The 57,671-nt window shown below is 36.8% G+C and carries 58 protein-coding genes (1 of these 58 running past the window's edge); 47 read left to right on the plus strand and 11 right to left on the minus strand.

Annotated features, from left to right (window positions below):
• Positions 1–296 precede the first annotated feature (296 nt).
• Positions 297–1,715, plus strand: coding sequence for an MDR family MFS transporter (locus tag ACGTN9_RS18690; RefSeq protein ID WP_499595778.1), 1,419 nt, complete (start codon positions 297–299; stop codon positions 1,713–1,715).
• A gap of 34 nt (positions 1,716–1,749) precedes the next feature.
• Here ACGTN9_RS18690 and ACGTN9_RS18695 read toward each other — a convergent pair whose 3' ends face one another.
• The 3 genes from ACGTN9_RS18695 to ACGTN9_RS18705 are packed head-to-tail and all read right to left on the minus strand — an operon-like array spanning position 1,750 to position 3,262.
• Positions 1,750–2,286 carry a GNAT family N-acetyltransferase gene (locus ACGTN9_RS18695; protein WP_499595780.1) on the minus strand — a complete coding sequence of 179 codons (537 nt, stop codon included), beginning with the start codon at positions 2,284–2,286 and terminating at the stop codon, positions 1,750–1,752.
• Positions 2,287–2,345: 59 nt separating this feature from the next.
• On the minus strand, positions 2,346–2,546 hold the full coding sequence (locus ACGTN9_RS18700; protein WP_499595782.1) for a YdiK family protein: 201 nt from the start codon (positions 2,544–2,546) through the stop codon (positions 2,346–2,348).
• Positions 2,543–3,262, minus strand: a complete 720-nt coding sequence (locus tag ACGTN9_RS18705; RefSeq protein ID WP_499595784.1) for a CPBP family intramembrane glutamic endopeptidase — start codon at positions 3,260–3,262, stop codon at positions 2,543–2,545. Before ACGTN9_RS18705 ends, ACGTN9_RS18700 begins: the two co-directional genes overlap by 4 nt.
• A gap of 252 nt (positions 3,263–3,514) precedes the next feature.
• On the opposite strand from ACGTN9_RS18705, the gene groES reads away from it, so the two are divergent.
• From groES to ACGTN9_RS18725, 4 genes are all read left to right on the plus strand, one after another.
• On the plus strand, positions 3,515–3,799 hold the full coding sequence (gene groES / locus ACGTN9_RS18710; protein WP_499595787.1) for a co-chaperone GroES: 285 nt from the start codon (positions 3,515–3,517) through the stop codon (positions 3,797–3,799).
• Between the two features lie 57 nt (positions 3,800–3,856).
• A complete protein-coding gene (groL, locus tag ACGTN9_RS18715; RefSeq protein WP_499595790.1) occupies positions 3,857–5,494 on the plus strand; it encodes a chaperonin GroEL in 1,638 nt (545 codons plus the stop codon).
• Positions 5,495–5,770: 276 nt separating this feature from the next.
• Positions 5,771–6,634, plus strand: a complete 864-nt coding sequence (locus ACGTN9_RS18720) for a P-loop NTPase family protein (protein WP_499595793.1) — start codon at positions 5,771–5,773, stop codon at positions 6,632–6,634.
• 1 nt (position 6,635) lies between these two features.
• Entirely contained in the window at positions 6,636–10,133 is a 3,498-nt protein-coding gene (locus tag ACGTN9_RS18725) for a DEAD/DEAH box helicase (RefSeq protein ID WP_499595796.1), read from the plus strand.
• A 57-nt stretch (positions 10,134–10,190) separates the two neighbouring features.
• Here the strand turns inward: ACGTN9_RS18725 and ACGTN9_RS18730 are convergent, their stop codons facing one another.
• Together ACGTN9_RS18730 and ACGTN9_RS18735 are read right to left on the minus strand one after the other, a co-directional pair.
• On the minus strand, positions 10,191–11,363 hold the full coding sequence (locus tag ACGTN9_RS18730) for a site-specific integrase (protein WP_499595799.1): 1,173 nt from the start codon (positions 11,361–11,363) through the stop codon (positions 10,191–10,193).
• Between the two features lie 22 nt (positions 11,364–11,385).
• Entirely contained in the window at positions 11,386–11,883 is a 498-nt protein-coding gene (locus ACGTN9_RS18735) for an ImmA/IrrE family metallo-endopeptidase (protein WP_499595802.1), read from the minus strand.
• A 243-nt stretch (positions 11,884–12,126) separates the two neighbouring features.
• On the opposite strand from ACGTN9_RS18735, the gene ACGTN9_RS18740 reads away from it, so the two are divergent.
• Together ACGTN9_RS18740 and ACGTN9_RS18745 are read left to right on the plus strand one after the other, a co-directional pair.
• Entirely contained in the window at positions 12,127–13,371 is a 1,245-nt protein-coding gene (locus tag ACGTN9_RS18740) for a GTPase family protein (RefSeq protein WP_499595805.1), read from the plus strand.
• Positions 13,372–13,442: 71 nt separating this feature from the next.
• Positions 13,443–14,177: a DUF1643 domain-containing protein gene (locus ACGTN9_RS18745; protein ID WP_499595922.1), complete on the plus strand. Its 735-nt coding sequence runs from the start codon at positions 13,443–13,445 to the stop codon at positions 14,175–14,177.
• A gap of 112 nt (positions 14,178–14,289) precedes the next feature.
• Here ACGTN9_RS18745 and ACGTN9_RS18750 read toward each other — a convergent pair whose 3' ends face one another.
• Positions 14,290–14,691 (minus strand): helix-turn-helix domain-containing protein, encoded by a 402-nt coding sequence (locus tag ACGTN9_RS18750; protein WP_499595808.1) that lies wholly within the window; start codon positions 14,689–14,691, stop codon positions 14,290–14,292.
• Between the two features lie 166 nt (positions 14,692–14,857).
• On the opposite strand from ACGTN9_RS18750, the gene ACGTN9_RS18755 reads away from it, so the two are divergent.
• From ACGTN9_RS18755 to ACGTN9_RS18895, 29 genes are all read left to right on the plus strand, one after another.
• A complete protein-coding gene (locus tag ACGTN9_RS18755; protein ID WP_499595811.1) occupies positions 14,858–15,109 on the plus strand; it encodes a helix-turn-helix transcriptional regulator in 252 nt (83 codons plus the stop codon).
• Between the two features lie 5 nt (positions 15,110–15,114).
• A complete protein-coding gene (locus ACGTN9_RS18760; RefSeq protein WP_499595814.1) occupies positions 15,115–15,438 on the plus strand; it encodes a DNA-binding protein in 324 nt (107 codons plus the stop codon).
• A 90-nt stretch (positions 15,439–15,528) separates the two neighbouring features.
• Positions 15,529–16,020: a helix-turn-helix domain-containing protein gene (locus ACGTN9_RS18765; protein WP_499595816.1), complete on the plus strand. Its 492-nt coding sequence runs from the start codon at positions 15,529–15,531 to the stop codon at positions 16,018–16,020.
• Positions 16,021–16,051: 31 nt separating this feature from the next.
• Complete coding sequence (locus tag ACGTN9_RS18770) at positions 16,052–17,071, plus strand: DnaD domain-containing protein (protein WP_499595819.1); 1,020 nt, start codon at positions 16,052–16,054, stop codon at positions 17,069–17,071.
• A 25-nt stretch (positions 17,072–17,096) separates the two neighbouring features.
• Positions 17,097–17,333: a hypothetical protein gene (locus tag ACGTN9_RS18775; RefSeq protein WP_499595822.1), complete on the plus strand. Its 237-nt coding sequence runs from the start codon at positions 17,097–17,099 to the stop codon at positions 17,331–17,333.
• 411 nt (positions 17,334–17,744) lie between these two features.
• Positions 17,745–18,182, plus strand: a complete 438-nt coding sequence (locus ACGTN9_RS18780; protein ID WP_499595825.1) for a hypothetical protein — start codon at positions 17,745–17,747, stop codon at positions 18,180–18,182.
• A gap of 65 nt (positions 18,183–18,247) precedes the next feature.
• Entirely contained in the window at positions 18,248–18,442 is a 195-nt protein-coding gene (locus tag ACGTN9_RS18785) for a hypothetical protein (protein WP_035507912.1), read from the plus strand.
• Between the two features lie 12 nt (positions 18,443–18,454).
• The gene (locus ACGTN9_RS18790) at positions 18,455–18,718 is read left to right on the plus strand and encodes a hypothetical protein (protein WP_499595829.1); all 264 of its coding nucleotides are present in this window, start codon (positions 18,455–18,457) and stop codon (positions 18,716–18,718) included.
• Between the two features lie 14 nt (positions 18,719–18,732).
• A complete protein-coding gene (locus tag ACGTN9_RS18795) occupies positions 18,733–19,842 on the plus strand; it encodes a hypothetical protein (protein WP_499595831.1) in 1,110 nt (369 codons plus the stop codon).
• A gap of 13 nt (positions 19,843–19,855) precedes the next feature.
• Complete coding sequence (locus ACGTN9_RS18800; RefSeq protein WP_499595833.1) at positions 19,856–22,345, plus strand: VirD4-like conjugal transfer protein, CD1115 family; 2,490 nt, start codon at positions 19,856–19,858, stop codon at positions 22,343–22,345.
• Between the two features lie 36 nt (positions 22,346–22,381).
• Entirely contained in the window at positions 22,382–24,214 is a 1,833-nt protein-coding gene (locus ACGTN9_RS18805) for a pLS20_p028 family conjugation system transmembrane protein (protein WP_499595835.1), read from the plus strand.
• A 26-nt stretch (positions 24,215–24,240) separates the two neighbouring features.
• Positions 24,241–24,564: a DUF5592 family protein gene (locus ACGTN9_RS18810; RefSeq protein ID WP_499595836.1), complete on the plus strand. Its 324-nt coding sequence runs from the start codon at positions 24,241–24,243 to the stop codon at positions 24,562–24,564.
• Positions 24,548–24,784 (plus strand): hypothetical protein, encoded by a 237-nt coding sequence (locus tag ACGTN9_RS18815; RefSeq protein ID WP_499595838.1) that lies wholly within the window; start codon positions 24,548–24,550, stop codon positions 24,782–24,784. Before ACGTN9_RS18810 ends, ACGTN9_RS18815 begins: the two co-directional genes overlap by 17 nt.
• Complete coding sequence (locus ACGTN9_RS18820) at positions 24,781–25,440, plus strand: TraC-like domain-containing protein (RefSeq protein ID WP_499595840.1); 660 nt, start codon at positions 24,781–24,783, stop codon at positions 25,438–25,440. Before ACGTN9_RS18815 ends, ACGTN9_RS18820 begins: the two co-directional genes overlap by 4 nt.
• 3 nt (positions 25,441–25,443) lie before the next feature.
• A complete protein-coding gene (locus tag ACGTN9_RS18825) occupies positions 25,444–27,366 on the plus strand; it encodes a VirB4 family type IV secretion system protein (protein WP_499595843.1) in 1,923 nt (640 codons plus the stop codon).
• 2 nt (positions 27,367–27,368) lie between these two features.
• Positions 27,369–28,469, plus strand: a complete 1,101-nt coding sequence (locus ACGTN9_RS18830) for a lysozyme family protein (protein ID WP_499595845.1) — start codon at positions 27,369–27,371, stop codon at positions 28,467–28,469.
• A 15-nt stretch (positions 28,470–28,484) separates the two neighbouring features.
• A complete protein-coding gene (locus ACGTN9_RS18835) occupies positions 28,485–29,063 on the plus strand; it encodes a hypothetical protein (protein ID WP_499595846.1) in 579 nt (192 codons plus the stop codon).
• The gene (locus ACGTN9_RS18840; RefSeq protein ID WP_499595848.1) at positions 29,060–29,923 is read left to right on the plus strand and encodes a hypothetical protein; all 864 of its coding nucleotides are present in this window, start codon (positions 29,060–29,062) and stop codon (positions 29,921–29,923) included. The genes ACGTN9_RS18835 and ACGTN9_RS18840 overlap by 4 nt, the downstream gene beginning before the upstream one ends.
• A gap of 251 nt (positions 29,924–30,174) precedes the next feature.
• Positions 30,175–30,432, plus strand: coding sequence for a hypothetical protein (locus tag ACGTN9_RS18845; RefSeq protein ID WP_499595850.1), 258 nt, complete (start codon positions 30,175–30,177; stop codon positions 30,430–30,432).
• Positions 30,429–31,592: a MobP2 family relaxase gene (gene mobP2, locus ACGTN9_RS18850; RefSeq protein WP_499595853.1), complete on the plus strand. Its 1,164-nt coding sequence runs from the start codon at positions 30,429–30,431 to the stop codon at positions 31,590–31,592. Before ACGTN9_RS18845 ends, mobP2 begins: the two co-directional genes overlap by 4 nt.
• Before the next feature lie 10 nt (positions 31,593–31,602).
• Positions 31,603–32,010 carry a hypothetical protein gene (locus ACGTN9_RS18855; RefSeq protein ID WP_499595856.1) on the plus strand — a complete coding sequence of 136 codons (408 nt, stop codon included), beginning with the start codon at positions 31,603–31,605 and terminating at the stop codon, positions 32,008–32,010.
• A gap of 58 nt (positions 32,011–32,068) precedes the next feature.
• Positions 32,069–32,350, plus strand: coding sequence for a hypothetical protein (locus ACGTN9_RS18860; RefSeq protein WP_499595859.1), 282 nt, complete (start codon positions 32,069–32,071; stop codon positions 32,348–32,350).
• On the plus strand, positions 32,337–33,830 hold the full coding sequence (locus tag ACGTN9_RS18865; RefSeq protein WP_499595861.1) for an ImmA/IrrE family metallo-endopeptidase: 1,494 nt from the start codon (positions 32,337–32,339) through the stop codon (positions 33,828–33,830). Before ACGTN9_RS18860 ends, ACGTN9_RS18865 begins: the two co-directional genes overlap by 14 nt.
• 58 nt (positions 33,831–33,888) lie before the next feature.
• Positions 33,889–34,809: a toprim domain-containing protein gene (locus tag ACGTN9_RS18870; RefSeq protein WP_499595864.1), complete on the plus strand. Its 921-nt coding sequence runs from the start codon at positions 33,889–33,891 to the stop codon at positions 34,807–34,809.
• A 210-nt stretch (positions 34,810–35,019) separates the two neighbouring features.
• Positions 35,020–38,499 (plus strand): Druantia anti-phage system protein DruA, encoded by a 3,480-nt coding sequence (locus ACGTN9_RS18875; protein WP_499595866.1) that lies wholly within the window; start codon positions 35,020–35,022, stop codon positions 38,497–38,499.
• Between the two features lie 125 nt (positions 38,500–38,624).
• Positions 38,625–39,965: a hypothetical protein gene (locus ACGTN9_RS18880; RefSeq protein WP_499595868.1), complete on the plus strand. Its 1,341-nt coding sequence runs from the start codon at positions 38,625–38,627 to the stop codon at positions 39,963–39,965.
• The gene (locus tag ACGTN9_RS18885; RefSeq protein ID WP_499595870.1) at positions 39,958–44,823 is read left to right on the plus strand and encodes an ATP-binding protein; all 4,866 of its coding nucleotides are present in this window, start codon (positions 39,958–39,960) and stop codon (positions 44,821–44,823) included. The genes ACGTN9_RS18880 and ACGTN9_RS18885 overlap by 8 nt, the downstream gene beginning before the upstream one ends.
• Before the next feature lie 68 nt (positions 44,824–44,891).
• Entirely contained in the window at positions 44,892–45,581 is a 690-nt protein-coding gene (locus ACGTN9_RS18890) for a DNA/RNA nuclease SfsA (RefSeq protein WP_499595873.1), read from the plus strand.
• A 91-nt stretch (positions 45,582–45,672) separates the two neighbouring features.
• Positions 45,673–46,662, plus strand: a complete 990-nt coding sequence (locus ACGTN9_RS18895) for a hypothetical protein (RefSeq protein ID WP_499595875.1) — start codon at positions 45,673–45,675, stop codon at positions 46,660–46,662.
• 13 nt (positions 46,663–46,675) lie between these two features.
• On the opposite strand, the gene ACGTN9_RS18900 is transcribed toward ACGTN9_RS18895, so the two are convergent.
• The 3 genes from ACGTN9_RS18900 to ACGTN9_RS18910 all read right to left on the minus strand — a co-directional run bounded on the left by ACGTN9_RS18900 (position 46,676) and on the right by ACGTN9_RS18910 (position 47,910).
• The gene (locus tag ACGTN9_RS18900; RefSeq protein WP_499595877.1) at positions 46,676–46,885 is read right to left on the minus strand and encodes a hypothetical protein; all 210 of its coding nucleotides are present in this window, start codon (positions 46,883–46,885) and stop codon (positions 46,676–46,678) included.
• A gap of 498 nt (positions 46,886–47,383) precedes the next feature.
• Complete coding sequence (locus ACGTN9_RS18905) at positions 47,384–47,614, minus strand: hypothetical protein (protein ID WP_499595879.1); 231 nt, start codon at positions 47,612–47,614, stop codon at positions 47,384–47,386.
• A gap of 107 nt (positions 47,615–47,721) precedes the next feature.
• The gene (locus ACGTN9_RS18910; protein ID WP_499595881.1) at positions 47,722–47,910 is read right to left on the minus strand and encodes a hypothetical protein; all 189 of its coding nucleotides are present in this window, start codon (positions 47,908–47,910) and stop codon (positions 47,722–47,724) included.
• Positions 47,911–48,270: 360 nt separating this feature from the next.
• Between ACGTN9_RS18910 and ACGTN9_RS18915 the strand changes: the two genes are divergently transcribed.
• Positions 48,271–48,564: a YolD-like family protein gene (locus ACGTN9_RS18915; RefSeq protein WP_499595924.1), complete on the plus strand. Its 294-nt coding sequence runs from the start codon at positions 48,271–48,273 to the stop codon at positions 48,562–48,564.
• An 80-nt stretch (positions 48,565–48,644) separates the two neighbouring features.
• On the opposite strand, the gene ACGTN9_RS18920 is transcribed toward ACGTN9_RS18915, so the two are convergent.
• Entirely contained in the window at positions 48,645–48,836 is a 192-nt protein-coding gene (locus tag ACGTN9_RS18920) for a YqaE/Pmp3 family membrane protein (protein ID WP_499595925.1), read from the minus strand.
• Positions 48,837–49,014: 178 nt separating this feature from the next.
• Here ACGTN9_RS18920 and ACGTN9_RS18925 point away from each other — a divergent pair, with 178 nt between their 5' ends.
• Positions 49,015–49,323, plus strand: a complete 309-nt coding sequence (locus ACGTN9_RS18925) for a hypothetical protein (RefSeq protein ID WP_499595883.1) — start codon at positions 49,015–49,017, stop codon at positions 49,321–49,323.
• Between the two features lie 246 nt (positions 49,324–49,569).
• Here ACGTN9_RS18925 and ACGTN9_RS18930 read toward each other — a convergent pair whose 3' ends face one another.
• Positions 49,570–49,824 carry a hypothetical protein gene (locus tag ACGTN9_RS18930; protein WP_499595884.1) on the minus strand — a complete coding sequence of 85 codons (255 nt, stop codon included), beginning with the start codon at positions 49,822–49,824 and terminating at the stop codon, positions 49,570–49,572.
• Between the two features lie 1,296 nt (positions 49,825–51,120).
• On the opposite strand from ACGTN9_RS18930, the gene ACGTN9_RS18935 reads away from it, so the two are divergent.
• The 9 genes from ACGTN9_RS18935 to ACGTN9_RS18975 form a co-directional block, all read left to right on the plus strand.
• Positions 51,121–51,597 (plus strand): GNAT family N-acetyltransferase, encoded by a 477-nt coding sequence (locus ACGTN9_RS18935; RefSeq protein WP_499595886.1) that lies wholly within the window; start codon positions 51,121–51,123, stop codon positions 51,595–51,597.
• Between the two features lie 275 nt (positions 51,598–51,872).
• A complete protein-coding gene (locus ACGTN9_RS18940; protein ID WP_499595889.1) occupies positions 51,873–52,289 on the plus strand; it encodes a group-specific protein in 417 nt (138 codons plus the stop codon).
• A gap of 258 nt (positions 52,290–52,547) precedes the next feature.
• On the plus strand, positions 52,548–53,012 hold the full coding sequence (locus tag ACGTN9_RS18945) for an NUDIX hydrolase (RefSeq protein ID WP_499595891.1): 465 nt from the start codon (positions 52,548–52,550) through the stop codon (positions 53,010–53,012).
• Positions 53,013–53,336: 324 nt separating this feature from the next.
• Positions 53,337–53,825, plus strand: coding sequence for an RNA polymerase sigma factor (locus tag ACGTN9_RS18950; protein ID WP_499595894.1), 489 nt, complete (start codon positions 53,337–53,339; stop codon positions 53,823–53,825).
• Positions 53,822–54,727, plus strand: coding sequence for a zf-HC2 domain-containing protein (locus ACGTN9_RS18955; protein ID WP_499595896.1), 906 nt, complete (start codon positions 53,822–53,824; stop codon positions 54,725–54,727). The genes ACGTN9_RS18950 and ACGTN9_RS18955 overlap by 4 nt, the downstream gene beginning before the upstream one ends.
• A gap of 1,036 nt (positions 54,728–55,763) precedes the next feature.
• On the plus strand, positions 55,764–56,090 hold the full coding sequence (locus ACGTN9_RS18960) for a PadR family transcriptional regulator (protein WP_499595899.1): 327 nt from the start codon (positions 55,764–55,766) through the stop codon (positions 56,088–56,090).
• Positions 56,087–56,731 carry a permease prefix domain 1-containing protein gene (locus ACGTN9_RS18965; protein ID WP_499595902.1) on the plus strand — a complete coding sequence of 215 codons (645 nt, stop codon included), beginning with the start codon at positions 56,087–56,089 and terminating at the stop codon, positions 56,729–56,731. Before ACGTN9_RS18960 ends, ACGTN9_RS18965 begins: the two co-directional genes overlap by 4 nt.
• 136 nt (positions 56,732–56,867) lie before the next feature.
• Complete coding sequence (locus ACGTN9_RS18970) at positions 56,868–57,173, plus strand: inner-membrane translocator (RefSeq protein WP_499595905.1); 306 nt, start codon at positions 56,868–56,870, stop codon at positions 57,171–57,173.
• 278 nt (positions 57,174–57,451) lie between these two features.
• Positions 57,452–57,671, plus strand: partial view of a YesK family protein gene (locus tag ACGTN9_RS18975; protein WP_499595908.1) — the 5' portion only. It continues 50 nt past the right edge of the window; 220 of the gene's 270 nt are visible here — the first part of the coding sequence; it begins with the start codon at positions 57,452–57,454; its stop codon lies off the right edge, out of view.

Consider the following 57,671-nt stretch of genomic DNA (forward strand, 5'->3'; position numbering starts at 1 on the left):
GTACATGGTGAGATCCCGCAGGGCTGTAGCCCGAGGAAGCTCACCGTACACCCATGGAAAGCGAGTGATTTCCCGGACCTCCAGAGGCTTTCAACCTTAACGGAAACAGTTTCACTCGAAACTGAGTGTTCAGCAAAAGGGGGCTTAACTGTAAGATCAACACTGAGATTTAACAGATCCTTTTGTTTAAGCAATGAGCAAAACGTGTATAGCTTTGTGGGAAGATTCATGTATGGACTTATGCTATAGTAGATAATAGTTCGGGTTTCGAAATAGATTCGCAGGAGGGAAGCCGTATGGGGAAATTACCTTCCAAATGGCTGGTGGTCGTTTCTGTACTCTTTGGAACATTCACCGTCATACTGAATAATAGCATGCTGAATCCGACGCTTCCCCGGTTTATGGAAATCTTTGATGCAAATGCCGTAGATGTCGGCTGGATGCTGACGATTTTCATGGTATCGATGGGGATGACAATGCCGCTGACCGGATATTTTGGTGACCGGTTCGGTAAAAAGAAAGTGTATTTGACAGGGTTAAGCATCTTTATCATTGGCTCGATTTCAGGGTCCTTATCCCCGTCTTTAGGGATGATCATTCTTTCACGTGCTATTCAGGGAATGGCGGGTGGCTTGATGATGCCTATCGCCATGGCCTTAATATTCAACGCCTTTCCCCGGAATGAACGGGGACTTGCGGTAGGGATCTACGGAATTTCGGTGATGGTTGCCCCGGCTATCGGTCCGACAATCGGGGGAGTTATCATACAATATTTTGCCTGGCCCTGGTTGTTCTTGTTCAATATCCCGTTTGGCTTGCTCGGAATCATATTGTCCGGTAAGTATCTGAAGCCGACCAAGACAAAGCCGGACTTGAAATTCGATGCGGTCGGATTTGTCATCGTCACCGCGGGAATCGGCGCTATCCTTTATGCTCTTGGCAGGGGAAGAACGCTGGAATTATTGATGTCTCCGTTGAATATGGTGCTGATTGTCGGTGGTATCCTGGCACTTATCGCATTCGTTTTCTATGAGAACCGACAGGAACAGCCATTATTGAACCTGTCCGTTTTCAAGGTGCCAACTTACTCGATATCGATTCTGGTAACATCAGCGGCTTCCATTGGGCTGTTTTCTGGTATTTTCCTATTGCCATTATTAATCCAGAACGTCTATGGTTTAGGGGAAATAAAAACAGGGCTGTTATTCCTTCCGGCAGCGGCTGCCAGTGGTTTGTTCATGTCGCTCGGAGGAAGGCTGCTGGATAAAAAAGGTCCCAAGTTTGTTGTGCCGCCTGGATTGGCAATCATGGCAGCAGCAACGCTCGGGTTGAGCTTTTTAAGCCTGGATACACCTTTTTGGTGGATTTTATTACTGAACACGATTAGAGGAATGGGCATGGGGATGGGAAATATGCCTGCAACAACGTCGGGGATGAATGCTATTCCTGAACACCTTGTCGCCCAGGGATCCGCGATGAATAATATTCTTAGACAGATTTCTTCATCCTTAGGCATCGTATTCTTCTCTATTTATTATGAAGTGAGACGTGCTGCTATCGAAGCTTCTACCAGCCTGGATACCCAAGCTGCTACTTTACAGACATTGAATGAAGCTTTCCTGGTATCAGCGATTATTCTTATTATTGCAGTTCCGTTCTCCTTCATCTTAAAAGGAGTAGAGAGCGATAAAAATGAAAAGCAAGCAAACAACTGACGCTGCCACTCAGCGAGAAGCTGAGTGCAGCGTCTTATTTTGTCCATTCATGATTTAGAAGTCCGTAAAGGTGCATGTCATAGGCCTGACCGTCGCGAAGAATGAACTCCCGATGGGTGCCTTCTTTTTTGAAACCAAGCTTTTCATACATCTGAATTGCCGGGATATTATAAGAAAACACGGTCAGCTGAAGGCGGTGGAGGCTGCATTCATAGAAAGCGAAATCGATCAGCAGCTGCATGGCTTCTGTACCATAACCTTTCCCCTGGTATTCATCTTCTCCGATGGCGATGCTGACCCAGCCATTGCGGTGGATCCATAAGATACTTTCCAGTTCTACATATCCAATGAACGCATCTTTTTCATCACGAATCGCGAACGTATATTGGTTGTTAGATTCATTGGACTCATCCAGCCATGATTCTAAATGTTCCACCGTTCTGGGAGCGGCAGGAAGGGCGTCGAACCGTCTTGAGAAGTCAGAGTTATCATACCAGGAAGCTATGGCTGCGAGATCTGATTTTGCCACTTGAGTCAAACGTACCCGTTCTCCTTGTAATAATGTTTTCATGATTATGTATCCCCCTTTTAAACAGAAAGAGGCCTGGTGTGACAGGCCTCTTTGACTGATCATTTCTTATTTGTATTTTTCAGCCTGAAATGAAGATTGAATAATCGAATCGAAACGGCAAAATCAAACGTGGCAAGGATGGCCAGGAAAATGGTGATGAAATTCCATATCGTATCTTCGACAGTTTGAGCCGCTATATATGTGAAAACAATCCCCATTATAAAATAAAGGAAGGCCATGAATAGCGGTGATGTTCTCATAAAAATAAGCCTCCAATAATGGTTTGTAGCTGATCGAATTGCTCTTGCATCCGCCTGAAATCTTCTTCCGATAAACTATATTGTCCGAGTACGACCACGGTGTTCATGGCCATGTGGGCGATGATCGGAGTGATGATGCTTTTGGTTTTAACATACAAGTAGGCGAACACGATCCCCATTGCTGTATATACCACCATATGCGTGAAATCGAAATGGGATGCGGCGAATGCCAGCGCTGACACAAGAACAGCAACAATGAAATTCGTCCGTTTATAAATCGTACCGAAAATAATCTTTCGGAAAATGACTTCTTCTAATATCGGAGCGAACACAACCATGACAATGATGAACACCGGTGATATCCGGGCAAACTCCATCAAGTCCTGGGTGTTTTCCGATCCTGGCTTGATGCCGAGGAGGAAGGTTTCAATCAGTATCGCAATCATTTGAGCGAAGTAAGCAAGAAAAACACCAAGAAAAGACCATAAGGCAATATTCCCTGCGCTTGACCGTTCACGCTGCTCCGAAGCTTGTTTCATATCCGGCTTCAGCATGAATACAATGATGAGAGTGGCAACGAAAAAGCTGAACACGGCCCAGCTGGTAATCGCAATTTCCTTCTCCATGCCGACCATCATCAATAAGGGAACGCCGATAACAGATGACAACTGTGCTGCAATATATATAGCAATGATATACCAATATCTCGATGGCAAGGTCGAACGACTCCTTTGCATACATTTTACATTTTCAATCACTCTCCGTATTTTAACATAGTTTGAAAATACAGCGTAACGATTAGGATTTACCCGACATTTTTCACCAATCTTTTCAGAAAAAAATTTATCCATCTCTCTTGCAAAATAAAATCGTATTGATTATTATAATAATTGTGTTAGCACTCATTAATGTCGAGTGCTAATAAACCGTAATTCAAGAATAGAATCACATTGAGGAGGGTGTCCTAATTGTTAAAGCCACTTGGTGATCGTATTGTGATTGAAATTGTAAAACAGGAAGAAAAAACTGCAAGCGGAATCGTACTTCCAGACTCTGCGAAGGAAAAGCCGCAAGAAGGTAAAGTTGTCGCAGTAGGTACTGGACGAGTTACCGATAATGGTGAAAAGGTAGCACTTGAAGTAGCTCAAGGCGACCATGTCATCTACTCTAAATTTGCAGGTACAGAAGTGAAATATGAAGGCAAAGAATACTTAGTGATTCGCGAAAGCGACGTATTGGCTGTCGTTCAGTAATTCCTTAGTTTCAAATAAAATACGTACAGTTACAAGTTTGATAAGGAGGGCATTTTCATGGCTAAAGAGATTAAATTTAATGAAGAAGCACGCCGCGCGATGCTTCGTGGTGTAGATTCACTTGCTAACGCTGTTAAAGTGACACTTGGACCAAAAGGACGTAACGTCGTTCTTGAGAAAAAATTCGGTTCTCCGTTGATTACCAACGATGGTGTAACCATCGCTAAAGAAATCGAATTGGAAGATCATTTCGAAAATATGGGTGCACAGCTCGTTTCCGAAGTTGCTTCTAAAACAAACGATGTAGCTGGTGACGGTACAACTACCGCGACTGTACTGGCACAAGCGATGATCCGTGAAGGATTGAAAAACGTAGCATCCGGTGCTAACCCGGTTGGCGTACGTCGCGGTATCGAAAAAGCGGTTAACGTTGCTACAGAAGAACTTCGCAGCATCTCCAAGCCGATCGAAGGCAGAGAGTCTATCGCACAAGTTGCTTCCATTTCTGCTGGTGACAACGAAGTAGGTCACTTGATCGCAGAAGCAATGGAGCGCGTAGGTAACGATGGTGTCATCACAATCGAAGAATCCAAAGGGTTCAATACAGAACTTGAAGTAGTAGAAGGTATGCAGTTCGACCGTGGATACGCTTCTCCATATATGGTTACTGACCAGGATAAAATGGAAGCTGTTCTCGAAGACCCATACATTTTGATTACTGATAAGAAAATCGGAAACATCCAGGAAGTATTGCCTGTACTTGAGCAAGTGGTACAACAAGGCAAGCCGCTTCTAATGATCGCGGAAGACGTTGAAGGTGAAGCTCTTGCAACACTAGTTGTAAACAAACTTCGCGGTACATTCAACGCTGTAGCTGTCAAAGCTCCAGGATTCGGTGACCGTCGTAAAGCTATGCTTGAAGACATCGCTACATTGACTGGTGCTGAAGTTGTAACAGAAGACCTTGGTCTTGAGCTTAAGAACACTGGCATCGAGCAATTGGGCCGTGCTTCTAAAGTTGTCGTTACAAAAGAGAACACTACTATCGTCGAAGGTGCAGGAAACGCTGAGCAAATCGCTTCCCGCGTAACTCAAATCCGTGCACAGGCAGAAGAAACTACTTCTGAATTCGATAAAGAAAAATTACAAGAGCGCCTTGCTAAACTTTCTGGCGGCGTAGCTGTCATCAAAGTCGGTGCTGCTACTGAGACAGAATTGAAAGAGCGTAAGCTTCGTATCGAAGACGCATTGAACTCTACTCGTGCTGCTGTCCAGGAAGGTATTGTAGCCGGTGGTGGTACAGCATTTGCCAACATTTACGATAAAGTAGCGAGCCTTGATTTAAGTGGCGATGAAGCTACAGGTGCAAAAATTGTTGTACGTGCCCTTGAAGAGCCAGTACGTCAAATTGCACACAACGCCGGCCTTGAAGGCTCCATCATCGTTGAGCGCCTGAAAGGTGAAAAAGTCGGCATCGGATACAACGCTGCAACTGGCGAGTGGGTCAACATGGTAGAAGCAGGTATCGTAGACCCGACAAAAGTTACACGTTCCGCACTACAAAACGCAGCTTCCGTAGCAGCTATGTTCTTGACTACAGAAGCAGTCGTTGCTGATCTTCCAGAAGAAGACAACGGCGCTGGCGGCGGCATGCCAGACATGGGTGGCATGGGCGGAATGGGCGGCATGATGTAAGCTGTCCTCAAACCCTTTGCTATACAAGGGATTGAATCCTTTCAAATGAATATTGACTGGATTTTGACTGGATTTCTTTGAAGATTCTATACCTTAACTTAAAAACCTCCTAAGAGTTCTTAAACTTTTAGGAGGTTTTTTTATTTGAAATTTTGGTTAAGTGACATTTTAACGCTGTTAAAGTACTATATATTTTACAAAAACAAACATATTAATGTTAAAATTTACTACATAGGAATGGGGCGAGAATTTAAAATAGTTAAATAGGAGTAGTGTATGAATCAATTAAAGTTAAATGATTTGGTTGAATCTGGGGTAGAGTTATTTACTTCAAAAATTGAGGTTAGCGTCATAGAAACTGAAACACATCATTCATTAATTGTAAAAGGGATAGAGAATGATAAGGAAATATTAAATAGTATTGCTGCTTATATGGTAGCTCTAATTGCAAACGCTATCGAGGCAAATTTGGAAGTTAGAGCGGACTTGATAGAGGATACAGAGATAGGAAAAGAAGATATTGAAGAAAGTGTGATAGACACAGTTGGAGAGTCTAATGAACTTAACCAAGATTTTAAAGAGGATGAAAGAAACCCTTGGTTAGCTGAAGCTTTGATTCACCTTTTGTTATTTGTTTCGAATAAAGTTCAGAATTTACACCCTGCTGGGGAAGTTTTAGCTGTCGGTTTAGTCCATGATGACCCCAAAGATAAAGGATTAGATATAACTGCTTTGTATCAATCCGGAACGTTAGGTTTAACTATTGGAGAATGTAAAGCTTATAAGCTTAATCCTAATAAAGCAATTTCCAATGCTATGAATTTTTTTGATGGTGTTGAAACTAACCGGAAAACAGGAAAAAGGATTAGAACCCAGGTTCAGATACTAAGGAAATACCTCCCAGAAGAGCTATCGAAGTTAGCAACTAGTGGTTTCTGGAAGAATGAAAGGTGTTTTTTAACAACGCCAATATTTGATTCGTCTGTTAATAAAGATTGGTCTAGAATACGAAGGAAAACCTTAGGAGGATTAAAGGTCCCTGTAAATAGAAGAATCATTATCCCCTTGGCCATAGAAAACTTTGACTTATTTTTTGATTCTTTATCCGACGAGATGAGAGATATTGTAAGGGAGTTATAAGATGTTTGACAATTATTCTTTATTATTATTCAATAATTTACCGAGTCTCCCGGAGTTGGACATTGATATAACTAGGAGGTTATTATCTAGGGCTTACTTATATTCTATTAAGATGCAATTGGGACTCGTACAAGATGAATTTAGGACGGTTGACATTGAAGTAAGCGAGGAAGAAATGGACAGGTTAGAAGAAGAAATGCTTAGTGAATCCTCCAAATTCTTTCAAGAATATTATTATGGCTTAAGACGTTTAGGAGATACTTTAGAAAGCAGCGCTATATTTGATGAAAATGAAGATGAGTACTCAGTAAAGGCTGCAGCTTTCGTAGGAGCAGAATCTCTTTCACTATTAGCAACAATTCTGGGGCAAGAAGATGAAAAAGAATTATTGTTTTCTAATGAATATATTTATACCAGAATAGAGGCTGCGATGTTATTTATGATTTCAGGATATGATGCAAATGCTCAAACTGAAATAAATGATGCAGTAAAAGCTTTAAGCAACCAAGGAGATTATGATGTTGAAAATAATACTTATAAAATTGAATATTGGTGCTTACATAATCTTTTTGCTCTTATTACGAATAAATTGTGGGAAGTGGATAAACGAAAGCCTGTATTAAAGCATGATAGTAAGAAAAAAACTTTGAAAAATCTTATTGAGGAAAATAAGATTCAAATGTATTCATTGATAGGTGAGTCTATAGTATCATATGTCGAATGGTTAGTTGGTGAAGATAATGAAGGACTAAACAATGGGTTGAGTTTACTAGCAAAAGTTAATCAAACTTCACACAAAAATAAATACTCGCTTTTTCCAGAAATTTATCATCTTTCAAAAGTTCTTATGGTAATGGTAAATCACTCTTCAAAAAGGGCTCTTTTACATAACACCCTTAAACGTGAAAATGAAAGCAAAGAGTTTAGAGAGTATCTTAAAGGTAGAGCAAAAGGGGATTCTCTAGTAAATTCTAGGCCTTTTATATGGGAATCTGCTAAGGAGTTCATTGATAAATGTTTACCTGGACCTAGTAAACACACAATTGTTAATTTGCCCACCGGGAGTGGGAAAAGTTTTATTGCTGAGCTTGCATTAACACAATCATTATCAAAAGGATGGATTCTTTATTTAGCACCCACGAATGCATTGGTTCATCAAATAAAAAGGGATCTAAGAAAGTCTCTTAGATTTTATGGTGATATCCCAATAAGAACTTTCGTTGGAGGAGATGAGTATACAAAATTAGACAATGAATTCTTAGATGAACGTGATAATGCAAATAAATTTGTAGCAGTAATGACACCTGAAAAGTGTGCTATGTCCTTAAGAATTAATCCCGAAGTATTTAAATATTGCTCTTTATGTATTTTTGATGAGTGTCACTTATTAGGTGAAGGGGTTAGGGGGGCATCAGTTGACTTAGTACTAGGACAAATATTATCAATTAGTCATGATATTAAGTTTGTATTAATGTCTGCGATGCTAAACAACCCTAATGATTTAGCAGCGTGGTTAACTAAAGTAACTTCTGACGACTCACAAATCAGTTCTATACTTTGGAAACCTACTCGATCAATTAGGGGAGCTGTGGGTGTTGAATATAGTTCATACCTAGAAACAAAAGAAATAGCTAAAGTAAATTTGAACTCAAAACCAAGACATAGAAAGAACGAGAAATTCGAGCCTAAGTTGTCTATACTTTACTCTCTTTCAGGTGTTTGGCAACAGGACGTTAATGATTATTCATTAATTAAGACCAATGTTAATGCAAAGTACACTCTCTCAAGACGGAAATACAATGATAAGTGGATTTACCATAGCGATGCAGACAGTTGGGTTAATGCAACCTCTAAGTCCTTGGGTTTTGAATTAGCAACAAAAGGAATACCTACAATTGTATTTATTCCAACCAATCGCCATTACCCATTTGTTTTAGCTAGAAATCTCAATCTCAAAACAACAGAATCTGATCTAGGAGTCTACCAACAAAAGTTATTAATGCTAGCAGAAAAAGAGTTAGGAACAAATTCTGAGGTTAAAAATTTACTCGCTAGCAGAATTGGAGTTCATTCTTCTTATATGTTAGAAAGTGAAAAAGAAGCAGTGGAGCAGTCGTTCATTAACAAAGAAGTTAAGCTATTGTTTGCAACTGGTACTTTAGCACAAGGGCTTAACTTGCCATCAGTAGCAGTTGTAATTGCTGGTACTAGGGTCGGAGATGCAAGAGAGGCCCATACTATCGAGTCTCAAATGAGGTCAAAAGCATTAATTTTAAATGCTATTGGCAGGGCAGGACGAGCGGGTTTTTCTAACCAAAGCTTTAGTATAATAGTACCTAATACACCTATTGCTTATAAAGAAGACGAGAATGATATAACTAGGGCTACTTCAACGATAGATGTATTAAGTGAACAAGACGCCTCGATTGTAGTTAAAAGTCCTCTTGAAAACTTTTTAGATAATATAATAAATGGAACTATACAGGCAGATAGAGCTTCTTTAGATGAACTTACAATTATGTCTATGTTAACAGCAGATAATGAACAAGATGAAGCCGAAAAAAACAAAGCAATAATAAGTAGAACTTACGCAGCTGCTACAATGAGACATCAAATGGATGAAAAGGAATTAATTGCAGCAACCATGGCCATCACCGAGATAAAAAAAGAATTTTTAGAGAAAGCTAATGCACCAGAATGGTTGGTAAGGGTCGCTAGAAAATCTGGATTTGATTTCTTTACTACAAATTTGTTTATAAAAATAGCCGAAGACGTTGTACCTCTAAGTAAGAAGACTGAAGTGGTTGAATGGAGTATTGAGGAGTGGAAAAATATTCTTTTTAAATGTATGGAAAAATTGCCTCCTCATTATATTCAAAATATATTGCCAGAAACTGCTACACAAAAACCTACATTTATTAATAAGATGGTCAAATTAATTGGGGGTAATCCAGAAAAGGATTTATCTTGGGAGCCGCCGAGTGGATGGGAGGAATGTTGGGAGGAATTTTCCAATATAACTTGGATGTATATGGATGGTAAGAGCTATGCTGATATCGCCAGAATATATCTTCAGGTTGATGGAGCTATAGATTCTTCAAGATCAGCCGGAAAACATATACCAGACACTATAGCCCTAGTTAAAAAGCAAATAGCAAAAATTTCAACCTATGCTGGTCTTCTATTAGCAACTATAGAGGAAGTGTTCTTTGAAAATGAACCCCTTCCTTTTAACTTGAACGTTCTTCCATTAGCAATTAAGAACGGGCTAAAAGATCATTCCACTTTTTATTGGTTTAATTATGGAATGAGAAACAGAATTGTAGCCCATACATTAGGGGCTACCTTTCCATTGGAGGAATTTGAAGATGAGGAAACTTCCATAAAGGAAGTCCAGCATCTAAAAAGGAACTGGCTTTATAACGAATCGGCTTTACTACCATTCGTTGCAAATTATGACATCTTGGAAGCTGCAAAAATGATATTAAAAAATTCATAAAAATGAGAGTATTCGATTTGAAGTCGGATACTCTCATTTATTACGAGTATTCCATCTTTATTCCAATGCACCTCTCATTAGTTCACCAAACTTTTCTGCAGCTCTTTGCTCCATATCTTTTGTTATATGAGCGTAAATGTTCATAGTTGTATTAATATCGCCGTGTCCTAATCTTTGCTGAATTTCTTTGGTACCTACTCCTGCTTCAATTAAGAGAGAGGTATGGGTGTGCCTGAAGGAATGAGGAGTAACTTTTTTTTCGATCCTGCTAAGCTTTAAAAGCCTTCTCATTCGATTTTCAACAGTCTTTATAAAATCGGGATAACCAGGGTTATTAATTTCTTTTGCAAAAACAAATCCAAAGTCATTGTACTGATCTCCGAGAGCCATCTTAATTTCTTTTTGGTAAGTTAAGTGTTTCTTCAACTCACTCATCACTTGCTTGTCCATTTTTAACGTCCGTATAGATCCTCTTGTTTTGGGAGTGAGTAACTGATAATCTTTTGTATTATTATTCGGATTATAATAGGTTTTTGTAATACGAATGGATTCATTAATAAAGTTCACATCACTCCATTTAAGTGCCAGCATTTCTCCTACACGCAAGCCACTATAGGCAAGGGTAAGAAACATAATAAAATCTCTATCTAATCCTTTTTCCTTAGCTGTTTTTAAGAAAGTTATTAGTTCATTCTTCTCTAGAAATTTTATTATCTCTTCATTCTGTTCAATTTCTTCCACTGTTTCAATTCTTTTTGGAATTTTTGCGAACTCACTTGGATTTATTTTAATAAGATTATATTCTAGAGCCTTCTTAAATAACATTCGGCCAGTAGTATGGATCCCATCCATGGTATTATGGGCGTATCCTTTTTCGTGTAGGTTATCAAGAAATGCTTGATAGTGTTTCCTTGTAACATCAGATAGCTTCATTTTCGAAAAATATCTTCTGAAATGCTTTAATTCTTTAGTACGTCCCCGATGTGAGCTAACCTTAGAATTTTTCGCATAGAAATTCAGCCAATCATCTGCGAATTCGTTGAGAGTGATATTGTTTTCTTCAACATAGGTTCCTTCCCTTACCTCCCTTTCTAATTCCTCTGCTTCAATTCTTGCATCAGTTTTTCTAGTGAAACCACCATTAGACTTTGTTTTTCTTTTTCCGGTGACTGGATCCAGCCATTCCACTTGATAGGACCACTTGTTACCTCTTTTTCTTATATAAGCCATAGTTTTACCTCCCATTTAAATATTAAGTTATAAAATGGTTTTTGACTGGTACAATAGGACGTCTCATTATTTTCTCCAGGCGTTCTTGGCACACATTTAACGGAATTTTAAAATCTTGAGACCATTGATTAATAATTTCAGGGTCACTCAACGTGTACTCTTTAATCATGTGGTAGGGTAGCGAGGCGTATAGAGTGAAGTGCCTGGCATCTCTTTCTTGAAGCTCATAAAAATCTTTAGGCATTATTAGCTGCCGGCCGGCATGCCTTAATGCATGGCAAAGCTCATGGAAGAATTGCTCTCGTTGGTGGATCTGGGGAAGGCGGCTATCTAAGACAATTTCTTGAAACTTCCCTACTTTCATATAACTAGCTTGAGTTGGTCTGCATTTAACAAAGATTTGATTTTCCAATCCAATTTTATGAACACTTAAGTCAGTTGGTATTGTAAAATTGCGAATTTTATACCACTGAGTAATAAGGTCTTCAAGAGTTGTGGTTGTGTAGTAAGGAAATCTCATACTAATCACCTTCCTTACAAGCATTATACGAACATATGTTTGGTTAATCAATATTTATATCTAAATTATGTATTTTGCTATATTCTGGAATAAATACTTCCTGCAAAACTCAACCTTGTTACCATACATGATGGAATTAAGTGGTATAATGAACTCAGACAAAAGGAAAAGTGTTCCATGTAAGTTCATCATCTTTACTTGAGATGCCTTTGTATCAAAATAATCTTTAGAGGAGGAGAAATTATGGCTTTAGATAGAGATAAAATAAAACAGATTTGTGATTCTATTGAGGACATATTTGATTCAATTCCGATTAATATGTCTGATAAGAATAAAGGATTAGTAAAGAAAATGGTATTAGGACCGGCAATAGAAGAAGTTAGGAAATTGGCAGAGGAAAGCAGACCTCCTGTATTGTTGTTTATGGGGAGAAGTGGGCATGGTAAGTCGTCACTAATTAATGCATTAACGGAAAAGTATGTAGCAGAAGTAAATGATATTGAACCAGAGACGGCTGTTGCTGAAGCGTATGTAGTAACTTTTGAGGAAACAAATTCTACTTGGAAAATTATAGATACTAGAGGTATTTTTGAAGCCACTGTACCTGAAAAAGCCACAAGTAATGAAGATCCTGTAGAGCTTCTTAAAAGAAACATTATTGAAAGAAAACCAGATGTAATCTTTCACATTATTAACGCGAAAGAAGCTAGAAATATATCTAATGATCTAGCTGTATTTAATGACATTATGGCAACGGTAAAGAGAGATATGAAAATACATATCCCAACGATGGTAATATTAAATCAGGTTGATTTATTAGGTAAAAGGAAAGAATGGCCCCCTGAAGAATACCCAAGGAAAGCTGGTCAAATAGTAGATTTACAAGAGTATTTTTCCAAGAAAATTTTAGATGTTAACAGTACACCTATTAACTCTAATTTCCCTATCTACGGCCTAAAAACAGAGCATGAGGTTTATGTAGGTATAATTCCTACCTGTGCTGAGGAAGATGATACCTGGAATATTGAAAATCTTAGACTATATATCGCTAAAAACCTTAAGGAAGAAGCGAGACTGGATTTTTTTCAAGCGATAAAAAGCAAAGAAAAATTAAAAGAAATTTCTTCTTCTCTGATTAAACGTTTTTCAAGTATTGCCGGTGGAATAGGTGCATTACCTTTTCCTGTTGGGGATATTGCTGTCCTAGTGCCAGTTCAGATGCTCATGATTGGAATAATAGCTGCATTATCAGGAAGAGAAGTATCAAAAGATACAGTGTATGAATATTTGGCCGCATCTGGAATAAATGTGGGTGTTGGTATTGGATTAAGAGAAGGTTTTAGACAGCTAAGTAAATTTGTACCTATTGGAGGGTCTGCTATCTCTGGAGGTATGGCATACACTGGTACATATGCAATAGGTAAATCTGCAGAGGCTTATTTTTTCAATAAATCTATTGTTGGGCCCGAAGAATTTCAGGAGGGTTAAGACAGAAATTAGTTAATATAGCAAATGCCACACAACCTTGTTCATTTAAGGGGGATGGGAATTTGAGAGTAATGTTTAATGGTATTTTAAATCTAAATAACAATGAGAGATATGAAGACTTTCAGAGTAAACTTAATGATTGGATAATTCAAAATGGATGGGAGCCCTCTAATGCGGGTGCGGTGGTTTTACCTGAGAGAAAATCTCCACCAGTTCGTGTAGGGTATGGCTCATCCGTATTTCATCCAGAGTATACCAATGGAGTTAATACACCTGAAGTAAACAAACGTTATTTCCTTAGTCGTACTTGGGATCCTGAATTACCTATAATAACTACATTTATGATGAATCCCAGTGCTGCTGATGAGCTTTCCGGAGATACTACTGTGGACTTTCTAATTGATTTTGCAAAATACAATGGTTTTGGAACATTATTCGTAATTAACACCAGCCCACTTATAAAGGGGAGTAAGACAGAAAAAGTAGATTTTCAAGAAGATGATTGCAATTTTTATTACATTGAATACGCAATTAATAATTCTGAAATAGTTGTTTTGGGTTGGGGGGAAAATGGTCAAAAATATGGCGTCCCTACATTAACATTTAACTATCCATTGCAAGAACTACTGGATAAAAATCATTTTAAACTTAAGGTATTTGATTATGGTAAAGAAAATTCTCGCTCTATATTTCCTAAACATCCTCGTCCTCAGGTAGTAAACCAAAGATTCTCGGTTAATCATAAATTAATTCATGTTTCAGAAAATAAAAGGGATAAGTTATTACAAGGTTTTAATATCAAGTGAATGTAAAATATGGATTGCATAGGTTATATTGCTGCATAGGGCTTCAAAAAAGGAGCTCTTTTTTTGTTGCTTATTAAGTATCATATAAAAAAAGCATGCCTAATGACATGCTCTATTTTCTGTCTTTCTCCTCAAGTTCCTTGGATCTCCTTAGCAAATATTGAAAGTAACTTTCCAATTCCCGGATTTGCTCTGGGCCCATAGCCTTCCATTTTTCTAAATCGAAAAATGCAGCATCTTCAATCCCATACTTATCCATGAGCTTATTTATTTCATTGATAGTATTGTATTCATTTTCTTTTGTTTCGTTTACTGTAGTCTCAGACCTACCTAATAAATAATCAATACTCACATCTAATGCATTAGCAAGACTAATAAGCATCTCATTTGAAGGTGTACTATAACCATTTTCGTAGTTACTAATTGTACCCTTTGTCGTTTTAATTTTATTTGCTAATTCATTTTGAGTGAGTCCCTTGGTCTTTCTAGAATATTTAAGTCTTTGTGAGAGCATTTTTAGTATCCTTTCACTTTTTCATGTACAAGATTATTGTACCATCTTTCTACTCATTTATAGATATTTTTAACTAAAGTACAAGAATCTTGTTTTATTTGTTGACATACAAGAAACTTGTACATATACTTTAAGTACAAGTTATTCATACTAAGGAGGTGAAATAATGAGGAACAAACGTTTAAAAGAGGCAAGAATTCAAGCTAATTTGAGTCAAACTCAACTTTCTGAATGCTTGGGTTACAAGGGTAAACAAAGTGTAGCTAATTGGGAGAATGGATATTCAACACCCACTCTTAAAGTAGCTATTTGTTTAGCAGAAGTTTTGGGAAAAGATGTCCATTATTTGTTTGGTCACAAAGTACAAGATACTCATACAAATAGCGCGAAATTAAATTTAATGAAAGAAAGGAAATGATTTAATTGTTTGAAGCGAAATTACAACCTGAAGCTGATTTCAATAATAAGGTGTACGATATTTTTTATGAAATCGCAAAAAAAGCCCAAGAGGATGTGCAAAAAGAAACAGAGTTACCATACTTGTTAGATCGCAATAAATTAGCTAAATATGTCTTTAATGTAAGTGTACAGTCGTTAGACGCTCATATTTTAAGGCGAAAAGACTTTCCAAAGGTCCATGTTGGAGGACGGACACTTTATCCTAAAGATTTAGTAATAAACTGGATTAGAGAACATGTTGAGGTTTCTGATCAAACAGCTCCAGAAAGAAACTTTGGCGTGATATAACTCTATAAATCTATCATATATTATCTAATTACAACTACTGGTACAAACCAAGGGGTGAGTCCAATTTATAATAGTAAGGCTGCAAATATCATGAAGAAAACAAGAAAAGGAATTAATAAAACACAGCAACAACTGGCAATTGACATGCTTCAATCTAGAGAGTATATCTCAAAGCAAGAAAGGGGAGAACGGAAGATTCCTCCTGTAACCACCAAATATTTTATAGAGAAATATAATAATCCGTGGCTAGCACTGGAAGCAGTTAATGAATATATCGGATGGGGGATTACACAGTTAGATAGCCCGAGAGCCAATAACGACAAATATTTTCTTCAGTTGTTACTTGAGAAAGAGTTAAAGGAAGCACTTGAAACCATTGCTCAAGTGAAATGGACGAAAGACGTCGATTTTATTCACTCTATGGAATTGCAAGATGTTCATAGATCTGCTGAGACAATGGCTAGTTTGGTTCACTTCTCAACTCTTTATTTAACAAGTTTATGTGAAACATATAATATCAGCTGGTTAAAATTGTGGAAAAAACATCATTCTGATTTAAAGACATTGGGCTATCATTTTTAGTAAATAGTTAGGTAAGAAAAGAGGTGAAAGTATGCAGGGGTGGGTAAAGCTTCATAGGAAAATTCTCCATAGTGAAATTTTCGAAAATGAGAAGATGTTGAAAGTCTTTATATACTGTCTAACTAAATCTAGTCATAAAGATACTGAATCAAGAGTGGGGAGACAAAAGGTAGAAATTGAACCTGGGCAATTCATATTTGGTAGAAAAAAAGCTGCGTCTGAGTTAAATATGACTGAATCCACCGTCCGTGATTATATAAGAACATTAGAAGAAGATGGTGTAATTACGGTTAAATCCACCAACAAATATAGTATCGTAACCGTTGATAACTGGGCACTTTATCAATCGAATGGTGAAGAGTATGACAACAAAACAACAGCAGATAAACATCAAAAAGACAGCTCCCCGACATCAGAAGGACAGCAAAAAGACACATACAAGAATGAACGAGAACTTAAAGAAGTTAAGAATGTAAAAGAATTTATTACTACAACTACTTCTGAAGCCATGAATAGTGAGGCCGTTCAATTTTATCAAAACAATATCGGAGTATTAAGTCCTCATATTTCTAATGAAATAACTGGATGGATCCAGGAGCTGGGCGATGAATTAACCATTAAAGCCATGAAACGTTCTTTGGAACGAAATAAGGTCTCATGGGGATATGTGAAGAGTATCCTTCAATCTTGGCTGAATAAAGGAATTAAAACCATTGAACAAGCTGAAGCTGAAGAGGTTGAACATAAAGATAGAATTCACCACAAACGCCAGTTTTCTAAAGTACCATCAAATCAGGAAGTAATACCTGAATGGTTTAATAACCGTAACAAACAAAAACAAAATGATAATAAAAAGCCAACCATTGAGGATATGGCCTTAACAATTGAGTTAGGAATTAAGTTAAAAAGGTCCAGGGAGAGTATTCTTGAAGCGATTCATAACAGATATGATCTTTCCGAAGAAGATCTTGATGCTATTCGGGGAGGGGAAAGCTCAGCTAAAGACATTTTATTAAGCAAAACAAATATGAAAGTCGTAGGAGATCCATGACCTTATTTAAAAGGGAGTTGGTAATATGAAGACATCCGGCAAACATCGTTTAGCTTACTATGATATTTCATCACAAGCTGAAAACGTAAAAACTTTTGAAGGGAAAGTGTACAATGTTCACGGTCTTTGGGCGATAGATAGAAATGGTGCTGCTGAAAGGCTATCTAAAATCTATTATCGAATTCGAACTGTGAAAGACAAACATTTTAAAACAATTGCAAAAAGAAAAAATCCTATGAGTGAGCTGAAATCAGTAAGATAAAATATAACGATTTTAATACGTGCTTGAACAGCACTTATTGAACATTGAAAAGTACATATCTATGTTAGGAAAAGAAAAGTCATGGGATTTTCCTAGCAGTCGATCGGCGTTCGGTGCGTGTCACGTGAAACGTATCTTGTGACTGGGAAAAGCATTGCATCAATAATGGTTATACTCTTGAGGTGAGGCATTGCCAATGAAGCCCTAGAGAGTTTAACCTAGATGCATAAAGTTCTACGTATATGCTAGAAACGTTGTGCATTGCAGCAAAAACTATTTAGGAATGTTGCATAGGGTTGATTGTATCTAGCCATAAACAATCAAATTTATTTTCACCTTTCCATAATGTGGTTTTTTGTTTGAGTAGGTGTTAGAATCGTTATACAAATCACTTGAGAAGGGAATGATCTGATGAAAAGACATTGGATCGGTGGTTTGGCTGGATTATTAATGGCCATAATTCTTGTAGGCTGCGGAGCTGAGGGAGCCACTGGCCAAGTCGAGTCTTTATCACCTGATGAACTAAAAAAATACATCGAAGATAATAATGAAGCTTTTGTATTGCTAAATAATACGGAAGACGAAAAAGAGAGAAAAGATAACATTAATCTAGTAGAACAGCAAATTAAATCAATTAGTGTAAAAGAAATAAATGCTAAGTCGGAGGAGATGTTGGATAATAATTTAAAACCTGACGACTTAGGACTTAAGGATATCCAGTTTGAGACATTAGGTTACTATGAAGATGGTACCTTAGAAAAATACGTCTCTTTAAGAGGTGTTGATTATTCTTCAGAAGATGAAAAACAAAATGCAATAGAAAAATTTATAGATGAGACTACATCATAAGAGAAGTGATCTTTATTAGGTCGCTTCTTTTTTTATGCCAAATTTCTTTAAAGGGGGTGATTATCATGGGTGCTACGAACCGTGAACTAAAACAATCTAAAGACTTGGTTCAGACTCTATTAACCATTCAGGACCTATCTTATAACGATTGGCTGCATAGCAAACACCAAGAGTATATTCAGGAAAATCAAGATGTAGTCATGAAATCTTTGCTGCATTACAAAGGAATAAGTGAAGAGAAGGAAGATAAAAATTTTTAAAGGAGCGAATGAATGATGAAAATAACTAATTTTGTTCTACTATCTGCCATAAGCAATTTACAGTCTACAGGTGCTTCGATTCTTACAGCCATGCAATTACTTGGGATTATTTCAGCAGCTATTGCTTTTGGTATAGGGGCTTACCATCTTATCTGGGGTGGAGTAAGAGGCCGTCAAAGCTCTATTGTATGGTTTATTGGTGGTGCCGTTGGGCTTGTAATTCTAATGGGAGCTACAGCTATCGCTGAATACATTGACAGCCAGGTGATTTTTTAAGGGGGGTAGGATCCATGAGGGTATTATTCACATCAAAAATGGATGGTGAAATTTCGAGCTTTCACCCTTATTCCTTCCAGGAAGTTGTCTTGTTAACGGCAGAATTGGATACTAAATTAAAAAAGAAAAATGCTAAGCCAATTACGCTTGATTTTATGATATTTAATGAAGAGGGAGACAAGCTGTACAACGGCTCATATGAAGTGGGAGCAGAAGGAACATCAAATATTTATGACCATGTTTATCAAAAGCTTTTAGAGTTGCCCATGGAAAATAAAAATGAAGAAACAAAAAGGGATGTCTTTCTTCAACAATTAACTTCTAATACACCAACATCTTATCAAATTGATATTACAGAAGTATTGAAAGAGAAGGAAGTACAAAAGTCGAGTTGGAAGCAACTTGGTAAGCGTGGCAAAATTTTTGTGAGTGTGATCAGCACCGCATTAATGTTGACCATAGTTACATCCATTACACTATTTGTACTTCTAAGCAATCAAGGCAAAGATCTAAGAGCCACGACAAAAGAGCTGGAAAGAATGGAGGATGTAAAAACTGCTTATGAAGGTTACTGGACAGGTAAGCAGAACCAAGCTGTTGATCAGTTACAAGGAATGGAAACCTTGACGGAATCGGAGAGCCAAACATTGCTTCATTTTCTGGTGGAACTTAAAAAGTATGATCAAGCTTTTCAATATGTAGAAAATGAAAATACTTCTTCTCTGGCTGGGCAAGTCTTGAAAGTTCATGGTCTGGAAGAATTGACTTCCTTTCAAGAAGCTTACCCAAGTCCTCTAGGTGAATTTAAAATAGCCTTTCATCATGGGGAATACAAACAGGCGGTGGATATTCAAGATATGACGATGTCTCCTAAACTCTATAAACAAAAGGGGATCGCTTATTTGAGGCTTGATCAATTGGAAGATGCAAAAAAGATGGCCAGTGAAGCGAAAGACGATGAACTGAATAAAAAGATTAATGATTATCAAGAAATTGAGGAAAAGTTGACTAAGATAAACAGCCAAATAGAAACAGAGAAAAAATCAGAAGATCAAAATCAATCTAAAATCGATTCGCTTCAAGAACAACAAAATGATCTGGAGAGTCAACAGAACAATATATAAGAGGGTGATTCATTTGAAATCAGTCATTGCTAAAAAACAGGTGCTTATTCTACTAAGCATCTGTTTTTTTATCTCCACGATGCTGGTCAGTACTTTCGTATGGAATCTGGGATATGCCATGTGGTCAACCTTAAAGACTTTCCCAGAATTCAGTAAACCAATAGAAGTTAAAGCTTCATTTTTGACGGATTTTCATATTCAGGAGCAGCCTCTCTACTATGGAATAGCTGCCTTAATCGGTTTTGTCGGCATAGCCCACATGATTTATAAACTTAGAAGTAACTTTAAACCTGTAGGTACGGACGAAAAAGGTTCTCAGAGATTTGCAACGAGAAAAGAAATTCAACAACAATACAAGGCCATTCCTGATCGAAAACAACCATATAAAGGTCAAGGAGGCCCTGTGTTATCTAGAAAAGGGGACAAAGCTTTTATTGATCCGTCGCCGGTCAATAATTTGATTATTGGTACGACAAGGAGTGGTAAGGGCCAAACCTATGTTATTCCAACCATAGATGCTTACTCTCGTGCTGAACATCAGCCCTCTTTAGTCATCAATGACCCTAAAGGGGAGTTATTTGCTTCTAGCCGGGAGACGCTGGAGAGAAGAGGATATGAGGTTGAGGTTTTAAACTTAATGAATCCAATGCAAAGCATGAGCTTCAACTTGCTGGAGTTGGTTAAACAATCCTATAAGGATGGAGATTATTCTACAGCTCAAACGCTTTGCGAAACTATTACTCATATGCTTTACCACAATCCAAACGCTAAAGAACCCATGTGGGATGATTCAGCTAAATCACTTGTGAATGCTATGATCCTTGCGGTTACAGAGAAAAGCATAACAGAAGGAATGGAAGAGAAAATTACCATGTACACGGTCGCCAATATGCTCTCGGAGTTAGGGACTAGAAATGAGGTGGATGAAGATGGTCAAGAATACAATGCATTGGATCAATTTTTCCAAGAACTACCCCAATCACATGTAGCGAAAGGTCAATATGCAACGAGTAATTTTTCCAAAGGGAATACTCGATCAAGCATTTTTACGACAGCGATGAATGGATTGACGAAGTTTACAATGAGTGAAACAGCTAAGATGACAGCAAAAAACTCTTTAGATTTAAAAAGAGTGGGCTTCGGTCAAAGTATTAAAGGGCGAGGTGATCCTTTTTCCAAAGTGATGATTTCACTCCCGGATGGATCATGTGAAATCAATCAATCAGGTGAGAGTGGGACATGGACCATTAACTTTAAAACCTCATTAGAAGCCGGAGATCATTTAGTTATTTCTCAAGACTCGGCTCCTGATACTTCAAAAGATAAAGAAGTACAAAAGGATAGTTCCACGATTCGGATTGACAAAGTAGATGAGGAAACGGGCAAGGTTTATTTTTCTTATCCTTCTACCAGCAGCACTTTGGAAGTAAAAGAAATTACTTACTCCACTAAGCCTATTGCCGTATTTATGGTTACACCCGATTATGATACGTCTACTCATGCTATACCGTCTATTTTCGTTAGCCAATTGTATTATGTATTATCAAAAAATGCAGCCATAGCCAAAGGACAAAAATGCTTACGAGAAGTGGTCTTTATGTTAGATGAGTTCGGTAATATGCCTGCGATAGCAGATATGGAAAATAAAATCACGGTATGTTTGGGAAGAAATATTCGCTTTCACTTAGTTGTTCAATCCTATGCTCAATTAAAAGATTTGTATGGGGAAGATGGGCAAGCCACCATCCGTGGTAACTGTGGTAATGAAATTTATATATTGAGTGCTGACTATGATTCTGCTTCCTATTTTTCTTCCAAGTTAGGAAAGAAAACGTTAAATACTCAAACACGATCTGGATCTACTTTTTCACTAGATAAGTCAAAAACGGAAAGTACGGAAGGCAGGGACCTTCTAACTGCCAATGAACTGCAGGAATTAGAGGAAGGAGATACGGTAGTACGTCGAGTGTTATTACGACGTGATAAGAAAGGACGAAAGATTCGTGCCTTTCCTATTTATAATACAGGAAAGTACAGTATGAAATACGCTCACACGTATCTTAGTTCAGAATTCCGTCCAGGGCGATCAATTACGGAAGAAGAGATTTCTACCCCACACCGCCATGTTCATCCAGCAGAATTAGTTATTGATTTCCAAACTGGCTATTCTAATAAAGCACAGACAGACGAGGCGGCAGAGGATATGGAAAATCATTTGCAAAATGGACCATTCAGTGATTCAGAACAATCTACGGAATGGTGGAGGAAGGAAAAAGTCGGAGAGTTCTTTGATAAAAGCACATTTTCCCTTATCCATCAGCAAATTGCTCCTCATTTAGAACACAGTGAGGAGGAAATGAATGAGGAACCTATGGAAGCTTTTCTTTATAACTTAAAGCTTTTAGGCGATCATCAAGAAATTAACCGACAAGTGTATAGTCACATTCGCAAACAAATAGATAAATTAATTGAAGAACAGGAAACACCAGTGGAGCAGGGATGAAAAATGGCAAAATAAAATAATAAAGGTGGTGATGGAGTGTCCGATGAAGAGCTTATAGAGATATTGTTAAGGTTTTCCGAAGTTTTATCAACGAATAATATCTTCACATCTGGGTTAAGGATTGTAGGGTGGGGAACGATATTATTCTTGAAAATGATTGTTGATGGTTTGGAAGGAATGGTTGATCAGGTCTTAACCTTAACTGACTTCTTTTCGAGCGATCCCGTGACTAACTTTCTCGAAACCATCCAGCCTGTTCTCTATATTCTGCTGGCCATCTCATTGGGAATGATCGGCTTTAGATTAATCTTTAATAAAGAAAAGAATAGATCTGATATTCCAATGAACCTATTTATATCCATCATGACAATTACCCTGTTGTCTTTTGGAATGGGGAAAGTGAATAACTTTACTGGAGATGCAATGGACGTAGCGAAAGTACAAACAGATTCTTTCACCACCTCTGATCGAGTAATGGAAGACCATATTACAGATATTTCTGTTTATGATGAATATGGATGGGTAGACCCAGAAGTAGAAAATCGGCACCATGTTGCTCCTAGTAACATTGATAAAATTTCTATAAATGAGACGATGACTAAGGAATTCGAAAAAGCAAATGGAGATCAACTGACATCTAAAGGGAAAGAAATTTTAATGAATAAGGTAGGATTAGAATCAAATGGCGAAGAAGGGCTTGTTGAGTTAGGAAAAAGTGGTCTGTTTGATTTCCTTCCAGAAAATTATTACAGGTGGCATGTGGATTGGTTTACTGCCATTGTAACCCTTTCCGTTATGGCTTTTACCATGATATTAATATCCATTAAAGTAGCCAAGCTCTGTTTTGAGCTTGGCTTTAATCATATCGTGGCGCTAATTATGGCGTATTCGGATATATCCACGGGCCAGCGATTGAAAGCGATCATTAAGAATATTGGAAGCATTTTTGCTTCTCTTATCATGATTTTCTTAAGTTTACGTGTGTATATGTATTACACAACCTTTATAAATAATAATCTTGAAGGACTTGGGTATTTGATTGCTTTGATTGCAGGAAGTTTGGCCGTCATTGATGGTCCTAATATCGTACAAAAGCTCTTTGGAATTGATGCTGGATTGAAAAACGCCTGGCATGTTGCGATGGGTGGTTACCTAGCTTCTAAAACACTTGGACCCCCCGTGAAGAAAGCTGCAGGAACTATTACAAGTGGTGGTGCATCAGCATTGATGAATACAGGTGCCGGGACAGCTGGAGCAGTCGCTGGTATCTATGGGCGAAAAGGTGAAGGAAAAGCGCAGACAAATGGAAAAAGTGATCCATCCTCTAGTTTCTCTTCAATAGAAGGAAACAGAAGTCGAGGAAACCCGCAAAAGCAAGAGCCAAGTCCAATGACATCCAATAAGAAGAGCCAAAAAGGTTCTTTGGGAGGAAAGGAAATTAGAAGATCTAAGGAAATAAATAGTCCTTCTACTCATGAAAATCAGGGGCTATCACAGCCTTCTTCAGGGAAAGGCTCCTCTATGGCCTTTCTACAAGAAGGTTCCCTAGGAGGATTGGGCGTCCCGTCTTCGAACGACAACTATGAGCAGCCTTTATCTAATAAACCTAAAGAGAAGGCGGATCAAATAACAGCAAGCACCAAAACAGAAATATCAGATGTAAAAGCTCCAGAAAGTACAGATGATATTCCTATGCCAAATCAAAATAGAACAGAGCAGCGAACGATAGGGAATTATATGAAAGATCGCATGGGTGATCGAATCAACAATAATCCTAAGATTCAGAGTGCAAAACGGACGTATAACTTATCACGAAACACTACGGAGAACTGGATAAATAAAATTAAGAAACGCGGGCCTGAATCTTAACTTGGTCCGCGTTTTGTTATGAAGGAGTGTTTTTATTGCAATACAAGATTCCATCAGAAATTGGAAGTGAGTTGAAGATCAACCGTCTATTTTACCTTACAGACTTACTTGTGGTCCTCATCCTGGGCGGTATAGGCTTTACATTCCGGTATGTCGTTCATTCTTCATTCGTTTGGTACTATGCGATCGTTTGGATTTTATTGATGGTTGCTTGGTTGATCCGACCCAAAACGAACCCCAAACTGCGTATGGCCAAAGCATTGTTCTTAGCTGTCACAAGGGACCGTATTGCTTATTGTGCCATCGATAAAAAAGAGAGGGAGGATGGTAAGGATGAGAATCAAATATGAAGAGTTTAATAACGAAGAATATGCCTTCCAACAGTTAAAGGTACTTCTTGAAGAACAGCTTGGACGAGAATTAGCAAAAATAGAAGCACGGAAGATTCGGTGGTTGTCTGGATGGGAGCAAGAAACGGTCGGCGTACTGTTTGGCCTGATTCAAGAAGTAGCAGGAAAGGAAACAAAGCATGATAACCATAAGAATCATATGAGGGAGGACTTTAAATGAAGAAGAATAAAAAAGACCACCCTTTCTTCAAAGAAGATAGTTCCGAAAAAATGGCTCTTTTTGATGAACGAAAAACTACTGAGAGAAATAAGAAGCAGCAAAGGTCGAAAGCTAAAAAGAAAAAAAGAGAGGTAGCCATTCCATCCATAGCTGAGATTCTTCCCATTCAGGACATGACCGAGGAAGGATCCTTTCAATTAAAAGGAGATGGGGGCTATATGGATGTGATGCAACTTCATAGTAAGGACATATATTCGCCATCTACCCAAGAAACTGAATACGACATCATGAAGATGGCCAAGTTCTTTCAATCGTATGCGTCCGATATCAAGATAGTCTCCATGAATTTTCCGGTTAATATGAAAAAGCAGCTCGATGCGATTAATTACAAGATTGCTCAAAACAATGCGCCTCTATATGAGCGCTTTTTAATTAGAAAAAGAGAGGAGCTGCACTTTTTAGAGACCCACCGGACGAACAGAGAGTTTTATTTATATATTTACGCGACTAGTCTTAAACAGCTTGCTGAGTATAGAAACAATTGTCGACGCTATCTTGGTCGAGTCGCTCCGATCATTGAGTTAACCGATGAGAAGAAACTTGATTTGCTCTATAAGCTATACAATCAAAATTCTAAACTAGAAAAGAAGGGATAAGGAATGTTCTCATTTCTAAAAAAGAAAAGTGATGCCGAAGAAACTCAAGAAAAAGGATATAACCCTTTCTTACTGGCCCATATCCAACCACAAGGAGGAATTAAATTTCACGAAACCTTTACCCGAAAAGGAGACGGTTATGAAGTTTGTGTCCATGTCTATTCCTTCCCGAAAAATGTTTCGGACTTTTGGTTAGAGCCTATTTTCAATATGGAGAATGTCATTACTACGATGGATATTGTCTCTGACGATCGTTACAAAGTCCGAGATGGTTTAAACAAAGGGATGGCTGAACAGAGTTCCAGAATGATTAATGAAAAAGATAATGCAGGTATTATTGAAGCGCAAAATAACTACGATGATTTGCGGCAGCTATATAATCAGGTCTCTGAAGAAGGAGAAATCATAAAGCGTGTTCATCTTAGGCATTATGTAAGTGCACCAACAAGAGAAGAGCTGGAAGACAAAGTGAAAGTGGTCTTATCGACGTTACAGGACGAGAATTTTCGAGGATCCATCTTCTTAAACGAACAGGAATTTGAGTGGAAATCAATACTCACGAATTATACAGAACAATCCACTTATCGAAACAAGAGGGAAGGTCATCCGATACCCGCACTAGGGTTAGCAGGTGGCTTTCCTTTTCATTTTACTAGCTTAAACGATCCTTACGGTACATTCTATGGAACGACACTCACCGGAGGAAACGTCGTCTTTGATCTTTTTCATAGAGATCAGCAGCGTAAGAGTTATAACGGAGTCATAGTCGGAGCGATGGGGGCAGGAAAGTCTACGACACTTAAGAAAATTATGCTGGATAATGCGATTAAAGGATATAAGGTCCGGACGTTTGATGTCACAGGAGAATTTGTGGAGTTAACGGAAGCTTTAGGTGGGAAGCAGATTGCTCTCGATGGTTCAGATGGGGTCATCAACCCTTTGCAGGTGTATCGAACGGCAGAGGACGAATATACGTCCTTTACTCAGCATTTATCCAAATTGACGACATTCTATAAATTCTTAGCACCTGAAGCGAATGATAGTGAATTGAAAGAATATGAAAATCTATTAAGAAAGCTCTATGAAAAGCTTGGCTTATGGAAGGACGATACAGACTCAAACATAACTGAACTTACTGTCCATGAGTACCCTATCTTTACAGATTTTCTTGCCTTTGTTGAAGAACAACTCTATGAAAATATCAAAGAAGGGAAGCAAAGGGAGAAGTTGAGTCAGGAAAGGAAACGACGGCTGGAAAGCATTGAATTAAATATACGGAACCTTGTAGAAACCTACGCGCACCTTTTTAATGGAGTATCAACCATTGAACACTTCGATGAGCAACAGGTTGTCACTTTTACACTGAGGGGCCTGTCTCAAATGAGGGCAGAGGTTTTCCAGGCGCAATTGTTTAATGTGCTCAATCTCTTATGGGACTCTATGCTAACGAATGGTTCTCCTCAGTTTGATGCTTATGATCGAGGAGAATTAGCTTTTGAAGACGCTGTAAGATATCTCATATTGATAGATGAAGCTCATCACATTATAAATACAAAAAAGAAAAGCGAGAGTGCTCTTGATTTCCTTACAAAGTTTAGTCGTGAGGCAAGAAAGTATTTTGGCGCCCTCCTTTACGCGAGTCATACAATTCGCGATTTTGTTCCTGAGGGGTCGGATCAAAGTATGGTAGAGGAGATTAAGAAGCTTTTTGAACTGACGCAATACAAGATTATTATGCAGCAGGATAGTAACAACTTAGAGATGATGCAGCAGATATTCATGGGGCAATTAAGCCAAAGTGAATTAAAAGATATCCCTTACCTACAAACAGGAGAGACGATGTTAAGCATCCGTGCTGTTGAAAACATTCGCTTCAAGGTGGAGGTATCGGACGAAGAGTTAGCCTTGTTTGGAGGAGGTGCATAAGGATGCCTTGGTCCATTCTCCTTGGGTTAGTACCTCGGAAAGTATGGTTATGGTTGATTGGTATTCTGGTAGCTCTTTTCCTTCTACAAATGCTCTTGTATGCTTCCGTCATTACAGGGCTAATTGGTTATCAAAAGTCTTCCTCCAGTGAGAATGTGAGGTCCATTGATGTAGTAAATGGAACAGCACAAGTTTCAGTTGCATTAGAAGAGTACCGGCCTCTGTTTGAAGAATATGCCGAAAAGTATGGGGTGTCCAAGTATGTGGAGCTTCTCCTCGCCAAAACGATGCAGGAATCTGGAGGACGTCTTGATGATGTGATGCAAGCAAGTGAATCTATTGGTCTACCACCAAACACGATTGAGGATCCTGAAAGAAGTATTAATATTGGTATCCGATACTTCTCGGAGATGCTAGATAAAGCAGGAGGAGATATTAAGCTAACACTCCAAGCTTACAACTTCGGTGGAGGGTTCATTGATTACGCAAACGAACACAACAATGGAGAATACAGCAAAGAGTTAGCGATCAAATACTCAAGAATGAAATACCAGGAATTGAAGCATACAGGCATGTATTCATGCATTAGACCTGAGTCGGCAGAAACTGGAGCGTGTTATGGAGATATTGGCTATGTCGAGGCCGTTTTAAGTCACCTTAAAGGCGGAGTTATTGAAGCAGATTTACAACCAACGGGTGACTGGGTTATGCCCATAGCAGGAGCTCTTACACAGACATCCGATTACGGCATGCGCCCTGATCCTTTTGATGGAACACCGGATATGCATAGAGGTATAGACTTTGCTTGTACGAACGCTGTAACGCCTATTCAAAGCGTAGATAACGGTCAAGTTGTTGAGGTGGAAAGAAGTAACTCTGGTTATGGAAATAACGTGCTTATAAAACATAAAGAGGGGCTTTATAGTCACTACGCTCATCTGTATGCGATAAGTGTACAAAATGGAGAGATGATCAAAAAAGGATCAAAAGTAGGCAAGTGTGGTTCGACAGGAAACTCTACAGGGCCACACCTCCACTTCGAAGTCATGACCAAAAACCAGTATCGTTCGGACGTAGATCCTGCCCCTTACCTTGGGCTTTAAGAAAGGAGAACTTGGATGAATAGACGTGTTCTTTTTGGCATGTTTGTGGCTCTGTTAATCGTACTCACATCGGTTAATATATATGCTGCACGCACAGCATCGAGTGACGATCTACAGGAAAACTTGCATCAATTGGAAGTGAAAAACGAAAAGATTATGGAAGAAAAAACTGAATTAGAGATGACGTTAAAAAAACAGGAACCTGCTGACATTCAAGCGAGATATGACGCTTTATTGAAGCAGGTTTCTACGTTTATAGAGATTGCTTTTAAACGGGATAAAGAGACCTATCAAGAAATGGAAAAAGAAGCACATAAGGTGATGAGCAAAGATTTAGCTGCAACCTTCTTCCCTACGGATACCTATAAAGGAGACAGGGAAACGGAGGTGGATGAAGTAGAAATATTCATCAAAACAGGTGATCTAACAAACAATCAAGCTAGCGTATTAGTTAAGTTTAGACACACGCTCTATGCTTTGCAGAGCGATCAAAAACAGGTTTCTCCCGTGTTTCTCAATATAAAAGTTCATAGGGAAGAAGGACAGTGGAAAATCACAGATTTTCAAGACGTAGAAGAGGAGGGATATTCATGAAAAAACAAACGAAACACATCACGGAAGGAACTTCAAAAAAATATCTTATTGGATTAAGCGTCATGGCTATGGCGCTTCTTTTTTTCTTGTTTTCTGGTTTTTTATTTGGTGATGAAGAGCAGAGTGAAGTTCAACAAACGCCTGTCAATGAACCTCTGAACTTACAAGGCTCAGGCGAACTGACAATTAAGGACTGGGTTTATAATCCAACGAAAAAGCTGATGGTTGTCACCATAAATATCAATAAATCAACAGCTTTATTAGATGAACCGTTGAGCTTTACGGCTCAGGAAAAAGAGCATCCCAAACGCGACCTTCCAACGCACGTAGAGTACAACGATGAAAGCAGATATGTCATTAGTATCCAGAAGGTAAGTCCTTCCTTTGATGTCATGGCCTTAGATGTTAATCAGGAAGAAACCAATAGGCTATTTACGGAAAAGGATGATCAAAATTCCCTGAAAGGGGGTGAGGAAAAGAAAGAGCTGGCACGTATTTATACAGATCAATTCAAAGTGAAAATGGACAAACAATTAAACATTTTAACGGAGCAGGAATATGAAGTTGCTGCTGTATCTGAAGAGATCGAAGAGGCGAAAGAAACAATGAAAGAGAAAAAGGAAAGTATACAAATAATAAATGAACGAATCAAAGAAATTGATCAAAAAATCGTTGAATTAGAATCAGAGCTTATTTACGAAACGGAGGAAGAGAAAAGGCAGACAGAGGCTAGAATTAATCACCTAGAAAGTGAAAAAGATCAAATCAATCAAGAGGCAGCTGAACATGAACTAACTATCCAAACCATCGTTGAGAAGATTGAGATGTTGGAAGAAAAACGGGAGATGATTTCGAACTAAAAAGGGGCGTGGGTGGTGATAACGGTCAAAACAAGATCCACACATCTCCTGTGCAGGGACAACACATCACGGTGAATACACGAATGAACGTTCCTATTTTAGCCGCACAGCGACCGCACATCTGAAGAAATTCTTGTTCCCTCGTTTTGCCCGGCTCTGCCGGGATTCACACGCCAAGTGGGAACAAAAACCCCTTATGCTCTTCTCTTTATTTACTACTATTAGTGTCTTTATCAAAAGGAGTGATGGTAATGGAAGTAAGAGTCCGTTATATGGATCCGAAAACTGTTCAACGAATTGACGAACTTGCGGAAGAAAAAGGTTTAAGTCGGCAAGAGTTTTTACATGCTCAGTTGCATCAGTTGGCTGTCTTTCAGGAAGAAAATAATCGGGAACAAAGACTGCAGCAGTTAGTCGATCGAAACATCCAAACGATGGCCCATTGTTATACAGCAATTCGAGAAATGAATGAGTTCTTACATTTTGATGAACCAGGTGAGGACGTATGAATGAAACTGTTACTCCGGGAGTAGTCTTAAAAACAAAATTTGTGACAGCCAATAAAAAAGGATTCAAAGATTATGTACAGTACGTTGATCGTGAAGAAGCAAAGGGAAAAGGGGAAGCTCATCGGTCCATGTTTAGTTTATATAATCACTATATGGACGATCCGGATAAAACATCTGCCTTGTTTACTCAGCAGTCGGATCGTTTATCGGTGGAAGGAAAACAGGGCATTAAATCATTGTTTGAACAGGCTCAAAAGAAGAATAGTATCATGTGGCAAGATGTTATTACATTTGATAATGATTGGCTTCAAAATCGAGGCGTTTATGATTCAAAAAAGCACACCTTAGATGAAGATGCTTTGAAGCAAGTGACACGAAAATCTATGCAGGCCATGATGAAAAAAGAAGGGTTGCAAGAAAGCGCTATCTGGTCGGCGGCCATCCACTATAACACCGATAACATTCATATTCATGTAGCTACGGTCGAACCGAACCCGACTCGTGATCGTGGAAAGCGAAAACCGAAAACTTTAGACGCGATGAAAAGTGAAGTGGTCAATGGATTGTTAGATCGAACGCAAGAACGAAATCAAATAAACGCTTTGATCCGTGAGCACATAGTGAATACAAAGAAAGAGAATAGCAGCATGAAATGGAGCAATAGAGAGATGAAACCATTGTTCCTCGAAGTGTATAATCACTTGCCTAAAGATAAGCGACAATGGCACTATGGCTATCAAACGTTGAATCCTATTCGACCAAAGATTGATGAACTAACGACCAGATATTTAGATAAGTATCATGCCAAAGATATGAAGCAGCTGCATGATAAATTGAATCAAGAAGTCCACGAATTAAAACGGGCCTATGGGGATGGACCGAAGGATAAAAAACGCTATCAGCATTACAAACAAAACAAGTTGGATGATCTCTATAAACGGATGGGCAATGCATTCTTACAAGAAATGAAACGGTACGATCACCAGCAGTATCCTAGAAAAACTACCAATACAAATAGCCCTTATAAGTCCATGCCTTCAGGTATTCATTTGCAACGTTCCCTAAGAAGCATTCAACGCTCAATGGGACAAACCTATGATCAGTTTATCAATGACTTGGATCATCAAAAGTTGGAACGAGAAATCGAAAGGGAAAGGTAGGGGTACATGAATGAGAAGGCGGCAAAATATCACGCTTCATGAAGAGACGATATCGTTAATCAAAGAGTATCAGGAACAGCATCATATTCGTTATCCTGGTGAAGCTTTAGACCGAATGATTGAGGAATGGGAAGCTCAGCAAGCGAAGGACCATTCCCAAGAATACCTCCTAAGTTTAATGGCCCAACGCTTTCAAGAAGTGTTTTCAGAAGAGATGAAACGGCTGCGTTTAGCGGCCAATCGTAGTGATAAAAATACGCAGGTGCTTCTCGAATTAATGAATGGTTTTGCGATGGATCAAAACTTAGAAAGCTGTGTTACGACACCGATTTTCGAGAGCCAAGCGATGAAAGACGCGAGACAAGCAGTAGAAGAAAGAATCAGTCATCAGCGTCAAAAAAGAATAAGTGCAACATAGACACAATCAGCATCAAAAATAGTATTCTTGAGGAATTATCAATAAAGGAGATGAACGGATGTTCTTGTTTAACAGCAATTATGAGGTAGGCGTATTCAAGCGTTTAAGCGATAATAACGAGCTTATAATGGAAGTGGGCCAAGAGGAATATAGCCTAACATTGAATGATGAAGAAATGGTCGATCTTGAACAGCATTTAATGACTCAAGAAAACTTGCTTATTCCGTTTAATAAATCAACCAAGGAACTAATTCTGGATACCCAACCAAACTACGATGAAGAGGAAATGGAAGAGCTTATGAACATCAGTGATGGAGCTGAATATCATGGCGAAGACTAAACGACCTTATAAAAAGAAAACGCCTGAACAGGTGAAAGAAGAGATCAACCATTTGACGGAAGGCATGGAGCAGAGCATTGCCAATCATTTTCATTCTCCTGAACAAATGAAAGAGTATCTGGACTTTATGGGGAAGTTCCATCGATACTCCCCGCGCAATACAGCGTTAATTGATTCGCAGTTTCCTGGGGCTGAAGCTGTAGGTTCCTACGCATTCTGGAAAGAAAAAGGAATTCCAGTAAACAAAGGAGAGAAAAGTTTAAAGATTCTTGTACCTAATCGATTAGGTCAGCAATTTAAGAATGAAGAGGGCGAATGGAAACCTTTAAAGTATGCGACGAAAAAAGAAAAGCAGTTAGTTAAAGACGGTCAACTCGACAAACGAGATGGCCGTCTTGTTTATTCTACAGGAAGTGTGTTTGATATCTCTCAAACATCAGCCACTCAAAAAGATGTACCCCAGATCTTTCCTAACAAATGGATTGATGGTCAGGTTGAAAACTACAGTCAGCTTCGAAGAGGGATGGAGGATATAGCTGAGAAAAATAACATACGAATTGTAGAGCCTTATGAAGAGTTAGGGGCAGCCAAAGGAGTGAGTTATACCGGACGAGGAGAAGTAGCTCTTAATCCACGTAATTCGGAGCGTCAGGACACAAAGACGCTGTTACATGAACTAACTCATGCCAAGCTTCATACAGAAGAAAACATTAATAACTATACCAAGCCGGAGAAAGAGCTTCAGGCGGAAATGACTGCTTATACCGTTGCTTCTTATTTCAACATCGATACCAGTGACTACTCACTAGATTATCTGCATCACTGGACCAAGGACCATAAATTTAAAGACCATGAAAAGCTATTACAAGAGGTTCAGTCAACAGCTAAAGAATTCATTATGACCATGGAAGAATCAATGGAACAAGAGAAGGAAGGGGAGAAAAGTATGGATGCTAAAGAACAAAATCATGAAGTAGAAGAGGAAAAACAAGAAAGGGAGAAGTTACCTTCAGAAAAACTTCGGGATATGTACAGAAGCCAAGTGAGTAAGTCTGAGAGGGATAGTGGACCATTTGGTAAGGAAGAAAAGCCAGAAGAGGAGTATTCCCACCAAGACTTCAAAGACGCTTATAAGAAGGAGCTCATGAATTTTATTGAACCAACCGTCGGAAAAGAATTAGATAAAGAACAAAACGCTGACCGACAAGAACGGTTAAACCAGATGCTTGCTTTTCAAGAGACTCATAGTAAAGAAGAGGTGTATCAACTCAAAAAGGAATCTCTTCAAGAATTGAAAGAACTGCCATTAACAGATCGCGGAGTGCAGCGACTATCGCAAATTGAAAGTAAGTTGGATCGAGAGTTCCAAGAAGAGAAAGAAAAAGAAAGCACCACTTCGGAGATGAAGAATGGAAAAGGTAATAAGGAGACTTTACAGCAGAGGGAAAGGCAAAAAGAAAAGATAGGAATTGAACGCTAGGCAGGGAGATTTCTCCCTGTCTTTTTTATATCTAAATTTAGAGAGGAGGAAGTGCTGCATGGCCAAACATGTAAGCGCGGACCAAGTGGAAGTTGCTCGTAACGTGGATCTCATAGACTATCTTGAGCGTAAAGGAGAGCCATTGAAGAAAGAGGGAAGATACTACCGACATCAAGTGCATGATAGCTTAGTAATTAAAGACCAATTGTATGCTTGGAACTCTAGAGACGAAAAAGGGGCTGGAGTCATTAACTTCGCTAAAATGTTTTATGGCATGAGCTTTCCAGAGGCGGTATTAGATTTAAATGAGCAAGGTTATAAAGTGAAAGACAATGTCCAAGAGCAAAAGCCTAAAGAGCCTTATCAATACCCTTCTCATTATGAAGTGAACGATAGGAAAAAAGCTAAAGATTATCTTATACATGAAAGGAAGATTCATCCCAAGATTGTTAATTGGCTTGATAATAAAGATTTAATCGCGCAGGACAAGTTGGGCAATGTGGTTTTCAAGTGGAGCCAGCAGGGAGAGATCGTAGGGGCAGATCGACAAGGGACTTCTCCAATGAAAGATGGACGAATGTTTAAAGGGATTGATAGGAACAGCCATGGATCTGCTGGCTTTACTGTAGATATTGGTCAGCCAAAGTCCATTTACCTTTTTGAAAGTCCTATTGATGCACTTTCTTATTGGAGCATTAAGAAAGAAAAGCTGCAGAACAGTCGGTTAGTTTCTATGTCCGGGCTTAAGCGTCAGACTATGATTGATGAAATCAAACGAATGGGGAAAGAAGGTCATAAGGTAAAGCAGATAACTTTTTGTACGGATAACGATAAGGCGGGGAGGGAGTTTGCTATAAAATATAATAGATTGATGACTGGTGGGTTAACTACTATCCATCTACCTAAAGGAAAGGATTGGAATGAACATCTAAAATTAAATATAGCTAGTCCAAGGGGTTTTATTTATAACAGATCTTAGATATAGTTCGGTAGTTAGTTATGAATCTGTGCGACCATTAGTAATGGGTGAGTATTTTGTTCTTTTCGATTAAGGATAGTATGGAAATAAAATGTTATAATTAAACGATGTGAATCATTGAAAACCTGCCTAAATCTTCATGGTAGGTTTTTCTTATTCCCTGTAGGTTATTTTCTTACAGGCAAAGCATCAGATAGGAGTAGAGATAATATGGCTAACCAGTATAATCTACAGCCGATTATACCCGAAAACGCAAAAGGTATTATAGAAAAGTTCTATCAAGAATTAAAAAACACCAGTCTGCCGGAAGTAATTGAGGAGACTGTTAATAAAATTATTTCCAGCCAAGAGTTTTATATTTTATCAGAAGAAGATAAACAGTCTGTTAAGTTATTCTTTTATGTAATTATTGATACTATTAAACAAGGCTGGGAGTTCAAATTTAATGGAGAGTTTTTAGAGGCAGTCCCTCCAGATCAAATAGACAGAAAAAAAGCTGATTTACCAGAAATTAAAAAAAGAATCAGAAAGGGTTTAGAAGAGGCTAAAAACGAACAGATCAGAGAACCTTCTATTAAAAAGTTTATACTGAGCCTTGAAAGACCTCGTTGGTACAAGGGAAAGCAAGTCAGTGTGTTAGATCATTTTCTCGACCCAACAGCTTTCTATAATGATATAAACAGAAGGTTAAATGCCCCGACAAATATTAGAGAAGATCTTTTATATGATTCAATCGAACCTTATATTCAATTAGCTAATGATGAAAAAGATAAATTTACTAATTTAAAACTGAAGGATATATGGAGATATGCACGATATAGTTGGTCTCTCCCATTAAGTTCTCAGCCAGGGAGACAAATGCTTTATCTAATTCGTGATGCATCTAGAGAATACCATCCAATTATTGGAATAGGCGCTCTGGGGAGCAGTATTGCACAAATTAGTTGCAGAGATAACGAGATAGGCTGGTCTATTGATTCCTTGGAAAAAAGTAATGATATAAGTGAAAGGTTAGTTGCGTTGGAGGAAGGTATAGAGTCCGGTATTAAGGATATTTATCATACTGATTTGCTGGAGATGGATGAGGTTGAGAATCCAACTCTAGAGACTTTGGAGAAGTTAAAAAATAAAATAAACGAATTAACAAGTGCATCATCTACTGGTAAGTTAAACACAAAATCATTTAAAAATGATGCTATGAAGCCTGAATACAAGATGAAGAGAGCAAATGATTTAGAAGAACTAATACATGCTAGACTAATGTTTAAAAAAGCAAGTCAGTGCACAAAAAACGCTCAAGAAAAATATGAATGGCTCATGAAAAGTAAGGATGGTAAACGTGCATTAAAGAATTCAATTAGGAATGTCAAAAAGATTCACATGGGCTCATCAATAATGGATATAACTACATGTGGAGCAGTACCTCCTTTTAATGAAGTATTAGGAGGAAAATTAGTATCACTGTTAATGACAAGTCCAAAGGTAATAAATGATTATTATGAAAAGTACAAAGAAGCAGTAAGTGAAATTGCTAGTAGGAAAAAAGGTGAAAAGGTGGTAAAACCGGCTAAACTAGCAATGTTAGCTACTACTAGTCTCTACTATACTGGAAGCAGTCAGTATAATCGAATAAAGTACCAAACTAGTAATGGAAAACTTTCTTTCACTAAGGTAGGAAGAACAAGAGGTTTTGGATCAGTTCACTTATCTTCTAGAACATATCGGACACTTCAGGATTTATTAAATTCCCACCCTAGTCTAGGACCTGAAAGTTCAGCCTTTTCTGCAGGAGTTAATTACAAAATGAGGTCAATATCCTCAGGTTTAGGACACTTAGGATTGAGGAAACTTCAACAGCACGAAAATCCGAGGTTAGTGTACCTGGCACCTTTATTGAATAATTGGCGGGAGTATTTAACTGGAGTAGATAATGAGCCTGATTATATTTATGATATGGCGAACCCAATAGATGAAACAAAAGACCTAATTAGGTATTGGAAAAAAAGATGGTATGTTGGTAGAATTAAAAAAAGGGAAATTATTCAAAGGCTTAAATCTAAAAATACGCTGAAAATAAGTGATTTTTTCCAAGTGGAAGTAGAGGACAATAATAATAAGGAAGAAAGTGTTTTTCAGCAGTTAGATTTATTTGGGGGAGAAAATATGACGGACCAACAACCATTATCTTGGGAAACCCTGGCTGAACTGAAGGATCAGAGGGCCAGTTTTGCAGAAAAGCTAAAACCGAATGAATTAAAAACATTACACATTCAAACTAAGCTCGATACAGGACTCTTAGGCCTATTAAATCAGAACAAAAGAGTCTATTTAGTAGGAAGTCCAGGAGATGGAAAAACACATGTTATCAAAAGGTATCAAGAATCTTTTCCGGAAGGAACTTTTTATCATATGGATGCTAGTGCTGTGGAAGAGGCCACACTAGTTGAAAATTTGGAAAATGCTATTCAAAATAACCTACCAGCAGTAATAGCGATTAATGAAGGTCCTCTTAGAAAGATTCTTAACAAGTTACCTGAAGAGGAGTCTGGTCTGTTAAGAGAACAATTAGATCGACCATTACTTTATGGTAATGAAAATGAAAATACCTACGACGCTCTTGTAATAAACTTAGGCTTAAGGCAGGTATTATCCAGGCCTTTACTAGAAGAGGCCTTAAACACAGTACTAAAAAAAGTTAATTATGAAGAAGCTCCTGAAAAAGTTAGAAAAAATGTTTCTATGTTACAACGACCACGTGTGAAAGAAAGATTAATAAAGCTATTAGGCTTTTTAACTAAAAGCGGCAATCATATTACAATGCATCAACTTTTAGGGTTTTTGTCTTATATTATTACAAATGGGGTTACTAAATCAGAGTATTCACATGAAATATTAGATTATTACGATGCAGTTTTCGATTCGAGAAATCCACTCTTCGAATTACTGGAGAGATTTGACCCCGTGAAAATAACCCACCCTCTGGTAGATATGATGCTCCATGATGGGAAAGTTGACGTAGAATGGTTAGACGAAACATCTAGGCCGATTACATTTGAGTCAAATAAATTTCATCAACTAAAAAGAAGGTATTATTTTGAAGCGGAGAATGGAGATGATTTACTTAATCTACTCCCAGAAGACTACCAAAATTTTTATGATTTACTTGAAGGCTCTTCTGGAAAGAAAAGAGCTAAAAAGAGAATTGTAGAAGCTTTATCTAGTTATTTTGGCCAACAAGCAGATGAGGATAAATTACAGGTGTGGACAGGCTTAAAGTATGAATCCAAAAGAGATCCATCTGTATTTATTTCTAGTCAAACAATAAGTTTAGAACAAATAGAAATTTATGTTCCCAAGCCTAGAACTCAACTTGAAAACCTAATAGAATTCGAACCGTCAACTATAAGATTATTAGTGAAGCCAAAAGAAGAAAATCAAAAAATTGTAGGGCTAGATATTGATTTAGAACTCTGGCTTTCACTGATGAAAATTAAAAGAGGGATATCCAACCTTTATCAGGATCCAGTAATTGTTAGAAGGCTTACATCATTTATGTCACAACTCTCTTCTCAGATTGTCAGCGAATATGGAAAAGACGCAACAATAAATGTTCAAGATACAGAATCAGGGGCAAAATATGAAATCACTGTATCCTATGAACAAGGAAAGAAAGGAAAATATTACTGGTGAAGAATTTTTATGATTTTATAACGCATATTAGCAAGAAGGTGTGGGGATTTAATCTTAATCGTAACGTTAGACCGGTGCATTTTGCTAATGGATTTTACAGGAGTGTATGTGGCCAAACTAATAATATGGAATTATTAAAAAAGGCTACTACCGGTTATAGTAGAGGAAGATCTAAGGTAACTAATAAACAATTTCTAGCAGATATTAGAAATACTTACATTGTAGATGAAGACGACGATCAAGACCTGTTAGAGAAAGTAGGAGAATTGAGGTCGGCGTTGGAGTTACTGCTAAATCAAGATAAAGCTTTTTTTGATGGAAGTTTCTCCTCTGCTACACTTTCGCATTATCTTCTAGCTTCCTCGGACCCATCAGACAGTGGAACTGGAAAATTCATGGCAGAGGTATTGGCAAATGATGAGAGTAAGGATGTCATAAAAATACTTAGAGAAGTATTACAGGATGAAAATGATAATATCTACCTGTTGGCTAGTCCTTTGCTTTCGACAAAAGACATGGGTGCCGAATTATTCACAAGTGAATCTATTAAAGAAATTATAGAAGATTCGCCTCACCTACAATCTGCACAAGATGCTTTTATTAATCTTTCACGCTATAGGCACACTTTAGAAAAAACAGTCTTTTTACAAAGGGTTGTTACTTTAGGCTGCTTTTCAATCTATTTACATTTAACTAACAAGAAAGACGAATCTAACGAGAATGCATTTTCCCCGATATTTTTAGCTGCACCAGAACCAACACGAGAAATAAGAGAGGTAAGTAGGGCGTCCTTCGCTAGAGGAAGACAAAGAATAGAGATTGGCTATGAAGAAGGACTAAAGAAAGAGATCGAAAAAGAATGGGGAACGGAATTATCTAAGGAAGATTATATTAAAATAATAAAATCACTTCTCCCTGAGCTAGATAACAACCCATCATCAATAAACCAAGATGTACAAATATGGAATAGGTTTATAGAAGATTTTGAGGGTAATCTATTAGGAACAAGTAATGCCAGTGAAGCCTTTACAAAGGCCTTTGTAAGAACTTCTTTTTCATTCTTCAATAAAGCTAAATCTAATAAAGAAAATCCCGAAAAAGTCAGTGCCTCAATAGGAAGAAATATTGGCTTAGTATACCCTAGAGAGGGTGGGCCTGGCGACAAATATTATTTGCCTGGCCCTCGATTCTTAGACACATTAGTTTTTTCATTATTGGACCCTAATGAAGAAATATCTATTGAGGACTTTTGGGATAGAGCATGGGAGAAATTTGGAATAATTACAGGCGCCAGGGGAACTAAAGATATCAAACGGCTAGCATCATGGGGTATTAGGCAGGTCTCTCCTAAAGAAGCTTCAAAAAATGCTCGAAAGATAACATATGAACTAATTAGAATGGGATATGTTACCGAATATGCTGATGATATTGCAATGATACGTGGTGGAGGAGTTATTAATGAATAGTAATGCTTTAATTCTATCTGCAATGAACGACTTAATAAAAATTAAAATGGGTAAGGGTGCCTATGGCCTTGTAATTTTAGGACTTCCTGAATTGCCACTTAAAGAATTGCTTTCATCTCTTAATAATCCTGAGAATACTTATGTTAGTTTAATAGGACTTACCAATGAAGAGTCAGGTATTCGGACTTGGGCTAATAATAATGGATGGGATGAAGGTAAAGTAGGGTTTAGTTCCACACACGCTGTAGATGTTAGGAACGAAGCGCCGGACAATGCCGCTAAATTAGCTTTTGTTTGGGAGGAGGAAGATAGACTCCACTCATTAATAGAAAGAGGATATCAATACATTGGTCCAACAGAAATAACTAAGCAGATTTGTGAATTAGGTGTTAGAAATGCTGAAAATGAGCCTCAGAAAAATTTATGGAGGGCATTAGGATCGGAAACTGTTGCAGGTTTTATTACGCTTGATGGAATAATTAAATACTATCTGAGTCTATTTCCATCTTTAGAGGGACAAAATTCTCAAGGAGTCGGCATTGAAGCAATAAATAAACCTAGGAAAAATTTAGTTTTATTAAGTTTGTTACCAGACAATGAATTATTGACAGGAAAATACATTGATACCAAGCCTATTATTAATAGATTAGTTAGCAATGCCGGAATGGTGGAACAAATCCAACGGGCTGATGAAGAGGACCGACAGGATGCATTGAAAACAATCAAATTGAATTCAGAAGACCTTGAAATGAAAACTAAGCTGCAAAAAAGCTATAACGCGTATTTACGCCTGACAAGAAGTGATTACAGCGCTTTGTCTGACATGGAACTTAAAGACGCCTATATTCTCTTGTCGGGTAAGAAGTTAAGTAATTCAAATAACGAAAATGGTGAATCACCTCTTCCTGGTGGGGATGTCGGTCTTCCCGGTGGCGGGGAGGAATCTCCAGGTGGAGGAGAAGGTTTCCCTGGTGGCGGGGAGGAATCTCCAGGTGGAGGAGAAGGTTTCCCTGGTGGCGGGGAGGAATCTCCAGGTGGAGGAGAAGGTTTTCCCGGTGGCGGGGAGGAATCCCCAGGTGGAGACGAAGACTTCCGTGGTGGGTCTACTACAGGTGGAGCAGGTAGGCCTAGTAAAAGAATAGAGTCCTTCGATGACTTACCCACAGCAGCAGTCAAGTTGATAAGTGAGGGAGAAAGAACTGTTCTTAAAGAATTAGTGAGTCAAGCAATAGAACTAATTAGAGCAGGTAAGTTTGATAAGAATCTATTAAGTGTTAATCATGAAAGACTTATTATACAGGTTTACTTTAACCCTAATGAAATTGCTGTTTCAATAAATGGTAATTTCACCTCAAATGGACGTATGGGCGGTAAGGTACAAGCAGAAGATACTGATTTAGAAGTGATAATTGATAATTTTGGAAGGTTTAAAGATAAATCTGAATTTCTAGATGATGTTAGGATTAGGACCTTATTAGAGTTTATGACTAAAGCTAAACAATTGATACCTGATTTCGACGGTGATAATTTATTAAGCCACTACATTGAAGCGCGGTCAAAACTTCTTAATTATAGTGATCTATTATCAACTGCTCCTTTAGCTTGTTTATTATCCAACGAGGAGACAAGGAAATTCGCTGTAGAGAGTATTAAAGCCTATGAAGCATTGTTAGAACACCTGGATGAGCATTATCCAAAGCTACACAGAGAGAGTCCAGAGGGCGCGGAATATATATATAAGGAAATCTTAGAAATAGATACTATAAAAATTCATTCGAATGATGATATTTCAATATTATTAACGTCTCTTAATCCGTTAGTGATATGGAAATACGTAGAGATTTCTGAATTAGTTTTAAAAGAAGACGAAAGCCTTCAATCTGATGATACAGAGCTATTGTCCCAGGAACTAAGGAATTTACCAGAGCCCTTATTAGCTGTGTATGCTCCAGGGAATAGTGAGCAATTTGAGAAATTAGGATTTTCCATGAGGATAGGGTCTCTCCCCTTATATCGATCGATAAGCGTAGAGATATCTGATTTAAGTCAAAAAAGTATTGAAACAGCAGCAATTAAATTGGGAAGCTTATATTTTCCTATTAAGGAGAATCTTCGGTTACTCATAGTAGATCCCATATCCACCGCTCAAGCCTCAAGGGCTATCAGAAAACTGATAAATAATAATGAATTTAAAAAAGCTACGTTAATAGTGGCTAAAACAGGAAAACGAAAAGAGGGTACTGAATTACCTTTTGACCCAGTTTTAAAGGAACTTGCTTTTGAAAATAAAGTCGATATAGAAGTATTGAGAATTAAAAATTCTGATCAATTGCACAAATATCTTTCAAAAAAGCCTGTACATCTAATAGGAATTTCGGGAGAAAAAACAAAGAATGTTAGTTTGATTGAGAGCGAAGGAACAAAACTTCATCCTTTGAGCGTGCCACATAAAATTCACCCAGATCCTTTGATGGGGACGATTACTCTTAAGCCTAGAAGTTTGAAGAGTAGCGAAAACGGTATTAATCACCCATTTAGTATTTATCATAAGATAGTATCTGAGGTTACTGGTAATTATCATTCGGAGTTTAGTATGCAAGAAGCAAGAAAGGCTCCTCTTGAAGAAATTAATAGTTTGCTGCCATTTTCCCAATTTTTAATAACAATAGGACAAATTCCAGAAGTGATGGGAGCAACCGACTTGTTAAGGTTGACCCAAAATGTAGATATTGCTGGGGACACTGTTTATACTTCCCATAAAGATAGTATAATTAGCAGGTTGAGTAAGCACCTAAGGAAATTCAATTATAGACCCACTCAAGATGGAATAATGACATTGTTAAGAAGACTACAAGTAGTTGGAGGAGAAGGTATTTTTTCCACTATTACAGAAAAAGGCGAAAATGGCTTGTCAGAAACAGGGGTTAAAGGCTTTCTTGGCTTAGCTGTAGCGCTTAATTGGTACGTAAATCATTCTTTAGATGAAAGAAGTGTAGTAATCAGTCTAGATAGTTATCTAGCAAAAAGATGGTTAAATAAAAGGAAAGATAACAAAAGAAGTGACTTTCTAGGAATCCGTCAATTAAATGATGGCAGTTATTCGATAGATATTTTAGAAGTGAAAAGCTATGAATCGACTACCGATGCAGATGTCTTAAATAGTCATGCTGCAGATCAATTAAGGTCAATTGCAAGACTTATAGATAATATGGTAAAGAACCAAGGTGATCTTTTTACTGATAGAAGAAGAGAGTTATTAAGGGTACAAATATATCGGGAAGCATTACAGTTAGAAACTAACCATGATGCACAATGGATAAGGGCATTAAATTCCATTATTGATGGTTCAAAAAAGGTATCCATTAATTTGATTTTGTTAGAAGTGGCCTTCGATAAAAACATCAATATGACTGATGAAATTTTTACACCAGACATAGAAGTGGAGAATCAAGAAGAGTTGGGCAGTACTTCTATAAGAAGGGTGAGATTTGGTGAAGAAGATATTCAGAAATATCTAGAGGATTATGTTGAAAAAGTCCCTGAAACTACAGCAGAAAACACATCCACTGAAGAAAATAATGCTGAAGTTGAAGACGATTTTAGTAATGAAGAAGAATACTATAATGATGATATTGAAGTAGACCATCAAGACCATCAAGATCATCAAGATCATCTTGGATCCTCAGATGAGGATAATACTAAATCTGATATAAAAAATACACCGGAACTAATACCAGATAATGAAGAAGGAAAAATGAAATCTGAAGTAAAGTTTTTATTGGGTAAACAGGTAGGATGGGATAAGCAGGTGTTCTGGGATCATAGACGAAATATACCTAATCCACTTGCTAACCACAATATCGTAATTACAGGAGATCCAGGAAAAGGAAAAACTCAAACTATTAAAGGGTTAATACATGAAATAAGAACAAATAACATTCCTCTCTTAATATTTGATTTTAAAGATGATTATATTGATTACGATTTTCTTGAAAACGAGTCAGTGCAAAAATTTGATGTAATGGCCGAGGGTTTACCTTTTAATCCACTAACCCCTTCAATTGACCCTATAGAGAAAAAATTTACTGCACTTAGTCATATTGTTCAACTTGTAGCAATTATAAAAAGGGTATATGGTTTAGGTCCCCAACAGGCTACTAGTCTAAGAAATGCTATTGTTGAAGCTTTCAAGAGAAAAGGAATACAGCCTAATGTACCTACTAAGGAGTCTGCTGTAAGTGGCTTTCCTACATTTCAAGAGGTCGAGGAAATCCTATATGAAGATGAAAGGAAGAATGCTACTCTAATTGGTCGATTAGATTTACTATTTCAAATAGGGATTTTTCCAGATAAGCCTAAAATTGACTTTGATCAATTAATGAAAGGTAGTTATTCGTTAAGGTTATCAACTCTGCCAGATCCAGACAATGAAATTAAGGCGGCGGTGGCAGAAATAATTATACTAGCACTGCATAATTACTTGATTTCAAAGGAACACCCTAGAAAGTTAACAAGAGCAATTGTTTTAGATGAGGCTCACCGTGTCAGTAAATCTAGTGCGCTATTAGGATTAATGAGGGAAGGAAGAGCATTTGGAGTGGGTATGCTAATAGCTACTCAGTTTCCAACTGATATTCCACAAGATATATATGGTTGTACGGAAACTAAATTATTTTTAGGGAATGACGATTATAGTCATGCAGAGGCATCCGCCAAGAAACTTGAGGGTAGTTCTTCTAGAAGCAATGTTACTGCTTTAGCTGATCAAATTCGTAGTATGCAACAGTTTAGAGCGGTATTAAGGAATTCACAGAATCCCAATGTGTTCGTGGATTTACTACCGTATTATAAGAGGTAATAGAATATTTATTATGATTAAAGCCCTACCTATATGGTTAGGGCTTTAATCTTAAAGGTGGAGGAGTTATGTATATAAAAACCACAAGAGGAAGGTTTTTATCTGAATGTAAAAATAGGTTCCTATGTAAAGTGAAAGTGCAGGAGGAGGAGGTAGAGTGTTATGTACCTAGTTCTTCGAGGTTACAAAATTATCTTACGTTAGATGAGTGTGAGGTGTTATTAACAGCTAATAAATCACCTAAGGCTAGAACAAAGTATGCACTGTTTGCGGTAATACATGAGGGGCAGTTTATTATTTTAAACTTAAATAAAGTGAATTATATTATTGAGAACCTAATCCATGCTAGTATGTTATATTCTGAGCATGAATATGCAATATATAGAGAAAAACTTTTGGATAATAACTATAAATCTGACCTTTATCTAATAAGTGAAAAAACTAATTCAGATATAATTATTGAAGCAAAAGGTATTATCTCAGATGAAGAAAATACCGTTTTCCCTCAAGTGAATTCTGAACGTTCCTTGGAACAGCTATATAAAATTCGTGATTTATTAAAAAGAGGGAGAGAAGTACATTATTTTTTAGTTTCATTAAGCCCTGTCATAAAAAGAGTGAATTTTGAAGAAGATTCTAAGTACACAAAATTATTAAGAGAGTGTGTTGATGAAGGATTGAAATTAAAAACATTAAGGTTATTATATAATGGATATAAAATATCTCATGATGAATCATTAAAAATTGGTAAACTGTAAGTTAATCATATTATATATAAATAACATAACTTTTAACTTTTCAATAAAATCCAAATAATTGTATCATAGACGTATATAATGGGGTGGAAGCGTGGGGAGTTCTATAGTATTTGTAAGTTCAAATTATAGAGACCTTTATGTAGAAGATATCTATAGAGCATTAGGTTTACCTAAGGGCTTTGTTATTCAGTATCGATATCGTATTAAGAATATAGATGAAAATATATTGGCAAAATTAAAATATATGAGAGATAAAGAAGGGGTTATCTTTTACTGCTATGACCCAAGTGATAAAGCACAATATCATGGGGATATAAAACAGTGTGACGAAAAGGTTTTCATTCCAATTAGAAAAGTGAAATTTATAGACTATAGTAGAAGCGAAGAGACTGAGCAGATAAATTTCTTTTTAGAATTACATGAGTTTATAGATATTGAAACAGATGTTCAGGGAAGTTTAAACAACCTTATGGCAATGGAAAATAACGTGGGTGAAATAGAAATTAAAACAATTAAAAAAGTTTCATGGCTAAAAAAAGTGGAAAGTATAGAAAATTACTTTAAAGAGGTGAATTTTTTTTATGTTAACGATATAGCTGGCAAGCTTTCCATGAAGTATGAACCTACTGAAAAAAAAGCTAATTTAATATTGTATGATGAGAGTATATATACGTTAAATGTCTTAACTTATGATAAATCTGAAGGCCAAGGATTTATTGATATAGTTACCGAAGGGGAATATCTTAATTTAAATGATACCTTAGAAAAGGGTACAAAATTAAACTCAAAAACCTTAACAGTAGATACACGTCCTATAGATTTTAGAAAAGATAGGACCTATCTAGAGTTAAAGGATACTAACAGTAAATTCGGAGTTAAAATGTCGGTAACTATAAAAAAGCGTTTCAAAAGATCTTTTTGGTTTGGGGGGTTAAGTTCATTAGCTTTATTTGGATTTCAATTTAGTAATCTTATTATAAAGAATAATTTAACTTGGGAAAATACGGGTTGGCTTTTATCAGCTGCAATCCTTGTTGCTTTAGGAGTTAGTGGTTTACATTGGCGCTATAATCAAAAATAGACTGAACAGATTTTTAAACTGTCCAGTCTTCTTCATCAATTTCAATATGAATCCAACCATGAGGTATGATATGAAGCTTCTTGTCTTCGGTTTTAATGCGATGCGTACCGGATTCTCTTACAATTAATTCTACTACGTTATTTAAAACCACTTTATCATCATTAGGGAAATAGTATATTCTCTCTTTTTCTCTTAATTTAATTGGTTCATCCTTTTTTAACATAATTATCCTCCCTTAAGTATTCTCTCTTTAATTATAACTTAAAAATAGGGCAAGGGGAAAATTAGGGGAACCTTTATATAAGAAAAATACCCGGAATGTCTTAGCGTTTTGACTTTAAAGAGAAGTAATGGACTTATAGATCGTATTTTTCAGAAGGAGATTATTTAATAGGTCTTAAGGTATAACGCTATTCTTATGATTTATTAATGACATAACTTTTGACATACTATTACTAATTTGTAGTTATATCCTTATAATTATGAATGAGGAGTTCGTACTGTTAAAATGCCTAATATAATGCTTTATGGATACTATTTTAACTTATTCACTTAGGTGAAGCTATGGGCGGCATCCAACAAAAAAACGCTTGAATCTATATAAGGTTCAGGCGTTTTGTTTATAAATATAAAACTTTAGGTATAGGTGCAAATTATTCAAGAGAATTATACGTAACCCAACTAGACAATATTTGATCGGCTGCCTAATTGTTACATTAGTTTAGTTTTTGTCCTCTTCCAAATAAAGCTCATCCATAATTAAATCTCCCTGCCCCAAGCCTTCTAAGTAACCCTCATAAGTAAGTATTTTCACCTTCAATCGGTTCATTTCATAATCAAGAACTCCAAAATACATATGCATTTCTTTCAACACCTGTTTCAACTCTTCGTTTAACTCTTGCTTAACTAAAACCTCTTGCCACTTGTCCAATTTTCGCATAGTAGTATTCATTTATTTTCGCCTCCTTACTCTATAATCGTTAGTAAGGGGGCTTTTGGTGTCATGTTATGCGAAATTTGTTTTATGAATTTTTATGTAGGCTTGATTGGTCTTCACTTTTAAGCTATCCCTAACATCCTCACTGATATCCCAATAAAATTCATCGACATCATGAGTGGATCTCCTTTGTCATCTAGAACAGGTCTATTCTGTATTGGTTCTCCCAGCCATTTCTCATTCATTTTTATTTTTGTAGCTTCATCATCATTGTAAAAGATGGCCATCTCTAAATCCCTGAACAACCTCATTTAAAACACCTCCATTTTCCAGTTTATTTCTCAACAAGTTGTGATATCATACATACATAGAACGAATGTTCGTATTAAAGGGGTGACGACAAATGAATGGAATGTTGAACCGTGCTTCTGGGACTAAGATGAGCCTTGAAATGATTTATATTGATGGAAAAGGAAACATGACTCAACGTAGGATTCGTGTTGTTGAAATTCGAGATAGCAACGTTCTTGCTTATTGCTACAATCGCAAGAAAGTGCGATCATTCAGGTTGGATGGAATCCTGTCGGTATACCCATACAAGGAAAGGAAGGGTGCAACTGTAAATGGATAATCTAAATCGGGATCGTGGAACTATTAAATGGACGTCTCTTATGTTGCCGGAGCATGTGAAGATGGTGAAACGAGTATGGAAAGAGGATGAGCGCATTGAAAAGCCTATTTTGGATGAACAACAGTGGGAGGAGATTGGTTATGCACTGCAACTCGCTTTGAAGGATAATCTTCCAATAAATTTAAAATTTCATAACGGATTCAATTATAGTTCAATCAAAGTTAAAGTGATTTCTTTTGATATTGAAAACCTCCGTTTAAAATGTGTTGATGACCATAATAGGTCTACTAAGTATTTATCTTTGAGTAACGTATGCGAAGTTTCTTTCTTATGAAAGTCACGATGATGGGAGATGCTTTTTTTAATTCTGAATACATTCCTTGAATGGAAGCTAATATACCCAAGAATGGGCATTTAGCTTTTCATCATCTTTACTTGTTTTTTCATTCGTTTGTCAGCTTTATGTTCATTTACTACTAAAATCGCATGAATACTTCCTGGTATCCAGAGTAAAAGAGTTAAGAAAAAGTTAATTAATGCTTGAAATGGTTTCCCAACGAGTAACACAGCGACAGGGGGCAAAAAAATAGCCAATAAATAAAGCAAATTATCCCTCATTTCCATTATTTTTTTTATAAGTATAGTTTCTACACGCTCAATTAAAATACCTTTATTTAATCCATATATAACCATTATATTGGGGCATATGTCACAATATAGACAATGATGGAATGAAATGAATCAATATAAAGCCTTATCATTAAAAGAAAAAGGAGGTTATATAATGGCAAGAAACTTAATTACAGTAAAAAGGGCTAAAGAGGACATAAAAAGGCTTCAAAACTACATAGACTTAGTTGAAAGCTATAAAGCAGATACAACAGAAAAATGGATCATCAAAGAATACGCCATTACCAATAGCATTAATAAAGTATGTGATAGGGCAAAAGAAGATAATATTATCCTGGAAGGCGTACCGCTTACAAGAGAAACTATAACTGCAGTTATTAAGAGTAAACCAATAGACAGGCTGCACCGTACATTACAAGCTGGATACAAGAAGAAAATTAAGCATACACTTAAAACCTGGTGATATACTGACCACAAAGAGAGCATTTAAACAATCTCATACAAAAAACTACGCTTCATACAAAAACCATACAAGAATCTAAAAACGTTGTATCCCTTGTTATATAGGGCTTATAGGCTTCTCATACAAGAATCACAAAAAAATATAGTGTCTGGAGTAAATTTAAGCAGAATATATTAGGCTACAGTTATATTACTTGTAGCTATGGAGACCAAAGAAAGGGAGGGCGTAGAAGCCCCCTTTTTTATGTTATAGATTAATTTTTTTTGCTATTTTTTCTATTGCATCCGTCTTTCTTTCCATCAAGGACAAAAAAGCACCTGCACCCAGAAAAACACTTGCAGATACAAAACCATAAAAAACAATAGATCCTACCGTTGATAATGTCATCCATAAAGATTGGTCACCTGTTATAAAATTGTCTTTTATAGCAAAAAACACCCCCACCCATACAGCTGTTCCAACTAAAATGAGATAGCCTAATACATAAAAATAGACAACCATTAAAATCCTCCCCTATTATGTAACTTTAGTAATATAATAACAAAGATTCCCAGATACAATTCTTATTAATGAAAAAATTTAAAGGGCAGAATTTATATAATAACTATGGGGAAAAAATGGAGGCAAACTTAAACGAAATGTCCTCAATAATAAAAAAACATAGATTAACTATTGGTGTAACAAGCTTAAAAATACTAAAACTGTATCATACATATCTAATCTACCACCTTGACAGAGTGGAGGTCGTTTTAGGGTCACAATTTAATGCACACATGCTCGCGCTTCTGACTGGATATTGACTGGATTTTAATTATCAGTATATATATCCTATTTGATCTCGTGCTATTTACATAAAGTTGGAACACCGATTATTTAAGGATTCATACGTCTAATCTTTTATTATTTATTTAATACAGTGAATGGGCGGCATGATGTAATAACGCCCAAAACCCTTTAGTGAAGGGGTTTAACACCTTGTGTAATCCATGAATGACATACTTTTTGTCATTCAAAAAACAAAATATCCTATTTAGTTAGCCTCTCATTAGTTCACTGAACTTTTGAGAGGTTTTTTCATTTATTATGTTCTATTGGTTAAACCAAATTGGTGCCATAATGGATATTAATTTTGATTTTAAGAAAAGCAAAGAAAAGGACTTGATGTAGGTTTGGGCTAATAACTTTTGGTATTGTTAAAAGTGACAGGACGATTATCTCGAAACTGAGTCTTTCGCTAAAGGGCAGGATTGTTGAAAACTCAGTTTCGAGATAATAGTCGTTTTTGAAACAATATCTTTACTTATTCGTATATAAAATATAGTGCTTTTAGGAGAGATAGTGATCTAAGACCTAAGACCTTTTGATATTTTGTTTAGTTGCTATAATAGGCTTTTGGTCAGAACCCAAAAAGGAATTGCAGTTAGAGCCTTGGAGTAAACAGTGATTTCGTTTGAATATTACATAACTCTAAACTTGTTTCTCTGTCAAAACTTTGGCATGTTAAAAGAAAATCATTTTTAAAATAGAATTGTAGGGAGGCTAGCACTTGCACATTATATTAAAAACTTTAAAAAATATGTTTTTTGATTTGTTCTCTATGTTTAAGGGCTTTACGTACGGTTTCATAATGGTTGGAATATTTATTTTAGTTGGTGGTGCTTTGTTATACGGTATTTTTTATCTAATAAACGTGGTGCTTTAGTCATAATTTAAAAAATAAAATTAATTATCTTTATAAGGCTAAGCTTCTGATTCTACTAAGAAGATCTCTTAAACATACTATACGAGGTGGAAAAAATGGCGATTGCGTTAGAAAATATGTCAAAAGAAGAATTTACATTATATTTCGAAGATAAGGTTGAGAGATATAGTAAGGTTCTATTGTCGAATAAACATGAAGTAAATAACGAAACACCATCTTTTGAGGCACGTAATAAGCTAAACAATTTACTTCCGGAAGGTGTGGATACTTCAAACCATCACTTGTTTAATATATGTATAGATAACACGTTAATTGGATTTGTTTGGGTTAAAATTGAACGCGAAAAGAAAAGTGCATTCCTTTATGAAATTTTTATTTTCGAAAACTATAGAGGTAGAGGCGTTGGAACTAGTGTGATGAAAAATTTAGAAAAATGGTTAGAAGAGGAAGATATTTATTACTTCAAACTACATGTTTTTGGTAGCAATGAAGACGCTAGGAGACTATATGAAGAGCTAGGGTTTAAAATAGCAGGTGTGAATATGTTGAAAAATATTGGTGGCGGTGCCTGATTCCAATCACTTTGCCACTTTAAAAAGACTGAAGGTCAGTCGCTATTATTGGAGTGAACATATCTTAGTTTCTAATGAAGCAGAGCTACAAGAAAACCATAATAGGAACAAGGAGAGAATTAAGTGAAGAAGTAAAAGAGAGCGTGAAGAATAGCTTGCCATTACATATTCTCTTGCAGAAATGGTAGAAATTATTAATTGTAATATCTTTAATTCGATTCTTCCACAAAAGGGGGCGATTAGCGAATAAGAGCTGGCCGTCCCAAGTTTGGATTTTGGCAGGTAAATATGATAAAGGGAGCAATACATTGAAGAAATTTTATGTAGCATCAAGCTTTAAGAATATAGATACAGTTCGTTACGTTAGTAATCATCTGATAGAACAAGGCTATATTCAAACTTATGATTGGACTAAAAATGAGAGAGCGTCTTCATTCAAAGACTTAAAAGAAATAGGAACTCTAGAAAAGGAAGCTGTCCAGGAAGCAGATTTTGTTATTATTTTATTACCGGCCGGAAAAGGAAGCCATATTGAATTAGGTATGGCACTTGCACTAGGAAAACGAATATTTCTCCACTCACCAAACGATGAAGTAAATCAATTCGAAACGACCAGTACCTTCTATCATCTTCCTGAAGTAAATACATCTAATGGAAGTATTGATGACTTATTAAATCTAGGTTTTACATAAGAGGTATCTTGATACTGAGTCTTTACCAAGAGGGGGCAATTCTGTCAAAGAATTGCTCCCTTCTTAACGTTTTGGGCAGGTTTGTGCACTAGTCAGTTTCGAGATAGTTTACAATTTTATGTAAAGTGGTTGAGTAATTAGTAGGTTTTTGAAATGATTAGAATTATGCTGAGTTTAAGGTCAGTAAAGTATATATTTGCCTCAGAGAATTATAATTTTCAAAATTTAATACAAGTTAAATTGGGAGGTCTCAAGTAAATGAATTTAGAGGTACCACTAAGGTGTACAGGTGTGGCTGCAGTTTTAATAAAGAGAACTGACTCAGACTATAAAGTTTTATTACTTAAACGTGATACATCTGTTTTAAGAGATGTTTGGTGTTACATAGGTGGAGGAATCGAAGAAGGGGAAAAAGCCTGGGAAGCTGCTCTCAGAGAAGTTAAAGAAGAAACAGGAATTACAGATCTCTCGCTTTATAGCTCCAATCAATTTGACCAGATATATTCACCTAAAGAGAACTATATTTATATTGCACCGGTATTCGTAGGTTATGTTGATGAGTCACAAAAGGTAAATTTAAACTACGAGCATAGTGATTATAAATGGGTTTCCTTTAAAGAAGCATTGGATACAGTTTCAATACCAGGCAATGAGGAAGTCCTTCTTTCTATCGAGAAACACTTTGTTAATCGTCCACCACTACATTATCTACGTGTACTATAAGATATTTACTTCCATATATAAAAATAAATTACTTATGACCCTTATCAATGTTAGTGGTACTTGGGCTGGTAAGTCATTTAGATACTTCGAAAATCAAGGGATTGATATAGCGAAAGCAAAACATAGCAGTAAAGGGATTTAACGTAAGACTGTTATTTTATTTGTTGTTCCCTGAATATTATAAAGGGATACATGGGAAGAAGTATCGACTACAGTACCCAATAATTATGGAAGAAGAAAAAAGGACCGGGCGTACTTTGTTCGGTTTTTTTATATTTTTGTAAGATATTTGAGTTTATCGCGTCTTATGTATAAGGAGGTGAGATGGTGACACAGCTTGAGGATATTTATAATACATACTTTAAAGATGTATTTTTATATGTGTATAGTTTATCTGGCGATAAGCATATCTCTGAAGATATCACTTCGGAAACTTTTATGAAGGCATTAACATCGCTAGACAGTTTCAGAGGGGATAGTGATATCCGTGTTTGGTTATGCCAAATTGCCAAAAACAGTTATTACTCTTATTTGCGTAAGAAAAAAAGCTTTGTAGGTTTTGAGTCGGTTCCAGAAACAGCTAGTGGAGACAATGTAGAACAAGAAATAGCCACTTCAGAAGCGTCTATGAAGGCACATGAAATTATCCAGAATTTAAAAGAGCCATACAAAAAGGTCTTTACGCTCCGTGTATTTGGAGAACTGTCATTTAAGCAAATTGGCAAATTGTTTGGAAAGAGTGATAACTGGGCTTGTGTTACTTATCACCGCGCTAGAGAAAAGGTTAAAGCGCGATTGGGGGATTATCGATGAAAATCAGCTGTAATGTGATCAGGGATATACTGCCGTTATATGCCGAGGATATGGCAAGTCAAGATACGAGAGATCTAGTCGAAGACCATATAGCTTCTTGTGAAAACTGCAAAAAACGCCTTAAAGAAATGCGGACTTTTGAAGAACCGCCAGTAGATACAGATATAGCTCCCTTAAGAAACATACAAAATACATTGCGAAGGAAAAAGCTGCAGACGATTATATTTTCAGTCATGGTAACATTGGTTTTTGCAGTGGTTACAATCGCTTATCTAACAACGCCAGCATACCTATCTTATAATGAAGATGCGGTTTCAATCATTGAAAAGGATGACGGAACTGTACTTTTGAATTTTGGTGAAGAAGTCGCTGGATTTGATGTAACCGAATATCCAGCAGCAGACAATTCAGGTTATGTCTATGATATAACGACATGGGAAACGATTTGGCACCAGAAAATAAGCAGAAACAACCTGGAAAATACGGTCTTAAACCCGAATGGGGAAACGGTCGCTTCAATCTACTATTACAATACCGATGGAAGTGAAAATACTTTAATTTATGGAGATCCAATAACGGATGGTTCTGTTATGACGTTACCTCGGCTTGTTTTAAGCTACTATTTGTTGTTTGCTGTAGGATTTTCACTTATTTGTGGAATTGGATTGGTCATATTCCGTAAGAACGAAAAAATAAGAAATGGACTAGAAAAGATTATTCTATTGCCTATCTCTTACCTGTTTGCTCACTTCCTTATAAAAGGTCTTCACTCTGCCACTTACCTTGCTGGACGAGACTTTTATCTAATATTACTAGTCGCCATTTCTTTATATTTTGCGTTGTTAGCTGGAAGGAACATATTAAAAAAATTATCAATTAAGAAGCCGAAAAGCACTTTATAATAGTTGTTGCTTTCACTAGTTTATAATAGACTCACCAATCAGTGATTCTTTTCTTAATTTTAGTTCTATATTATTTGATACAGAAGGGTCCCTGATGGATTCAGATTTCTAAAACATGGCCAAAAAGTATCCTTTGAATTGGTTGAAACCCCAAACTCTACTGATCAGAGTCCATCTTCAACAAAAGGGATAAAATAAGGTGAAAGTGAACCGAAGGGATTGTTAGTTTTGGAGTATATTTATGTCGAATGGATACATGACTTCATTAAGGGTTGACCACTATCTTGTGAATTGTTTTCACTATAAAGACGGAGAGCTTCTTTGTAGATTTCTGAAGGAGGAAGGTTTTCGTAATAGTCTTTATCTCTCCCTAAATATATAACGGCCTGCAACATAAATTATATTTGCTGTATTATCTTATCCTTTTTATTTACTAATAATTAATGTATTGGGAACAGGGGTAGGGGTTAAAGAGGATTAATAATATCTTGAGACTGAGTCTTTCTGAATAGGGGGCGATAGTTGCATTATGGCTATCGCTTATTCAGCTTGCGGAGCAATAGTATATAAGAGTCAATGATACGTTTTATATTGGTCTTAGGGGGTGGTCAAGAACGTTTAGGAAATGGATTAGACATATTCTAAGAGCAGTTCCATTAGGAATTGGTGTAGCTACAATTGTATTGGTTATTCAAGGGTCTAATGAAGGAAGTACCCCAATCACATTTCTATCAATTGGAATGATATGTTTAGCGATATTACATTATGAAGAAAAGTAATTAGTAAAGCTAACAGAAGCTTTAGATATAAACATACTCGAATATATCTCGAAATCAAACGTTATAGGGGGCGTTTAATCAACAAAGAATCGCCATTTTATTATTGTAAACCCTTCACTTTTTTTCATTTAATGCAAAGTTACATAACGATTAATACCATCATCTTAGCAGATGCATGGTATTTTTTAGGGGACATTACATTGCTTTACGATGTAAGTAGTTATACAATGTAATTACTAATATTAGGAGGTAAAACTATGGACAGAGAGCTGTTAAAGGGCAGTATTGAGATTTTATTGCTTTCATTACTAGCTGAAAAGGATTGCTATGGTTACGAAATGACCAAAAAACTAAGGGCTTTAAGCCAAGATTCCTACCATATGAATGAAGGAACACTGTATCCTGCTTTAAAAAGACTCGAAAAAAAAGAATGTGTGACTTCATATTGGAGTCATGAATCTGAGGGCGGGAGGAGAAAGTATTACTCTATAACCGAAACCGGAATTACTGTATTGGCAGAAAAACTTAAGAATTGGAAACAAATTAATTCGTTAATTGAAAATACAGTGGAGGAATTATCATGAAGGAGATTGAGCATTATGTAGAGGAAATCACCATGGATTTACCTGATGATGAAAAAAGAGAGTTAAGAGAAGAGATTTATGGACACCTTCGGGAACATGTGCAAGAGCTTTTAGTTAAAGGATATTCTGAAGATGTGGCTATTCGTTTGGCCATTGAATCATTTGGCAATAAGAATGACTTGAATCGGGAGTTAAAGAGGTCTTTTTTTCCGTTTTATAAACTGATCCGGTTTGTGTGGAGTGTCATATTTGCAACTGTATTTTTAAGCATTGCTTCCTATTCTGCTATGGAGTACTATCACCCGGAGTTTGATAATAGTCTGCCAATGTATAGTGTCGTAATGGCGATGTTTATCATAGCCTTTATTGCGGGTTTTGGTGAGGCTGGGTATGAAGCCCTTAATAGTAAATTTAAATTGAAATGGCTATTAAATCCTTGGCTATTCTTCATGTTCCCATTTCTGGTCATTGGTGGAATTCAAACACTATTGCTATTTATGCAGCCAGAGCAATATCAGGATGGTTTATGGTTGGATTTGTACACCATTCCTATTGGTGCTTTTGCATACATTATTTCAAGACAACTATTCACCATACTTTTTGTGAGCAATAAAAAAACTAAAAGAAATATGGTCAAGTAAGTTTCTAATAGTTGGATTAAATAGATTTTTTCTATTTCAAGATAAGGTTGTTAAGTAAATAATTTTGAAGTGGTTTAAGTGTTACTATATAAATTATTAGATATAAGAACTTATTTTAGGGGTTAGGAGGGATTGTATGGATGTACTGATGTATTTATTTCTTGCAGCATTGTTAATCCCATCAAATATATTCATAATAAAATGGAACAGAAGTGGGAATTTTCCCCTCTGGGTTTCTGGTATTTTATTAGCCATTCTTGGCGTTGTGCTTGGTTTTGCTGTTGGTGGAATCCTGGTGGGTCCTGGTAATGCTGGCCAAGGAGGAAGCATAATGGCCGCTTTTATAGGTCTTGTTACAGTAGCTAATGGATTAATACATTTCTTCATAGGGCTTGTAATGATAATCGGAAAATTATTTACTAAAAAGAATACTCAAGTATAAGAATAATCCATAATCCAAGGCACGTAGATTTAACAAGTGATTTGGTAGTTAATTTCAAATAAGAGTGGAATGATGTCAATCACCTACAGAAAAGGTGCTTTAGTTAATAATTCCTACAAAATATCTTGAAATCAACTCCTACTGTATCGGGAGCGATTGCTGTATTAGTGATCGCCCTATTTTTAAATAATATTGATGAAAAACAGAATAAAGCCAAAATAAAATTCCATTTTATGTTATTTTTAAATGAGATAACTGTAAAGAGGGAGTGATTATACATGAACATGATAGAAGGTCCCTTTCTTGTAGCCATCGTCCCTGGGGTAATCGTCTTATTATTAACGTGGTGGCTTAGAAAAAAAGACTTCCCGTTATTTGTACGAAATGCTCCTGGAATTTTAACTTTACTTGTTGCAATCACATTATTTTATATTGGATTCGTGAGAATTAGGGGGTTCGAAGGGGGAGCTTATGGGATACTAGCATTCTTTTTGCTTC

The organism is Halobacillus sp. B23F22_5 (genome assembly GCF_043497085.1).
Lineage (GTDB): Bacteria > Bacillota > Bacilli > Bacillales > Halobacillaceae > Thalassobacillus.

Coding starts and splice junctions, on each gene's coding strand:
- ACGTN9_RS18960 (WP_499595899.1), top strand. CDS start 55,764: ATGGACAGAGAGCTGTTAAAGGGCAGTATTGAGATTTTATTGCTTTCA.
- ACGTN9_RS18765 (WP_499595816.1), top strand. CDS start 15,529: ATGAAGAAAACAAGAAAAGGAATTAATAAAACACAGCAACAACTGGCA.
- ACGTN9_RS18745 (WP_499595922.1), top strand. CDS start 13,443: ATGTTTAATGGTATTTTAAATCTAAATAACAATGAGAGATATGAAGAC.
- ACGTN9_RS18700 (WP_499595782.1), bottom strand. CDS start 2,546: ATGAGAACATCACCGCTATTCATGGCCTTCCTTTATTTTATAATGGGG.
- ACGTN9_RS18790 (WP_499595829.1), top strand. CDS start 18,455: ATGATGAAAATAACTAATTTTGTTCTACTATCTGCCATAAGCAATTTA.
- ACGTN9_RS18965 (WP_499595902.1), top strand. CDS start 56,087: ATGAAGGAGATTGAGCATTATGTAGAGGAAATCACCATGGATTTACCT.
- ACGTN9_RS18935 (WP_499595886.1), top strand. CDS start 51,121: ATGGCGATTGCGTTAGAAAATATGTCAAAAGAAGAATTTACATTATAT.
- ACGTN9_RS18970 (WP_499595905.1), top strand. CDS start 56,868: ATGGATGTACTGATGTATTTATTTCTTGCAGCATTGTTAATCCCATCA.
- ACGTN9_RS18885 (WP_499595870.1), top strand. CDS start 39,958: ATGAATAGTAATGCTTTAATTCTATCTGCAATGAACGACTTAATAAAA.
- ACGTN9_RS18865 (WP_499595861.1), top strand. CDS start 32,337: ATGGCGAAGACTAAACGACCTTATAAAAAGAAAACGCCTGAACAGGTG.
- ACGTN9_RS18835 (WP_499595846.1), top strand. CDS start 28,485: ATGAATAGACGTGTTCTTTTTGGCATGTTTGTGGCTCTGTTAATCGTA.
- groL (WP_499595790.1), top strand. CDS start 3,857: ATGGCTAAAGAGATTAAATTTAATGAAGAAGCACGCCGCGCGATGCTT.
- ACGTN9_RS18925 (WP_499595883.1), top strand. CDS start 49,015: ATGGCAAGAAACTTAATTACAGTAAAAAGGGCTAAAGAGGACATAAAA.
- ACGTN9_RS18730 (WP_499595799.1), bottom strand. CDS start 11,363: ATGGCTTATATAAGAAAAAGAGGTAACAAGTGGTCCTATCAAGTGGAA.
- ACGTN9_RS18755 (WP_499595811.1), top strand. CDS start 14,858: ATGAGGAACAAACGTTTAAAAGAGGCAAGAATTCAAGCTAATTTGAGT.
- ACGTN9_RS18890 (WP_499595873.1), top strand. CDS start 44,892: ATGTATATAAAAACCACAAGAGGAAGGTTTTTATCTGAATGTAAAAAT.
- ACGTN9_RS18880 (WP_499595868.1), top strand. CDS start 38,625: ATGGAATTATTAAAAAAGGCTACTACCGGTTATAGTAGAGGAAGATCT.
- ACGTN9_RS18735 (WP_499595802.1), bottom strand. CDS start 11,883: ATGAGATTTCCTTACTACACAACCACAACTCTTGAAGACCTTATTACT.
- ACGTN9_RS18720 (WP_499595793.1), top strand. CDS start 5,771: ATGAATCAATTAAAGTTAAATGATTTGGTTGAATCTGGGGTAGAGTTA.
- ACGTN9_RS18845 (WP_499595850.1), top strand. CDS start 30,175: ATGGAAGTAAGAGTCCGTTATATGGATCCGAAAACTGTTCAACGAATT.
- ACGTN9_RS18795 (WP_499595831.1), top strand. CDS start 18,733: ATGAGGGTATTATTCACATCAAAAATGGATGGTGAAATTTCGAGCTTT.
- ACGTN9_RS18840 (WP_499595848.1), top strand. CDS start 29,060: ATGAAAAAACAAACGAAACACATCACGGAAGGAACTTCAAAAAAATAT.
- ACGTN9_RS18855 (WP_499595856.1), top strand. CDS start 31,603: ATGAGAAGGCGGCAAAATATCACGCTTCATGAAGAGACGATATCGTTA.
- ACGTN9_RS18950 (WP_499595894.1), top strand. CDS start 53,337: ATGGTGACACAGCTTGAGGATATTTATAATACATACTTTAAAGATGTA.
- ACGTN9_RS18830 (WP_499595845.1), top strand. CDS start 27,369: ATGCCTTGGTCCATTCTCCTTGGGTTAGTACCTCGGAAAGTATGGTTA.
- ACGTN9_RS18860 (WP_499595859.1), top strand. CDS start 32,069: ATGTTCTTGTTTAACAGCAATTATGAGGTAGGCGTATTCAAGCGTTTA.
- ACGTN9_RS18910 (WP_499595881.1), bottom strand. CDS start 47,910: ATGAGGTTGTTCAGGGATTTAGAGATGGCCATCTTTTACAATGATGAT.
- ACGTN9_RS18725 (WP_499595796.1), top strand. CDS start 6,636: ATGTTTGACAATTATTCTTTATTATTATTCAATAATTTACCGAGTCTC.
- ACGTN9_RS18815 (WP_499595838.1), top strand. CDS start 24,548: ATGAGAATCAAATATGAAGAGTTTAATAACGAAGAATATGCCTTCCAA.
- ACGTN9_RS18770 (WP_499595819.1), top strand. CDS start 16,052: ATGCAGGGGTGGGTAAAGCTTCATAGGAAAATTCTCCATAGTGAAATT.
- ACGTN9_RS18930 (WP_499595884.1), bottom strand. CDS start 49,824: ATGGTTGTCTATTTTTATGTATTAGGCTATCTCATTTTAGTTGGAACA.
- ACGTN9_RS18785 (WP_035507912.1), top strand. CDS start 18,248: ATGGGTGCTACGAACCGTGAACTAAAACAATCTAAAGACTTGGTTCAG.
- ACGTN9_RS18695 (WP_499595780.1), bottom strand. CDS start 2,286: ATGAAAACATTATTACAAGGAGAACGGGTACGTTTGACTCAAGTGGCA.
- ACGTN9_RS18740 (WP_499595805.1), top strand. CDS start 12,127: ATGGCTTTAGATAGAGATAAAATAAAACAGATTTGTGATTCTATTGAG.
- ACGTN9_RS18915 (WP_499595924.1), top strand. CDS start 48,271: ATGTTGCCGGAGCATGTGAAGATGGTGAAACGAGTATGGAAAGAGGAT.
- ACGTN9_RS18690 (WP_499595778.1), top strand. CDS start 297: ATGGGGAAATTACCTTCCAAATGGCTGGTGGTCGTTTCTGTACTCTTT.
- mobP2 (WP_499595853.1), top strand. CDS start 30,429: ATGAATGAAACTGTTACTCCGGGAGTAGTCTTAAAAACAAAATTTGTG.
- ACGTN9_RS18905 (WP_499595879.1), bottom strand. CDS start 47,614: ATGAATACTACTATGCGAAAATTGGACAAGTGGCAAGAGGTTTTAGTT.
- ACGTN9_RS18945 (WP_499595891.1), top strand. CDS start 52,548: ATGAATTTAGAGGTACCACTAAGGTGTACAGGTGTGGCTGCAGTTTTA.
- ACGTN9_RS18900 (WP_499595877.1), bottom strand. CDS start 46,885: ATGTTAAAAAAGGATGAACCAATTAAATTAAGAGAAAAAGAGAGAATA.
- ACGTN9_RS18775 (WP_499595822.1), top strand. CDS start 17,097: ATGAAGACATCCGGCAAACATCGTTTAGCTTACTATGATATTTCATCA.
- ACGTN9_RS18870 (WP_499595864.1), top strand. CDS start 33,889: ATGGCCAAACATGTAAGCGCGGACCAAGTGGAAGTTGCTCGTAACGTG.
- ACGTN9_RS18825 (WP_499595843.1), top strand. CDS start 25,444: ATGTTCTCATTTCTAAAAAAGAAAAGTGATGCCGAAGAAACTCAAGAA.
- ACGTN9_RS18875 (WP_499595866.1), top strand. CDS start 35,020: ATGGCTAACCAGTATAATCTACAGCCGATTATACCCGAAAACGCAAAA.
- ACGTN9_RS18820 (WP_499595840.1), top strand. CDS start 24,781: ATGAAGAAGAATAAAAAAGACCACCCTTTCTTCAAAGAAGATAGTTCC.
- ACGTN9_RS18750 (WP_499595808.1), bottom strand. CDS start 14,691: ATGCTCTCACAAAGACTTAAATATTCTAGAAAGACCAAGGGACTCACT.
- ACGTN9_RS18780 (WP_499595825.1), top strand. CDS start 17,745: ATGAAAAGACATTGGATCGGTGGTTTGGCTGGATTATTAATGGCCATA.
- ACGTN9_RS18955 (WP_499595896.1), top strand. CDS start 53,822: ATGAAAATCAGCTGTAATGTGATCAGGGATATACTGCCGTTATATGCC.